46 protein-coding genes (1 of these 46 running past the window's edge) are annotated in these 57671 nt (G+C 40.9%); 14 read left to right on the top strand and 32 right to left on the bottom strand.

Features of this window, described 5'->3' with window-relative positions; all coding sequences use genetic code 11:
* The 5 genes from QQK21_RS18020 to QQK21_RS18000 form a co-directional block, all read right to left on the bottom strand.
* Window positions 1-147, bottom strand: the beginning of a protein-coding gene (locus QQK21_RS18020) for an ABC transporter substrate-binding protein (RefSeq protein WP_284193565.1). It extends 1494 nt beyond the left edge of the window; 147 of the gene's 1641 nt are visible here — the first part of the coding sequence; the start codon lies at window positions 145-147; its stop codon lies off the left edge, out of view.
* A gap of 452 nt (window positions 148-599) precedes the next feature.
* Entirely contained in the window at window positions 600-2273 is a 1674-nt protein-coding gene (locus QQK21_RS18015) for a pyridoxal phosphate-dependent decarboxylase family protein (RefSeq protein ID WP_284193564.1), read from the bottom strand.
* A 145-nt stretch (window positions 2274-2418) separates the two neighbouring features.
* The gene (locus tag QQK21_RS18010; RefSeq protein WP_284193563.1) at window positions 2419-4314 is read right to left on the bottom strand and encodes a methyl-accepting chemotaxis protein; all 1896 of its coding nucleotides are present in this window, start codon (window positions 4312-4314) and stop codon (window positions 2419-2421) included.
* A 304-nt stretch (window positions 4315-4618) separates the two neighbouring features.
* The gene (locus tag QQK21_RS18005; protein WP_284193562.1) at window positions 4619-6133 is read right to left on the bottom strand and encodes a M20/M25/M40 family metallo-hydrolase; all 1515 of its coding nucleotides are present in this window, start codon (window positions 6131-6133) and stop codon (window positions 4619-4621) included.
* A gap of 161 nt (window positions 6134-6294) precedes the next feature.
* The gene (locus QQK21_RS18000) at window positions 6295-7740 is read right to left on the bottom strand and encodes a serine protease (protein ID WP_284193561.1); all 1446 of its coding nucleotides are present in this window, start codon (window positions 7738-7740) and stop codon (window positions 6295-6297) included.
* A 680-nt stretch (window positions 7741-8420) separates the two neighbouring features.
* Between QQK21_RS18000 and QQK21_RS17995 the strand changes: the two genes are divergently transcribed.
* Complete coding sequence (locus tag QQK21_RS17995; protein ID WP_284193560.1) at window positions 8421-9446, top strand: lytic polysaccharide monooxygenase; 1026 nt, start codon at window positions 8421-8423, stop codon at window positions 9444-9446.
* A 20-nt stretch (window positions 9447-9466) separates the two neighbouring features.
* On the opposite strand, the gene QQK21_RS17990 is transcribed toward QQK21_RS17995, so the two are convergent.
* From QQK21_RS17990 to QQK21_RS17970, 5 genes are all read right to left on the bottom strand, one after another.
* Window positions 9467-10204 carry an ABC transporter ATP-binding protein gene (locus QQK21_RS17990; RefSeq protein WP_284193569.1) on the bottom strand — a complete coding sequence of 246 codons (738 nt, stop codon included), beginning with the start codon at window positions 10202-10204 and terminating at the stop codon, window positions 9467-9469.
* Between the two features lie 7 nt (window positions 10205-10211).
* Entirely contained in the window at window positions 10212-11495 is a 1284-nt protein-coding gene (locus tag QQK21_RS17985; protein WP_284193559.1) for an ABC transporter permease, read from the bottom strand.
* Between the two features lie 3 nt (window positions 11496-11498).
* Entirely contained in the window at window positions 11499-12713 is a 1215-nt protein-coding gene (locus QQK21_RS17980) for an ABC transporter permease (protein WP_284193558.1), read from the bottom strand.
* Entirely contained in the window at window positions 12710-13888 is a 1179-nt protein-coding gene (locus QQK21_RS17975) for a TolC family protein (RefSeq protein ID WP_284193568.1), read from the bottom strand. Before QQK21_RS17975 ends, QQK21_RS17980 begins: the two co-directional genes overlap by 4 nt.
* 85 nt (window positions 13889-13973) lie before the next feature.
* The gene (locus QQK21_RS17970; protein ID WP_284193557.1) at window positions 13974-15107 is read right to left on the bottom strand and encodes an efflux RND transporter periplasmic adaptor subunit; all 1134 of its coding nucleotides are present in this window, start codon (window positions 15105-15107) and stop codon (window positions 13974-13976) included.
* 435 nt (window positions 15108-15542) lie between these two features.
* Here QQK21_RS17970 and QQK21_RS17965 point away from each other — a divergent pair, with 435 nt between their 5' ends.
* On the top strand, window positions 15543-17573 hold the full coding sequence (locus QQK21_RS17965; RefSeq protein ID WP_284193556.1) for a M4 family metallopeptidase: 2031 nt from the start codon (window positions 15543-15545) through the stop codon (window positions 17571-17573).
* Window positions 17574-17626: 53 nt separating this feature from the next.
* On the opposite strand, the gene QQK21_RS17960 is transcribed toward QQK21_RS17965, so the two are convergent.
* A complete protein-coding gene (locus QQK21_RS17960) occupies window positions 17627-19441 on the bottom strand; it encodes a ricin-type beta-trefoil lectin domain protein (RefSeq protein WP_284193555.1) in 1815 nt (604 codons plus the stop codon).
* A gap of 714 nt (window positions 19442-20155) precedes the next feature.
* Here QQK21_RS17960 and QQK21_RS17955 point away from each other — a divergent pair.
* Complete coding sequence (locus tag QQK21_RS17955) at window positions 20156-20818, top strand: DUF4360 domain-containing protein (protein ID WP_284193554.1); 663 nt, start codon at window positions 20156-20158, stop codon at window positions 20816-20818.
* A 67-nt stretch (window positions 20819-20885) separates the two neighbouring features.
* On the opposite strand, the gene QQK21_RS17950 is transcribed toward QQK21_RS17955, so the two are convergent.
* The 4 genes from QQK21_RS17950 to QQK21_RS17935 form a co-directional block, all read right to left on the bottom strand.
* Window positions 20886-21545 (bottom strand): hypothetical protein, encoded by a 660-nt coding sequence (locus QQK21_RS17950; RefSeq protein ID WP_284193553.1) that lies wholly within the window; start codon window positions 21543-21545, stop codon window positions 20886-20888.
* 339 nt (window positions 21546-21884) lie between these two features.
* Complete coding sequence (locus QQK21_RS17945; protein ID WP_284193552.1) at window positions 21885-22256, bottom strand: cupin domain-containing protein; 372 nt, start codon at window positions 22254-22256, stop codon at window positions 21885-21887.
* 130 nt (window positions 22257-22386) lie between these two features.
* The gene (safD, locus tag QQK21_RS17940; RefSeq protein ID WP_284193551.1) at window positions 22387-23757 is read right to left on the bottom strand and encodes a sulfoacetaldehyde dehydrogenase SafD; all 1371 of its coding nucleotides are present in this window, start codon (window positions 23755-23757) and stop codon (window positions 22387-22389) included.
* 17 nt (window positions 23758-23774) lie between these two features.
* Window positions 23775-24530: a sulfite exporter TauE/SafE family protein gene (locus QQK21_RS17935; RefSeq protein ID WP_284193550.1), complete on the bottom strand. Its 756-nt coding sequence runs from the start codon at window positions 24528-24530 to the stop codon at window positions 23775-23777.
* Between the two features lie 271 nt (window positions 24531-24801).
* On the opposite strand from QQK21_RS17935, the gene QQK21_RS17930 reads away from it, so the two are divergent.
* The gene (locus tag QQK21_RS17930) at window positions 24802-26184 is read left to right on the top strand and encodes an aminotransferase family protein (protein WP_284193549.1); all 1383 of its coding nucleotides are present in this window, start codon (window positions 24802-24804) and stop codon (window positions 26182-26184) included.
* On the opposite strand, the gene pdxR is transcribed toward QQK21_RS17930, so the two are convergent.
* Complete coding sequence (gene pdxR, locus QQK21_RS17925) at window positions 26168-27658, bottom strand: MocR-like pyridoxine biosynthesis transcription factor PdxR (RefSeq protein ID WP_284193548.1); 1491 nt, start codon at window positions 27656-27658, stop codon at window positions 26168-26170. The genes QQK21_RS17930 and pdxR overlap by 17 nt on opposite strands.
* Window positions 27659-27787: 129 nt before the next feature.
* Here pdxR and QQK21_RS17920 point away from each other — a divergent pair, with 129 nt between their 5' ends.
* The gene (locus QQK21_RS17920) at window positions 27788-29422 is read left to right on the top strand and encodes an alanine/glycine:cation symporter family protein (protein WP_284193547.1); all 1635 of its coding nucleotides are present in this window, start codon (window positions 27788-27790) and stop codon (window positions 29420-29422) included.
* A gap of 55 nt (window positions 29423-29477) precedes the next feature.
* On the opposite strand, the gene QQK21_RS17915 is transcribed toward QQK21_RS17920, so the two are convergent.
* Together QQK21_RS17915 and QQK21_RS17910 are read right to left on the bottom strand one after the other, a co-directional pair.
* On the bottom strand, window positions 29478-31673 hold the full coding sequence (locus tag QQK21_RS17915) for a sensor histidine kinase (RefSeq protein ID WP_284193546.1): 2196 nt from the start codon (window positions 31671-31673) through the stop codon (window positions 29478-29480).
* 15 nt (window positions 31674-31688) lie between these two features.
* The gene (locus tag QQK21_RS17910) at window positions 31689-33905 is read right to left on the bottom strand and encodes an EAL domain-containing protein (RefSeq protein WP_284193545.1); all 2217 of its coding nucleotides are present in this window, start codon (window positions 33903-33905) and stop codon (window positions 31689-31691) included.
* Window positions 33906-34254: 349 nt separating this feature from the next.
* Here QQK21_RS17910 and QQK21_RS17905 point away from each other — a divergent pair, with 349 nt between their 5' ends.
* A complete protein-coding gene (locus QQK21_RS17905; RefSeq protein ID WP_284193544.1) occupies window positions 34255-35865 on the top strand; it encodes an ABC-F family ATP-binding cassette domain-containing protein in 1611 nt (536 codons plus the stop codon).
* 63 nt (window positions 35866-35928) lie between these two features.
* Here QQK21_RS17905 and QQK21_RS17900 read toward each other — a convergent pair whose 3' ends face one another.
* Window positions 35929-36624 (bottom strand): substrate-binding periplasmic protein, encoded by a 696-nt coding sequence (locus tag QQK21_RS17900; protein WP_284193543.1) that lies wholly within the window; start codon window positions 36622-36624, stop codon window positions 35929-35931.
* A gap of 264 nt (window positions 36625-36888) precedes the next feature.
* Between QQK21_RS17900 and QQK21_RS17895 the strand changes: the two genes are divergently transcribed.
* Window positions 36889-38433, top strand: a complete 1545-nt coding sequence (locus QQK21_RS17895) for a metallophosphoesterase (protein ID WP_284193542.1) — start codon at window positions 36889-36891, stop codon at window positions 38431-38433.
* A gap of 66 nt (window positions 38434-38499) precedes the next feature.
* Here the strand turns inward: QQK21_RS17895 and QQK21_RS17890 are convergent, their stop codons facing one another.
* Window positions 38500-39165 carry a type 2 periplasmic-binding domain-containing protein gene (locus tag QQK21_RS17890; protein WP_284193541.1) on the bottom strand — a complete coding sequence of 222 codons (666 nt, stop codon included), beginning with the start codon at window positions 39163-39165 and terminating at the stop codon, window positions 38500-38502.
* Between the two features lie 272 nt (window positions 39166-39437).
* Here QQK21_RS17890 and QQK21_RS17885 point away from each other — a divergent pair, with 272 nt between their 5' ends.
* The 3 genes from QQK21_RS17885 to QQK21_RS17875 are packed head-to-tail and all read left to right on the top strand — an operon-like array spanning window position 39438 to window position 41720.
* Window positions 39438-40127, top strand: a complete 690-nt coding sequence (locus tag QQK21_RS17885) for a CDP-alcohol phosphatidyltransferase family protein (RefSeq protein ID WP_284193540.1) — start codon at window positions 39438-39440, stop codon at window positions 40125-40127.
* Window positions 40120-41052: a phosphatidate cytidylyltransferase gene (locus QQK21_RS17880; RefSeq protein ID WP_284193539.1), complete on the top strand. Its 933-nt coding sequence runs from the start codon at window positions 40120-40122 to the stop codon at window positions 41050-41052. The genes QQK21_RS17885 and QQK21_RS17880 overlap by 8 nt, the downstream gene beginning before the upstream one ends.
* A gap of 8 nt (window positions 41053-41060) precedes the next feature.
* Window positions 41061-41720 carry a lysophospholipid acyltransferase family protein gene (locus QQK21_RS17875; protein ID WP_284193538.1) on the top strand — a complete coding sequence of 220 codons (660 nt, stop codon included), beginning with the start codon at window positions 41061-41063 and terminating at the stop codon, window positions 41718-41720.
* A gap of 214 nt (window positions 41721-41934) precedes the next feature.
* Here the strand turns inward: QQK21_RS17875 and QQK21_RS17870 are convergent, their stop codons facing one another.
* The 9 genes from QQK21_RS17870 to QQK21_RS17830 form a co-directional block, all read right to left on the bottom strand.
* Window positions 41935-43005 (bottom strand): hypothetical protein, encoded by a 1071-nt coding sequence (locus tag QQK21_RS17870; protein WP_284193537.1) that lies wholly within the window; start codon window positions 43003-43005, stop codon window positions 41935-41937.
* A 677-nt stretch (window positions 43006-43682) separates the two neighbouring features.
* Window positions 43683-44261, bottom strand: coding sequence for a TerD family protein (locus QQK21_RS17865; protein ID WP_284193536.1), 579 nt, complete (start codon window positions 44259-44261; stop codon window positions 43683-43685).
* Between the two features lie 9 nt (window positions 44262-44270).
* Window positions 44271-44837: a TerD family protein gene (locus tag QQK21_RS17860; RefSeq protein ID WP_284193535.1), complete on the bottom strand. Its 567-nt coding sequence runs from the start codon at window positions 44835-44837 to the stop codon at window positions 44271-44273.
* Window positions 44838-44840: 3 nt separating this feature from the next.
* Window positions 44841-46091, bottom strand: a complete 1251-nt coding sequence (locus QQK21_RS17855) for a toxic anion resistance protein (RefSeq protein WP_284193534.1) — start codon at window positions 46089-46091, stop codon at window positions 44841-44843.
* Complete coding sequence (locus tag QQK21_RS17850; RefSeq protein WP_284193533.1) at window positions 46091-47197, bottom strand: hypothetical protein; 1107 nt, start codon at window positions 47195-47197, stop codon at window positions 46091-46093. The genes QQK21_RS17855 and QQK21_RS17850 overlap by 1 nt, the downstream gene beginning before the upstream one ends.
* A gap of 60 nt (window positions 47198-47257) precedes the next feature.
* A complete protein-coding gene (locus QQK21_RS17845) occupies window positions 47258-48136 on the bottom strand; it encodes an HpcH/HpaI aldolase/citrate lyase family protein (protein WP_284193532.1) in 879 nt (292 codons plus the stop codon).
* Window positions 48133-49260: a cysteine protease StiP family protein gene (locus tag QQK21_RS17840; protein ID WP_284193531.1), complete on the bottom strand. Its 1128-nt coding sequence runs from the start codon at window positions 49258-49260 to the stop codon at window positions 48133-48135. Before QQK21_RS17840 ends, QQK21_RS17845 begins: the two co-directional genes overlap by 4 nt.
* Window positions 49261-49268: 8 nt before the next feature.
* The gene (locus tag QQK21_RS17835) at window positions 49269-50018 is read right to left on the bottom strand and encodes an HAD family hydrolase (RefSeq protein ID WP_284193530.1); all 750 of its coding nucleotides are present in this window, start codon (window positions 50016-50018) and stop codon (window positions 49269-49271) included.
* The gene (locus tag QQK21_RS17830) at window positions 50015-51103 is read right to left on the bottom strand and encodes a phosphoribosyltransferase domain-containing protein (RefSeq protein ID WP_284193529.1); all 1089 of its coding nucleotides are present in this window, start codon (window positions 51101-51103) and stop codon (window positions 50015-50017) included. Before QQK21_RS17830 ends, QQK21_RS17835 begins: the two co-directional genes overlap by 4 nt.
* A gap of 668 nt (window positions 51104-51771) precedes the next feature.
* Between QQK21_RS17830 and QQK21_RS17825 the strand changes: the two genes are divergently transcribed.
* From QQK21_RS17825 to QQK21_RS17815, 3 genes are read left to right on the top strand one after another with little or no spacing between them, the layout of a single operon-like run.
* Window positions 51772-52728: an HlyD family secretion protein gene (locus QQK21_RS17825; RefSeq protein WP_284193528.1), complete on the top strand. Its 957-nt coding sequence runs from the start codon at window positions 51772-51774 to the stop codon at window positions 52726-52728.
* Complete coding sequence (locus QQK21_RS17820; protein WP_284193527.1) at window positions 52725-53651, top strand: ABC transporter ATP-binding protein; 927 nt, start codon at window positions 52725-52727, stop codon at window positions 53649-53651. Before QQK21_RS17825 ends, QQK21_RS17820 begins: the two co-directional genes overlap by 4 nt.
* Window positions 53648-54745, top strand: coding sequence for an ABC transporter permease (locus tag QQK21_RS17815; protein ID WP_284193526.1), 1098 nt, complete (start codon window positions 53648-53650; stop codon window positions 54743-54745). The genes QQK21_RS17820 and QQK21_RS17815 overlap by 4 nt, the downstream gene beginning before the upstream one ends.
* A 15-nt stretch (window positions 54746-54760) precedes the next feature.
* Here QQK21_RS17815 and QQK21_RS17810 read toward each other — a convergent pair whose 3' ends face one another.
* Entirely contained in the window at window positions 54761-55408 is a 648-nt protein-coding gene (locus QQK21_RS17810) for a glutathione S-transferase family protein (RefSeq protein WP_284193525.1), read from the bottom strand.
* A 129-nt stretch (window positions 55409-55537) separates the two neighbouring features.
* Here QQK21_RS17810 and QQK21_RS17805 point away from each other — a divergent pair, with 129 nt between their 5' ends.
* A complete protein-coding gene (locus QQK21_RS17805) occupies window positions 55538-56374 on the top strand; it encodes a LysR family transcriptional regulator (protein ID WP_284193524.1) in 837 nt (278 codons plus the stop codon).
* Here QQK21_RS17805 and QQK21_RS17800 read toward each other — a convergent pair.
* Both QQK21_RS17800 and QQK21_RS17795 read right to left on the bottom strand, forming a co-directional pair.
* Window positions 56371-56679, bottom strand: a complete 309-nt coding sequence (locus QQK21_RS17800; protein ID WP_284193523.1) for a S8/S53 family peptidase — start codon at window positions 56677-56679, stop codon at window positions 56371-56373. The two genes, QQK21_RS17805 and QQK21_RS17800, sit on opposite strands and share 4 nt — an antisense overlap.
* Before the next feature lie 137 nt (window positions 56680-56816).
* Window positions 56817-57671 (bottom strand): anthrax toxin-like adenylyl cyclase domain-containing protein (locus QQK21_RS17795; protein ID WP_284193522.1); only part of this gene is annotated, 855 nt, incomplete at its 5' end.

Below are 57671 nucleotides of genomic sequence, written 5' to 3'. Positions count from 1 at the left end.
TTCCGCGCCGTTACCGCGAACCAGCTCTTGTGTTTTAGCGAGTTGAGTGCCTGCTGGAACATCTGCGGCGAAAGTGTAAGTAGAAGTGACCGCGACGGCCAAACTTGCCCCAAGAAGAAGGGCTTGAGTGATCTTATTCTTGTACATGCGTAAACTCCGAATTTTTCAATTTGCATCCATGACACCTTCGTAAGTCTACTTATAAGAAATAGTGATTTAGCATTATTTAGTGTAATAATTAAGCACAAAACACTAAAAGCTTACGAAGATTGCAGCACACATTATCAATCCTCCACTTGATTTGCCATAAAAATGTAGCAAAAATCGGCTTAATTCTCCGATCCATGCAACATTTTGAAAAAAATATTACAGAAGATATCGACCTTCGCTCACTATAGACCTGCACTATTTAGACTGATATCACAGCATCAACATGTTCAGTAAAATGTCTACTTATTGCCTTAATGCTGAGATATTCGACATTTGAATTAACAATAAAAATACAAAAAATAAAAAAATAAAACCTCAATAGACCGCAAGCGATAACAGGTTGAGCAAGGTAATAACAAACGTTTTAAGGCCAATTTTAATATTTGAGGTCAGTAGAGTAAGTGACAAAAAGCATCAATATCGCTACGTGAGGTGTAAGGATTAAGAAAAACCGCTTTTTCACCCGGAATCGCCAAGCACTTGCCACTCGGGGTGTAATCAGTATGAGTAACAGAATCAACCCAATTGGTCTTGAGACCTTTGCCCTTTCTCGCGACGAAATGTTGACGATGATAAGATGACACTTGGTTAATGATGCTTTTATTATACTTTCCCGCTTCCAATTTTATTTCCTTGTAGAATGCTTCAGGCACGGCTCTAAACTGTTTAGGGTATAAGCGAAATGCGACCGACGGACCATGGTTTGACGGGCATAAAACTTTGCAGCTGCTTATCCTTTCCAGTTTTTCACGCATATAATTAGCATTTTGTAAACCATGAGCCAGAATAACTTGGTACCCTTCTTTGCCAAGAAATTGTAATGCCGAGTAAGCAGAAAATACTCCAACAGCTCCTCGAGAGCATTCGATAGTAGATTGAAGATGAGTTTCACTCTTAAGCTGGTCTTCAAAATACGAAAAATAACTGGCTTGTTGCTGAAGCTTGTCAAAATCGGTACCCTCTCGCACCATGAATAGACTGGATGTATAAGGCACATAGCCCCATTTTTGGAAATCTACCGTGAAAGAGTCAGCGTCTTTTAAGCCTTCCAACATTTTTTTTAAATAGCGCAAACTCTTGATCGTAGCCTTATTAATAGCCAGCGGATTAAATTCCAAATCATAGTCGAGAAAAAAGAGCAGGCTCCACCCTACTGCCGCATCAACGTGAATATGAGGCGCTCGAGGTATTTCATAGTGACGACACAAACGTTCGACTATTTTGCGCACTGAGCTTATATCATCGATAGCAAACGTATCTGTGGTACCACATGTTAGCATTATGGTTGGCACCAAGACCCCCTGCCTAAAACAAGTCTCTAATTGACGCTCAAGATCATCAAGACAGATTTGATTGTTTCGATTAATGCGTATTCGAATGACTTGTCTTTCCATGTCTATACCTAATAGGGATAGATTAGTCATATTGGAGTAATGGCCTGACTCAGAGTTAAGCATACAAAAATTGCGACCTGCGATACCTTGAGTACTTGATTTAGGAAACGTCTTACGAAGACCAAGCAAATAGCCATAAAGATTGCAAAATGTGCCACCTTGTGTAAACAATCCTTCCGCACATGAAGGGTCGTAGCCAACTAAGGACGCGATTTGACGGACGACCACTTTTTCCAACTCAACCGCCATCCCTGCATACTCACTGTAGACTAAGTTTGGATTTTTTATTGTCGCTAACATGGCTCCATGAATGGCTGGATCACAGGGTGTAGAAATAACATTTTCAACGGCTTTCGGGTCCTGCCAATCTTTACACTGATAAGCTGCGAATAAAGCAAGAGGATCAAAGGGATCGGTTAAGGGCTGCATCTGCGAGGGTATGTCTTTTCGCTCGCGTAATTCCTTTTCAAGGTGACTGACATGCTGCTTAGAAAACGGCGATTCACCTTTTACTAGCCGGCTGATCTCAGGTGGCGAAAATAGCGGCCATAATGTTTTGTCTCGACTAAAAAAGCATTGCATCAATTGTTGATACTTTTGCAGATACTCAGTCGATAATGCATTGGCACCCACCGAATCTTTTTCGCGCGAAGAAGTTACATGAGCCATATCTTCTACCCCTCACCAGTATTGATCTATATATCACTTAAAAACACAAAATAAAGAGCATCAAATGCAGTTAGCCTGCACAAGGGATTCTAAAGGATTAGAAATGGGCCTAAACTCAGCCCAAAGGATTCATAGTCGCAAAGGATTATCTTAGTTTGAAGTTAGCCACCAACCTTTCAAGCTCATGGTTAGAATCATTCAAAGACTCTGTAGCCGCCACGGTCTGCTGCCCACTGCTTACTAAAGCGTCGACTATTTCACGAATTGACAACATATTACGACTGAGCTCCTCAGCAACGGTACTTTGCTGCTCTGTTGCTGCGGCTATCTGGGTGCTAACATCATCAATCTCTTTGACCGAAACTGTCATCAAGCTCAAACTTTCTGACACTTCTGATGTTTTTTCTGCCGTTGACTGACACTGACCTTTGGTTGCTTCCATCGCACTCACCACGCGCTCGGTGCCTTCGAGTAGCTGGCTTAACATTTCGGAAATTTCAGAGGTACTATTTTGAGTTCGAGCAGCGAGCGCTCTCACTTCATCTGCCACAACGGCAAACCCACGCCCTTGCTCTCCAGCTCTAGCAGCTTCAATAGCAGCATTTAAAGCCAGCAAATTGGTTTGCTCAGAAATCTCACCTATCACAGTCAGCACATCACTAATTCGGTTGGCGTCTTTTTTCATACTGCCAATGCGTCCAGCCATATCCTCAACTTCTGTAACTAATGCACTCACCGTTGATACGGCGTTGTTGACAATGTTCAAAGAAGACTGCGCTTCTGCGCTTGCCGCATCGGTGATTTTATTTGACTGATGAACATTTTCAGCAACGGTACGAGCGCTTTCACTCATTTGAGTGATAGCAGTGACTACCTGTTCAGTTTCACTCGAATGACTCAATAGCTTGGATTCATTTTCCTTTGCCGTGTCTCTAAGATCAATCAAGTTTGCCGATATGTTTTCACTTGCACGAGAGATATGTAACATCATATCTTGTAGACTTTGTACAAATTCGTTAAAGCCCTGACTAATCTGACCTAAATCGTCGTTACCAGTCACTTCGAGACGCTGGGTCAGGTCCCCATTGCCGTGAGAAAGATTGAGCACAGCAGACTTAAGTACAAGTAAAGGTTTGTAGGCATAATGAATAATAATAAAAATTGCGCCAAAGCTGATAGTAAACAAAATTGCACCTGTAACAATGGCCTCTCGCTCTGCTTTGTCTACCTCTGCTAATGCCGTTGCCTGATCAACAAATACCATTAAGGTCCAATACATATCTTGAGTTAAATTCACTCTTTGGAAATAACCATCGAATTGTATTCCAAGATAAGGGAAGGTCAGATGACCATTTTGCTGACTCTCAAACATCATTTCCATCTTGGCAAAGTTCGAGCTGACTTGCGATGGTGTTTTGCCAATATCATTCGGATCATCGCTGGCGAAAAAAACCGCATTTCTATCGGTTAAGGTCGCAGCTCCCCCAGCGAAACGCATGTTACTGACCGTATCAATAACACCGCCAAGTTGAATATCACCAAGCAGGACTCCAACCACATTACCATTTTGTTTAATTGGCATGGTCACGCTGACCACGTTCTCTTTTGTGACTTTGTCCTGATAAATATCAGTTAAAGTGACCGTCGAGGCTTGTTTTGCCGCTTGATACCAATCCCGACCGCGAAAATCAAAGCTGCTACTGTCCTCTATCGACATGAAGTGACGACCGTCTTCGTAGGTAACAATAACATTACTAAAGCGAGCCGTTCTCGCCAGTAAAGACACCAATTTCTGATTTTCGTCCGGAGTCAGATTTGTCCCAAACTGAGCAGCTGCCGTTGCAATAGAATCAATACGAAACTTCATCATTTGCTCAAGTTCCGTAACATGGAAATTGAGTTTATTTTGGGTTTCACTCACCAAAGCAGTGACCATTTTTTCTTTCATGGAGGAAATATTGAGAGTGCCGAGTACAACCAAAGAGATGGTTACCAGTGCACCTACCCCTAGATAGATTCGAGTTTTAAAGCCGATATTCATTGCGCTTCCTCACTACATGTACGAGCAAACAAAACAAATGTAAGGATGCGATCAGGTCTGTTGTTGTTATTACCGACAATCAGTGATGGTAGAGCTTTAGCTCAAGTTTAAACCGTCAATACACCCAGCCAACACTATAACCTTAGCTTCCCATCACAAATATATGCAACATTTATTATATAAATTTATCATGACAATGGGTGAGTTAGACATCAGGCATAATGATGAATATCAAATTTCATCATTTAATTCAGAAGATTAAGAGAACTGGATGGTACAACCTAAATCCATCCATCTGGTTCTGTTAGCGAGTAGATGCTTCTAACGTGACGCCAGAATATGAAGAATAGGCATTGAGCATAATATAAAAAGTACCTGGCGTTGCACTGCTAAACGTGCAGGTTTCGTTATTACCATATCTATATGGGCGGCAATCCCAATTTTGCTTACTTGCCTTTGAGCCAAATTTTACATATAAGTCCAAGTCCCCAGAACCACCCGACGTTTTTATATCCACAGTCTTTGAAGAATCCAGCTCGAAACTATAGGATATTTCACTTCCCGAGGCAGCAGACAGCCCAGTCACAGGGACACCATCTTTTAGTACTTTATCTGTTGGAGGATTTCCTCCATTTGCATTACCCATCTCCACCGCGTAAGCCAAGCCTAACTTAGTAAACTTGGCTGCGTGTGCACCAGTAGGATCTGAGTTTTCAAGTGTGTCTCTTGAGGTATGAATTTGACGATTGGAATCACCAAATTTTGACTCAAATGGCATACCTGCAGAATAACCAGCATTGTGCCATGATGCATGATCAGAGCAAGCGTAACCGCAGCGATCATAACCATAACTGAGCGAAGGCAAATACTCATCAAGTAAACCGGTTAAAAACTGAGTTAAACTGCTATCGGTGTAATCAGTAATGAAGACAATATCTTGTGACGAGCCTTTGTGATTGGTCATGTCTAGCTGCAGCACCGAAACCACATTTTTGCCTTGAGAACGGTACGTGTTAGCAATATCCTGAGACCCTCGCAAACCCACTTCTTCTGCTGCATACCCCATAAATGCCATAGAGCGCTTAGGGGCAAAATTATTTTCAGCCAATACACGAATAATCTCAGTAACACTGGCAATACCCGACGCATCATCATCAGCACCAGGAGCGATGGAGTATTCATTGGTTCTTGACCCCACGGTCGAGTCAAGATGGCCTCCCATTATCACCCACTCATCTGGCCTTTCTGTCCCCTCAATAGTCAATATCACTGATTTTTGGTTATAACCCGTATGAGAAAACTGAGTAACATTGGCGTTCGCAAGTCCAGACGTTAATGAGCGCCATTCGTTTGCAATCCAATCAGAAGCTTGTGAACCCGACGTCGTTTTATAGAAGCGGTTGTTAAAGCTCATCAGTGAACGAATGGTCTGAGTAATTTCAGCTGGATTGACTTGTGACAACCAAGGTGAAACCAAAGCCTGCTGTGATAACTTGGGAATAGCGAAGTTACTTAATGTTTCTGGCATTGCACTTGCTGCCATGGCACTTTGCAGTGATGGGTGCACCATATAACCACCGCAACGATGATGTTCTTCGTGCATATCGTGCGACAAACCTGCTAGCTGATCTTCATCTACCTGCCCTACCCACACGTTACTAGCGCTTGCTAGAGAGGTAGGCAAAACAGATTTAGCTCCCGCGTTGGCGACGGTTTGAGAGGCATCTGAACCGATCGATATCCATAATTTTTCCTCAGCATTCGCATTCATTGCAATAACAGAAAGAGCGATAGCCAAAGACGTCTTATTATATTTCATTTTCTCCTCCATGGAGTTTTCAGCGAGTCTCAAAACCTTGGATAATTATGTCGGTTTTGAGAATCATTTCGTTTACAGTCGGGCGTTACAAAAAATTGTCACATTTGTATCATTAGACTGGTGGTAAAAAAGGGTGCCAAAGCACCCTTTAATGTGGTCTGCTATTTAGGTGTGACTGTCAGTGTGAGACCAGAGAAGGAACTGTATGCATGAAGCATGACATAAAGGTCTTCATTAGCATTGGTCGCCTCGCAGGATTCTGTATTACCCGAACGATAAGGACGACAATCGTAGACACTTCGGGTTGGCTGCTGACCTGTTCGTACATATAAGTCAGCATCTCCTGTCCCAGAAGCAATTGACACCATCACATCTGAGTTTCGATTCGCCGCTCGAAGAACAAACATTTTTTCTTCGCCTTTGGTCATTGATAGGTTCGAGATAGGGGTATCTAAACTCAGTTCGGTTGCTCCATCGCTTGGGGGCAAACCTACTGAACCATCTGGTAGAACATTGTTGAAATAGCTGGCAACCTTGGGCCAAATCTTACTAATTTTTACCCCTTGGTTTTCACATCCACCAAAATGATGCAAGGCTATCGCTTTGTTGTTAGCGGTGGTTAAAACCGGCGAACCGGAAGAACCTCCAATTGTGTCACAAAAATATCCTGTATCTGTATCCGTTCCTCTACCATTGGCTGAAGCCAAATCAATCTGACACATTCCTGAACCGTTTTTATCACTTTCGATAGAAAGTTCTTTCGGATTTCCTGAACCATGCTGAGGGATATAAATACCGTTGCCAAAAACAGGCTCAGAGGCATCTAAACCAAGATAACCAAACGAGGATATTTTAGAAAAGTCATCAACCGTAAATAGTGTGTAATCCAAAGTGTAATCGGTGCTGAGAAGCTCATTACCCATCACTTTTACGGTTGTTGCCATTGAACCATTACAACTGGTGCGTTGGTAATTAAACCAAACCTCAGTATTTTTCAATTCAGATGCATTGTCTACACAATGGTTATTGGTAAACATATGGTTGCTCGGCCCAACACGCCAAGCAGTACATAGACTTCTACCATTGATCAACAAGCGAGCGACTGGTGCACTCCAAGCCACCTTATCCGGATGAGAGCCTTCCCAGCAAGCAACATCTCGACGTTCATTTTCACCACAAGTTGACAGTGTTGCCGCTTCCTGAAGAGCGATGTCTCTTCCCGCCATATAATAATCAAGTTCAAATTGGCCATAATGACCTTTAGCATTGGCAACCAGCTCAATAACCAAAGAGTCTCCTGATATAGATTGAGCAAACCAATCTATCTGACTTTTGTCGTATTCAACCATTTCACCTGTTGTGGGAGATTTCACTCTTAGCAATGCACCTTGCGGTAATGAAAGCTTTTTAAAGTGAAGTTTTATAAAGGAAGCTCCCTGATGCTTTACTGTTTGTCCTAACCCATGATCAGTCAGCATTTTAAGCTCACTATGTGACAAAGTGTACTTCACTTCATCGGCAATCACAGGCAATGCTGTATCTGCGCTAAAAGAGGATGAACTGATAAAAGCTAGAGCCAGTCCAACGCTAAATATATTTGTTTTCATTGGTAAGTCCCTTTGTAGGTTTATTCGAGTAATCCCAAAATCAACCTTAAGCACTCAAAACAAATAAGCAATAAATCTCATATTAGCCATTCAGTAAAGAATATTTGACACTTCAATATATTACAGTGAATAAAAAAGCACTCTTTGGATGCCTTAATGGCATAAAAAATATTAAAAATCAGAGTCTAAAAATTGACATTTTTGCCACTAAATCAACCAATAAAAACGTCATCGAGAGAGATCATTGAGAACGCCCTAGAGCGCTATTAATTGATTTCTCGTCAACTTATTTAAAAAGTGTGATGTCTTGCGATGCGTAACTAGCAATATGTCTACGCTAGCAGCTTTCCAATTTTGAATCGGTGAAGCCTAAAATGACAAGTAACTCAATAGGAACAGATGATAGTCGCTAAAAAGTTAATAATGGCATTTGAGTAACATTGTTTGATGTTCACCAATAGATCAGTGAGCAAAACAATAAATATTTGAAGTGACTCGAAAACAACTGGGTTTAACTGCAGATATTTCCATATCTGTGGGCACAAGATTACAAATTATCATCACAGTATGCTGATAATTTTATTTTAAATTAAATATTTTCCTTATCACTGCTAGGTTGAGATCATTGAGCAGCCATAAATCGTGCCTTCAGGCATGAATAGTATTTGTAAGGAGATATCATGAAAACCTGTATAACAACCTATCTCACCACTACAAGCTTACTAATTCTCACACCACTCACTGCCTATACGCATGGCTGGGTGGAATATCCAAATGCTCGGCAAAATATTTGTTACCTCGATGGTGGCTTTTGGGAAGATCGCATTCCTAATGCTGCCTGTCAGGCTGCGTTCGATCAATCGGGCGCTTATCAATTTGTTCAAAGGAATGAAATCTCGATTAACGTTTCACAATATTGGGACATGGCACAAGTTAAGGCAAGCGTCAAAGACGGCAGTCTATGCAGTGCGGGAGACAGTGCAAAATCAGGGCTGAACATCGCTTCCCCTTATTGGCAAAAAACCCCAGTAAGCCTCGATTCAAATAATCAGCTTACACTCATATTTCATGCCACTGCCCCCCACAACCCATCTTATTGGGAGTTTTATCTGAGTAAACCAGATTATGATGGTTCTCAACCTCTTAAATGGAGTGACTTAGAGTTAGTTGACTCAGAGGGAGATATTAGCGTCAACTCAAATAACAACTATGAAATAACGATTAGACTACCTTCCAACCGAAGTGGAGACGCCATTTTATTCACTCGATGGCAGCGAGAAGATCCCGCTGGAGAAGGGTTTTATAACTGCAGTGATATCACTTTAAAGTCACACAATGACAAACATATAACCGTCTCAGATACCAATAAATCAACCGAACAGTTATCTGCTCTAACTTATTTTATTCCGCCGCATTTCGGCCCAGTAAACGTTGGAGACACCATACGACTTCGAGTCTTTGATCGATATGGTCAAGAACAAAAAGATTTCTCTCTCGCAATAACAAAAAACCACATACAGCACAATACATGGCCCGCAGAACTCGCAGCCATGTTTAATAATAGTGGCTCACCTCTATGGCATATTGGCATTTGGCACAGTGAGATGAATCACTATATGTTTGATTCCAAAAATTTATACGCCAACCAAGTGTATGCTCCATCGTCAGAATTTAACTACCAATTGTCTTTGATTAAAAAGCGCTAAGTAATGAAATACGAAGACGATTATTCCATTGCTGGCTCAGTATCGATTGACTGGGCCTTTATTGCCGCTGATTTTCTATCGGCAATGACTTTACCATCTTTAATCGTGATCACCCGGTTGGTGCGCTCAGCTAAGGCATTGTCGTGAGTAACAATGATTAATGTGCGGCCTTGTGCATGAAGCTGATTAAACAAGGCTTCTATTTCCGCACCAGATTTCGAGTCAAGAGCGCCAGTAGGTTCATCTGCTAAAATAATTTGTGGGTCATTCACCAAAGCGCGAGCGATTGCAACTCTCTGCTTCTGCCCCCCTGATAATTGATTCGGTTTATGATAAAGACGATCACCAAGCCCTACTTGCTTTAATAATTCAGCAGCACGCCGGTGACGCTCTTTAACTGAGATACCAGAATAAACCAAGGGAAGGGCGACGTTATCAAGTGCAGTCGCATACTCAAGTAAATTGAAACTTTGAAACACAAAGCCAATTTTCTGATTTCGAATTGCGGCCAATTGATTATTGGTTAAACAAGCAACATTCTGCCCATCAAGCAGATAACTTCCGTGAGTCGGCTTGTCTAAGCATCCTAACATGTTCATCAATGTCGATTTTCCCGAACCCGAAGGCCCCAAAATAGACAAGAACTCTCCACATGCAATATGAAGATTAATCCCATCCAATGCCCGAACCTCAGTTTCCCCGCTCGAATAGAATTTGCAAATATTAGTGAGATTCACTAAAACACTATCTGCCTTCATTACTCGGTTACTCACTCTGCAAAGCCTCCATTGGTGTCACCTTCGCCGCACGATTGGCAGGAAGCCAAGCGGAAGCAACACCTGTCATGATCAACGTTAGAATCACAATAGCAACAACCAACCAAGATAACTCAGGAACTGGATTTCCAAGACGTTCATAAAATCTATTGCCTTCAAGATCAATTGACGCAATTGTCCATATGATCAAACACGTTGCAATCAGCCCAAAAACTCCGCCAATCATCATGGTCAACAATGACTGAAACAAATAGTGCACACGAATCACGGTCGGCGTTGCCCCCACCGCCATACGAACACCGATATCTCGTGTCGAACGCTTTACTGTGGCATACATCACATTAGCAATACCGACTCCCGCAACGGCCAAGGTTACAAATCCAATAATCCCTAAAAAACTCTGCAAGCCGACAAGAAACTGGCGCATCGTTTTTTGGTCAAGGTACATGTCTTCGATCTGAATAATCTGCTTGTCTTCAACGCTCGCACCATGTTTACGTGCCAACACTTGACGTATGGTATCGGCAAGCATAGGACGGTCTGCCCTCGGATACGGCTCAACATTTATCCCCGATATGTCACCATCTGGATGATAACGCTTCCATGTTGCAAGTGGGACAAAACTGGAATAATCGATGGGATCGCCTTGTTCTATATAGGCACTATTTTTGTTTAGTACGCCAATCACCGTAAATTCCTCACCTCCAATTTTTACTTTTTTACCCACTGGGTTCACTTTAAGTACCACAGTATCAAACCAGTTTTCACGTTGATCTGGATTAAAAAATTGAGCGGCAAGTGAATAACCCAGCACAACAACTTTGCGCTGCTCTTGCTGATCAAGTGGATTTAACCAGCGGCTTCCCGCAAGCAGATCAAGATTTGTCATTGACTTAAATTCATTGGTGACGGCAAGAGGCTGACGCCATGTGCTTTTATCACCAAAGGTAATATCCTCCTCCCATACCGCGGTTGGAGCCACGGCTTTTATTTCAGGAAGAGATCTCACAACATTAGAGTCCGCTATTTTCAGTGTTAGGGGTTTGCCTTTATAAAAATGGCCTGAATCTCTCGTTGCGATTCCTCCCGTCAGATAGATAAGGTTGCCGTTACCATTTTGAGCGGTCTTCATCACGCCAAGGCGAATACCCTCACCGACAGCTAGCATGCTAGCGATACATAACGTTGCCCAAGCAACGGCAAGAATGGTCAAAGCCAATCTGAGCTTCTCTGACGCCATTTCTTGGAAAATTTGTCGTACTGGTAGACACATAATTTAAGCCTTCGCATTCAAAGCAAGAACAGGCGTTAACCGTGACGCTCGTCTTGCAGGGAAATAAGAAGCAAGGTAGGCAAGACAGAAAGTCACTGACAAAGTCATAGCAATTGACCACGGAGTGATGGCAGGTTTACCTATCCAATCAGGTAAACTCATCATAGACAAGATAGAAACCAGAGCAAAAGAAAGCATTAAGCCTAGCGCGGTTCCAATTGCAACGAGAATGAGTCCTTCAAAAATAAACTGAGCGAGTATCGCCTTGGGTGTTGCACCTATCGCAAGACGAACACCAATTTCCCGCGTTCTTTCGGTCACAGACAAAAACAGAATATTTGCAACTCCCAAAGCTCCAACAGCCATTGTCATTGCCCCACTAGTACCAAGAAAAATCTGAATCCCTCGTAGGATGCTAATGATGACATCCGAGTTATCACTCATATCAATAAACGAAAGTGCATCTTGATCTGTTGGGTCAAAGTGAAGCTTTTGAGCATAAAATTCAACAATATTTTGCCGAAATAAAGGCGCATCCATCTGATAAGCGGGTTTGGTCAAAAGCATCCAAATCTTATCATCCCAAAGATCACGATAGGTGGTTTGCGGAATGAAGGCTCTGCGGCTATCACCAAATGAAATACCGCTACTTTCATCATCGAGAATACCTATTACCAAAAAGGGAATTCCATTGATTTTCATCTCATCACCAATATCGAGGGCCCCTAATTGAGCAAGCTGATCACCAATAATCGCCACTCTGGTATGATTCTTAACATCATTCGGCGATATATTCCTAGCACCCAATTGAAATGGGCGCTGCATCAAAGGAAAATAAGATGAATCTATACCCCCAACACCAGATGCGAGCTTTTGTCCCTCCATATTGGTTATGCTGGCATCCCATTTTGCATACGCGGCAGAAGCATCTGCAATAAAGTCAGACTGTCTTAATTGCTCCACCCCGTCTAGGGAAAAATCAATATCTCGCCGAGCGGGCATTCCTTGCCAAGGTTTGCTCGTCCTTGAAGGGAAGGTAATCTGGGTCTCGTTGATCATAAATGCAAAAGACTGGCTTTGTTGACGGTAAAACCCCTCCCCCAAAGCCATTAAAGCCACGACCGAAATAACCCCCCAAGAAATAGCGACCACAGCTAAGATGCTCCTAGTACGATGAGCAACTATTGTCTGCCATGTTTGCAACAACAAGGCGCTCACAATTGAAAAGCCCGTGAAATGTTCAAAATCGTATCATCGTCGAGCTGACCTGCTGTGTATAAAAGATCGACCCTCTTAAGCCAATAAGAATATAAGTTTGTCTCTAAACTGACTTTTGCTTCGTACAGACTGTTGTGAGCGCTAATGACATCTGACGCTTCTAACTTACCAGCATCGTACAATGTTTCTTTGCTATTGAGCACTTTAGCACTGGATTTAACAAGTTCATCTGCCATCAAAACACGATCCCAATTGATACCCACTTGATTGTATTGCTGCCGAATTCGCTTCTCAATATCGATTTCTACTTTACGTTTACCCTGCTTGGCTTTTAGTAAGTTGAGTGAGGCTTCTTCTACTTTTGCTCTTGTTGAACCATTTAGATCAATGGGAAGATTTAGTGTTAATCCAGCATTAAATTCACCGTCAGAAGAACTATCATCATCGCTGTATCCTAAATTGCCCGACACTTTCGGGTAGTATCCACCTTTAGCAGATTGTTGAGCAAATTCACTTACTTTTACTTCTTGCTCTGCAGCCAACAATTCTGGGCTGTGATCTTTGGCGAGCTTTAACCACTGATATTCAGATTTTCGCAACATTGGCGGTTCAATTAGAACATCCGTTTTGATTTGTTCTATCTTCTCAGGAATTTTATTGGTCAGGGCTGCAAGCTCTGACATTTGAGTTTGTAAGTTACTTTTAGCCTCAAGAATGCTGGCTTTTTCTGATAACTGGTTAGCTCTAATTTCTTCAACATCCACCGACGTCACCTTACCAGCACGGTAACGCTTCTCTATAATTTTCAGAAGTTTATTTCCCTCGGCAAACTTACTTTCTGCCAATAACAGCTCACTTTGAGCATTCGCCACTTCGAGATAGGCAGTTAATACCTGCTGAGCCAACAAATCTCTCGCTTTTGATAACTCAAGCTGCGCTTTTAAATAGTTAGCCTGCGCTTGGTCGAGATTCGACCATAAACTGCTATCCCAGAGAGTTTGTGACAAGCCAATATTATACGAATTGGTATTATCGCTATCTTGATTCCAATTCGATGAAGCCGTTGCATCCAGAGATGGCAGCAAAGCGCTTTGCCCAGAAGTCACGCCCGTTTCACCAATTTGTACGTCAATTTGTGCCATCTCATAATCAGGGTTATGCTTCTTTGCCAGCATCCACGCTTCATTGATTGTCAGAGAAAAGCCAGAGTGACTGAATGTCAGTACGAATAGAATGCTTACTCGGTTGAAAAAAAATCGATTAGCCATGGTTTCGCCCCAGCATGCTGTTATCGATAATCTCTTCGTTCAAGCTCACACCCTCAAGCACCTCGACATTGATTCCATCCGATAAACCCAACACAACTTTCTGCTGATGAAAGCCTTGATCTGAGTTGTCTCGAATTAAAACGTTTGGTGTAGAACCTTCAAATTTCAGTGCCCTTTCTGGTAGGGTCAATACGTCCTGAGCCTTTTTCAGAGTGATTTTTGCTGAGGATGAAAAGCCTGAACGCAAAATTACATTTTCAGGTATCTGGAGCTCCCCCACTTCTATTTCAAAACCATTATCAAAACTCTTAGACGTATCTGTAGCATCGGGGGAATTGAGTTTTTCTGACTGAATGGCAACCTTGGTCAACACACCTTTAATCTCCAGCTCTGGATAGGGAGCAACTGACAGTATTACAGGCATGCCTGCGGTGAGCTGCGCAGCATCGTGTTCACTTACACTGCCTTTGAATATCAAACTATTCATGTCAGCAAGAGACATGATTTCAGTGGCGGCTTGACTAGATGCTGTCGATATAATCGGCTCCCCGACCTCCACCTTCCGATTCAAAACCGTACCATTTATCGGAGCCAAAATGGTTGAGGTTAAATGCTTATCTCCTATCAGTGCTTCACCACTTTGAATCAACTCTAAGTTTTGACGTTTTTGTAATACATCTGCATTGGCAGACTTTACTTCAGAGCGAGCGCTGACATACTCATCATAATTACTTGGAATCACGCCCTGGCTTAATAACTCATCAAGGTTTGCCAGTTTTTGTTTGGCCGATTCCAGCTCAGCCTCGCTGCGCATCAATTCTGTAGACGCATCAGTAAGCTCTTGAGGCGTTGGATTTGGGCTCACTTTAACCAAGGGTTGACCTTGGTTAACATTTTGTCCGACTTGAACGTAAATTTCCCCGACGATACCTTCAATTGGAGATTTAATTGAGATCGCATGTGAAGGCACTATTTTTCCTACAGCAATGGCCTGTTTTTCAATGGTACCTGTTACTACGTTCAATGTAGGGAATGTTTCCTGTTGCCCAGAAGACTTTACATAAACCAAAATACCGCCGCTCAGAAATACAACACCTGCAATTGATATCAGCCAAGACTTAGCCATGTTTTACGTCCATTAATTGTATATGTAGCCATCAGACTACTTGCTCATTTATTAGTTCAGCCATAATACCTATTAACGTATTACATAGGCATAGCAATGAGTATTTATTAACAGACTTTTTACGCTGTTTGATTTCTTCGTAGTGGCAAATAGTTTCAAGATTACTGTTTTCCAGCTTAATTAAGCACTTTATATGACCAGTAAAAACTTAAATTAGAAACATAAATAACAATAAGTTAACGTGTGAATAATAGACAAATATAAATAGTAAATATCTATCTTCGAACCAATATCTCATTCATGGAAATAATATATAAGCATTTTGAACGGGAAGCACATATAAAATTAATTGCAGTTATTTTTATTTTAAATGATCACTACTCTGGATACGCACTTTTTACCCTCAACTAACTGAAATAAAAACAAAGGTGAAGTATGCGTACTGTTAATTTACTTCTCTTGCTACCGATAGCATTCGGTTCGCAAGCAGCAAACATTGTTGATTACTCGCAGGTCGATCTTTCTCATATACTTAATCAATCCACATCTAAGAATTATTCTCCTGCTACCCAACCGTTGGCATACCAAGAAGTCAATCACGTACAAGCAGGGACCAATACCCTTTTGCGCAAGCAGCAACTGCACTTCGGTGTTCCAGTCTATGGTCAATCCATTGTCGCTCAAATATCAGATCAAGGTGACATTACTCCTATTGATGGACAGATTCTTACAGGAATTGATACAGATATTGGCTCCACGCTACCAATGTTCAATGCTAGCCAAGCCATAGAGTTAGTAAAAGAGTCTAATAAAGGCTTTACCTTTCAATCTATAGGTGAACAAAGAGCCAATTTAATGATTTGGCAAGATTCACAACAAGTTGCTCACTTGGTCTATAAAGTGGATCTTGTGCAAGTAAAAGGCATGTCCCCCACCAGACCTATCACATTAGTTGACGCTAAAACGGGTGAAATACTGGATAGATGGGAAGGCCTTGCATTTATTGAAGCTGAAGGCCCAGGAGGTAACCAAAAAAGCGGCCGATATTATTTCAGTCCTACCACACATTACGGTGGTTTTGAGGTCAATCAATACTGTCAAATGGACAGCAAAAACGTCAAAACGATTGATATGAAAAACCAAAGCTATGGTGGTCAAGTTCATCAATTTAATTGTGGCACCAACAGTCAGCGACCTGTAAATGGAGCCTATGCACCAATGAATGATGCGCAATACTTCGGCCAACGTGTTTTCGATATGTATATGGATTGGCTAAACACCAAACCAATTCAACAAAAATTGACGATGCGAGTGCACTATGGTCAAGACTACGGCAACGCCTTTTGGGATGGACGCCAAATGACATTTGGTGATGGTGATCAGTCAATGTATCCACTTGCGACTTGGGATGTTATCGCTCACGAGGTTAGTCATGGTTTTACAGAACAAAATTCTGGCCTTGAATATCGTGGCATGTCTGGAGGCATGAACGAGTCATTTTCGGATGTTGCAGCGGCGGCACTCAGCCAATATGTCAACGGCAGTTTTAATTGGAAAATGGGCGAACATGTAATGAAATATTCCGACGCCATGCGATATTTCATTCAGCCTAGTAAAGACGGAATTTCAATCGACCATATCAACCAATACTACAACGGCATTGATGTACATCACAGCTCTGGAATCTTCAATAAAGCTTTTTATCATTTGGCGACCAGTCCTAATTGGGATATCAAAAAGGCTTTTATTGCCTATGCGACTGCCAACCAGTTGTACTGGAGAGCCAATTCCAATTTTCAAGAAGGTGCTAAAGGGGTGTGTAAAGCCGCCGAGAAACTCGGTTATGAAAGTTCGGCCGTCTATAATGCCTTCGCGCAAGTCGGTGTGCAGGTAACAAACTGTACTTCCAACCAGCCTAATCCAACGCCAACGCCAACGCCAGGCATTGTCAACTTGGCGATCAATATGCCTACACCTATTGACTCAAATGGTAACGACGAACAGCATTTTGTATTAAAGAATGCCCCAAGTCAGGACATTTGGGTTCAAACCTACAATGGTTACGGTAACGTTGATATGTATGTTGCAATCGATAGACCTGCTTCCCTGAGCGATCATGACTGTGCATCAACCAATCCAGACAATGGCGAATATTGTGGCTTTAGTGGTGTTGGGCAAGCAGATATCTACATTATGGTCAAAGGGGCAGTAGGTTCATCCGAAGCCTACGTCGGAGTCAGTGCCTATCTTGACGAAGTAGAACCAGACCCACAACCACAACCACAACCACAACCACAACCACAAGATAATTGTGCAACGTTGAATGAATGGTCACCAAATGATTACTATTCTGCGGGTACGCAAGTTCAGTATTATGGAAATCGCTTTTCAGCCATCCAAGATAACTGGGGAGTAGACCCATATAATTACTACTGGTATTGGTCGTTTGAAGGGACTTGTTATTAGTGAAACAATGGAGCTCAACAGAGCTCCATTTTATTTACTGTGAGTTTATAAAATTATTTCCAAACCCATTGACTACCATTGACATCAGCTTCCACAAGCCAAGTATTTGGGTTCCATCTCAGTGCATTATCGACTGCATTCTTAAGCTGGCCATTTTCAAAACGCCATTTCTGGTTTGGACGCTCATTACACTCTTCCATTGTGATGTTGCGACCCGTTTGATCAAGGCACATACCTGGCGATGCTTTGCTAATCAGTTTGCCAGCAGAAGTCAATTGCCAATGCTGGTTATCACCGGTATGACAGCTCCAACCGTACACTTTTGCACCTGCCGAACCTGAGCTGTTTTCAACGTCTAGACACTGGTTACTCTGCGTCACAATTTGCTTCCAATCTTCTGCAGGCTTTTCGGTATTTGAAGATGCTTCAAACAGTGCAGAGACGATCGATGTCATAGGCTGAGTATGACGCGATGCTCTTGGTGCCTGAGTTTTCCAGCTGTCTGGTATAGATTGAGTTACGTCCCAACTGCCTCTACCGTCGTAATACGATTTGGCAACTGCTTCAGGAGTCGGTGTCCACAAAAAGTCAGGATGGCGGTTCTGATACCACTCACCACCGATAACATTACCTGCCGAATCCAATTCTAGATCATAGTAATATCTGACACGTGATACCCCATCTAGTCTTGGCTGATCGTACTCTCTGTGCGTCGGATTGGTTTCAACCATATAGTCAACAACCATTTCTACACCCACTACCGATACTGCACGTGATGAACGATATTTAGTAAACTTATCTTTTGTGTAGTCTCCCATCGCAATAGTAACGTCTGCCGGATCATTTGATGTGTGATTATTTTCTGGGTTAAAGTATTTCACCTTGTAGCCCAAGATGGGTTGGTTCCATACTTGGTAATCATAGGTAGCATCCATAATCATGCTGCGACCAGTAATACCGATCTGGTTAAGTACCGACAAGTGCCAGCTAGCTGGGTTGTTATCCACACAATCTTGTTCAATTACTCGACCATTCTCATCTTTCTCAGGATCTTTAATGTTGCATCGACCGCCAATAAATCGCGTGTTAAATGGGGCACCTGCCCACAATAAGGTACCTAAAGCTTTAATATCTGACGGGTAGAACTTCAGCATTTCACCATTTGCATCAGGTACATTAATGGATTTTTCTGGACGAGGAAGCATATAAGCTGCTGCTGCCCAGCCATGACACAATCCCATCCAACGCTCTACTCTGCCTTGAGAATCGTAGTAACTTTTGCCTGACTCCCAAGAAAGTTTGGTTAGCGTGAAATTGTTGTCTCCAACTAATAAGTCATACTTTTCTGTTGGTGAAAGCAAATGACGTTGTTCATTCGAGTAGCTATCGACGGGCTTAATCGTGTGCGAAAAATCATAGTATTCTTGCCAATCGGACGCATAAAGTTCTCTGTCTGCGTATCGCCACGCCGCTGCACCTGAGTAAAGGGGCCAATAGGTGTCTGACCAAGGCTGGACTGACAAATTTTTCGAGTCAGGCGCTGCATCATCTAACTCTGCTAGGTTACGAATAAGCGCATTACCTGCATCCACTAACCGAGCTGGGTTATCATTGCCTAAGTTTGGTGCGAAGAAAGGAGTCGGAACGGGCTGAGATCTCTCTATTACTGAATCGCGCATCTCATTTCTGAACCGTTCGATTTCGTCCGCGTTCATGGTTCGATACTCGTCACCTTCTTTCGCAGGCAACATATCCATCACTTCTTGGGGGTTTTCATGAAACGCTTTCATGAACTGCTCTATTTTCGCATCATCCGCAATCGCAGCAAGAGGCACGGAAACAGACAATAATGTAATTATCTTTTTCATTTTAATATTCTACTCCATCAGATTTAGCACAAAAAAGTTGTTTAGACATTCCAACTTTGCCGGCGAGTAGATTGAATACAAACATTCATCAAATCAATCTAAAACTAGCATTAATTACTGAAAGCGTGAGTGAATCTAGCAAAAAACACTCCTAGTAATCTAGGGTTTATTTATAAATAAAAACTTTCAAACCATTGATTTAAAAAGAAAAAATATTAAAAAAAAGAATATTAATTTAGCCAAAGCTCATTATTTAAATTGCAAAAGTAAATATAAATGACGCAATAAAACCTACCCTTATCACACTTATTGCTTATTTTTTACTAACGGTAACGTTATCGTAATCATAACGTGTACTAGCTCATACTTGGAAAAAGTCATATTAATTACCGCATATTTAGTCAGTTAACCTATGTCAGTCCCCAAAATTAAGCCATTTAATTTAGACATATATTACTTGCCAATTTCTGGATATAAGTGAACAAAATTAACACAGCGAAGACTTATATCTTTTTTTCATGTAATAAATCACTTGAGTAAGTTACTTGGCGGAAAAACGAGTTTATAGCCTCATTTTGTGAAAAAATAAAATTTTCAACCATGAAACGAAAGATTTTTATGTCACTTTCAATTAGTCTAGAGACTCTAATTTAAGCTATTGAATTAAAAGAACTTTAGCAATAGCAATATCAATATAAGGGAGTTAAATTGAAAATGAAATTGTCTATTTCCACATTATTAGCCGCCTCCAGCACACTATTGGCAACCAATGTATTGGCTGAAGTTGAGCTTGCCCAACTTGACCCTTCTCAAGTGACCATCAAAAGCTTACAAAGCTCAGGCACAGGCTGCCCATTCGGAACAGTCTCTTCAACAATCGCACCCGATGGAAAGTCCTTTGTCCTTGGCTTTGACGAGTATATAGCGGAAGCAGGGCCAGATATTTCAAGACGAGAAAATCGTAAAAACTGTCAAATAACTGCTGTTCTTGGAATTCCAAATGGATATGCGTTTACATTTGCAGACGTTAACTATCGTGGATATGCCGATCTTGACGAACATGTCATGGCACAACAAACCTCTACTTATTTCTTTGCAGGTGAACGCCAAGAAGCCAGATTGAGCTCAGCATTTTCAGGACCTATTTCAGAAAACTACCAGATCAGTGACCGTCTTGGGTTACAAAGCTTAGTTTGGTCTTCATGCAATGCCACAGAACCTGTCGTCATTAAATCAGAAATCAAGGTAGACAATCGCCGTGATAGCCAAAAAAGTGGCCTAATCACACTAGACACCATAGATGGAAAGCTGACTCACAGCTATGGATTGATGTTTAGAAAGTGTGGTGATGTTGGACCTTCTAGAGAAAGAATCTAAATTTGCAACACATCAATAATTTTGGGGGCAGATAGCCCCCAAATTCGTAACTAATAAAAAGTGATATTTAAAGAGAATTAAACGTTACTTGTCTTTCACTGTATCCCATATTTGCTGATGTGTAGTTAATATCAATTTGGATATTACCGGACACTTCACCTTCAGAGCCATAAACTGGACAGGTTGCAACATGCGAAAGGTAGGTTGCCTCCTGCGGCTTCATGAAATAATAAATTTGTTGTAAGTTACATTCACCGATAGTCATTCCTTGTGACTGTAAACGCGCTCTTTGCTTATAATAATGCGGACCAGCATCAAGCAAATAAGCAGGTTTGTGAGTATAAACATTCACTTGATAATAATCGGTATACTCGTTGCCTGACCTGTATAAGCCAGTATCGTGACTATAGAGCACGTTCAAATGCCAGTATGCAAGCTCTGACTCATCCGTTGGGAGTGGTCCCGGTTTAGAGTAGAAACATTGGAATTGGCTATGTGGAACATCAGTTTGTTGCTGAACCGGCGCACTTTGTCGAATAGACTCAACACCGCAACGATGCAAAGTATAACCATTTTGTTCCATAGTATCACGCGTCTGGTTTGCCGATACAAACTTGTTAAATACTCCTTCAGGAGAACTATCTGTTATAACCTGAGGGTTTTCTGCTTGTACTTGGGCAGCTAAGCAAGTAAAAAAGCAAACGGTTGCTAATTGAGTTTTCATCATTATGTCCTCTTATAATTCGCCGACAAATTACCGTACAAAAAACATATTCAATAGAGGCTACTTTTAACTTTGTGATATTTAACAAAAAAGTATTTATTTATAAAAACATTTTATTCAATAAAAGCTGTCATTATTTATCAATCTTCAATGTCAAGATAAAATAAAAAATCACCTCGCAGATAAAATCATATGCATCAATAACGCCAAAATTAGAAATTTAATTTAAATACATTATGATAACATGAAGCAATATCACCTTTAAAAGTTAACCCATACATAATTAATGATGTATGGGTCAGCTAATTTGGCTCAGCAATTTTTTGATTAAATAGCTATTGATTAAACAGCTTCTCTAATCACATCTTCTTGAATATCCTGGATAGAATTATTTTCTAAGATGATGACATCACTTTCTATGTACATGTTATGTATAACAAATGGCTCTACTTCAATGATTGATGGAGCCACAACTCGAGTACTTTGTGGCACTTGAGCATCAATATGGCGATAATTAACTGTAACCTCACCTTGTAACAAGACAAACGTTTTGAGTCGAGTCCCTTCATTTAATCCCTTGTGGTAAGTATTACCACATATTGCACCCTTTTTACGTGTAATATAGATAAATTTTCCATAATCTTTGACTTCAAAAGTTCTAGTTTCACCTCGTTCATCAGAACCAATCACATTAAATGGTTTTATTGTTATCATATTGTCCCTTATCTATATATTAAATGATAGAATACAATTCTATCTAAATTAATTTACAAGGAAAAATGATATTAATTCCTGAGTTGTTAGTAAACTCAAAAGGATACATGTAAAGCCACATATAGGAATATTAAATAACCAGTGTTTTGGTAACAGACATTTCTCTTATCGCATATTTGATGCCTTCTCGACCAATACCGCTGTGTTTAACACCGCCAAATGGAAAATGCTCAGCCCTAAACCCTGGGCCATCGTTAGTGGCAAGAGTGCCGACATCTAACTCATCAAACAGTCTATGAATCGTTCTTAAGTCATGGGTAAATACTCCAGCCTGCAAGCCATAATCACTGCGATTAATCACAGGAATAATCTCATCGATAGACTCAAACTTACGCAGTGGGATCACAGGACCAAAGACTTCCTCTGTCATGACTGGGCTATCGTCTGGCACATTCTCCAATATGGTAGGGAATACGATATTTCCTTCTCTTTGCCCACCAAGAGCAATGTCAGCTCCCAGTTTCACACTTTGATCAATTACGTCTTTTATTTTTATCGCTGATTGCTCGTTAACAAGCGGCCCGACAAAAGTCTCTTCTTTAGCAGGGTCACCCACAACAAGCTCACTGCTAGTCTTAACCAACAAATCGCGGAACTCACTATATACATCTTGGTGTACAAACAGACGTTTTGCAGCGGTGCAACGCTGACCAGCCGTCGCAAAACGCTGTTGAATGGCGGCATTTACTGCTGCACTAAGGTCAGCATCTGGCATGACAATAAGTGGATCGCTGCCTCCCAATTCAAACAGCATTTTTTTATAGCCAGCATGTGCAGCGATAGCTTCGGCGGCTGGGTGACCACCAGTAAAATTAATGGCATTGACCTCAGGATGACTCACTAAGCCGCCCATTTGATCAATATCAGGCACAAGAAGCTGCAGCACTTCTTTCGGGATACCGGCTTCATAGCAAAGCTCGACCAACTTTGCAGCTGAACCATGGTTAATCGGTGCTGGCTTAAAAATAACCCGATTACCGGCAGCAAAAGCTGGCCCGATTTTGTGCATTGCTATATTAATCGGGAAGTTAAAAGGTGTAATACATAACACTGTACCAATTGGTGCAAAGCGCACAACGCCTGTCTTACCTCTAGCCGGCGCGTAAGCATCAGAGTCCAACACTTCACCTTGGATTTGCCTAGCCTCTTCACTACAAGCAATTGTTGTATTAATCGCACGGGTCAACTCGACTCGGCTATCTGCAATCGTTTTGCCTGTTTCTTGCGTTATCATTGATGCTAAGGATTCAGCATGAGTTTCTAATAAACCCGCTAATTTACGCAAAATATCAGAACGCTGAAAAGCCCTTAGAGTCGACTGTACTTTGCGTCCATCCTGTAGGGTGGCAAGACAATTTTCAATTTCTTCTTTTGAACTAAAGTGAAATTGACCAATGCTCTCTTGTGTATAAGGATTTTTTACCTGATAAGCCAATGTCATGAGTCTTTCCTATTATTCTAGTTAAGGTGGATGGTGATAATTTGATAGGTTAGCTGTCCACCAGAAATGAACAGCGCCCACCACATCAAACGTAAAAATAAGGCAGTGTTTACCTTAGTCAGTAGAAACACTCCTAGCTTTGTTGCTAAAAAAGCAGCCAGAGCAAAAATTACAATCAGCCCTGCATTGTCAGAGAATGAAAAACCAAGGTAGAGAAATGCCGGAATTTTAGTTAAGTGGACAAAAAGCTGCATGATAGACTTATTGGCAACAATACTTTCCTTTGACAAATCATCACGCATAAAAAATGCAGTAAGTAATGGGTCAACTGCACCCGCAATAATTCCTAAGCTTCCCGCAGCCAACCCTACCCAAAAAAAGCTCCTGTCCTTAATCTTTAACATCGGCAACTTTTTGGGTTTAAATAGAGTATAAGCAATCAACATGAGTAGTAGGTATAGAGCAAATAGGTCACTCACTAACTCAACAAGCAAACGAGTTGTCAATGCTGCTCCTATCAAAGCACCAAAGCAAAATGGTATGCACATTTTGGCAGATATTTCACCACGCAGTAACCAAGCTCGAATTCCATTTCCCACAACCTGAATGGACGCATGAATTGCAATCAACGGCCTCACGGGAATGAATACACTCATGCCAGTGAACATCAAAACACCACCAGCACTTCCAGTCAAACTCGATAGCACAGAAGCCAAAACCACCACCAAAATCGATAAGGATAGTGTTGTGGTTGAGAGAGAAATGACATCCATTGCTTGTTTAATACCCTGCCATAAATAGAGCCATTAATGTAGGTGAGCTAACCCATCAAGCGTAGAGCCAATGAACATTTTTTTTGGTACCAGAACTGGACTTAAAACCTGTTTATATCTGGCTCTACTCACCTCGTCACATAGGTCTGTAAACTTTATCTCTATGCGCACAGCTTAACTAAGCAAGTGGTGAGTTAACCAGACCTAATGGTTCATTCACCACACATCAAATTAAACCGTTTTAAAAAGTCGTAATCTTAAGGAGCTGATGATGAACGACCTAGATATTCAATCTCTGGTTAACAGCAATAATGAACACGTCTGGCACCATATGAAGCCACACCAGGCTACGCCTATGATGATAGAAAAAGGTCAAGGGATGTATGTCTGGGATGTCCATGGTAAGCAATACTTAGATGCGGTCTCAGGTGGGGTTTGGTGTGTCAATGTGGGCTACGGTCGTGAAGAAATCGCGAATGCGGTACGTGATCAGTTAGTCAAAATGAATTACTTTGCACAAACCGCTGGCAACCTTCCTGCAACACTCTTTGCAGAAAAGCTTTTGGAGAAAATGCCAGGACTTAGCCGAGTTTACTACTCCAATTCGGGCTCAGAAGCCAACGAAAAAGCGTTTAAATTAGTCAGACAAATTGCTGCCAAAAAATATGGTGGTAAGAAGCACAAGATACTTTATCGCGAACGCGACTATCATGGCACTACCATCGCTTGCTTAAGCGCGACAGGCCAAGAAGAGAGACGCGAACAATATGGGCCATTTGCCCCAGGTTTTGTTAGTGTCCCCCATTGTTGCGAGTACCGTTCTCAATGGGGCGAGACGGAAGATTATGGTTTCAAAGCAGCCAATGAAATTGAAAAAGTAATACTGAGAGAGGGTCCTGATACCGTTGGCGCTATTTGCCTTGAACCCATTACAGCCGGAGGCGGCGTTATTGAACCACCCGCTGGCTACTGGCAACGTGTACAAGAAATATGTCGCCAATATGATATTTTACTGCATATTGATGAAGTCGTATGTGGACTGGGCCGCACTGGTAAGTGGTTTGGTTATCAGCACTATGGCATACAACCTGACATTGTCACCATGGCGAAAGGTGTTGCATCGGGCTATGCCGCCATCTCATGTACTGTGACAACTGAGCACGTCTACCAAATGATTCATGATGAAGACACCACATCCCGTATGGATTATTTTCGTGATATTTCTACTTTCGGTGGTTGCACTGCAGGCCCAGTTGCTGCACTTGCTAATCTCGACATTATTGAAAGAGAAAACTTGGTTGAAAATGCGCATATACAGGGTGAATACCTGAAAGCAAAAATGCTAGAGCTGAAGAAAAAGCATTCTATCGTCGGTGATGTGCGTGGTAAAGGACTCTTTGTTGGCTTGGAGCTTGTTAAAGACAAAGAAACCAAACAGCCCGTTGATGAAAGTGTAAGCGCAGCTGTCGCAGCTAGCTGCCTAAAACACGGCGTTATTATTGGTAGAACCAATCGCTCATTCCAGACACTGAATAACACCTTGTGTTTAAGTCCTGCACTTATCACTCAGCAGTATGAGATCGACCTGATCGCACAAGCAATCGACAAAGCACTCACCGAAGTCGAAGAGCAGTTACTCACACCAGCGTTGTAGGCAAAAGTACTTGTTCCATAGCCTGAGATAAAAGACGGACCCCATCTCGAATACGGTCCGTCTTGATCAAAGAAAACCCTAAGCGAAAGTGCCGATTTGCCTGACAATTCTTATCGGCCAACGGATGAAAGTGCTGGATTCCAGTCTCAATATAAACACCATATTTGAGTGCTTGTGTTTGTAAACAAACACAGTCTAAACCATGAGGCCCTTTGAGCCATATCGCACTTCCGCCCAATGATGGGGCTATCTCTACATTAGGTAAAAACTCGATCAAGGCTGATTTTAGTAATTCATAACGTTCAGCATATCTTAGCTTCAATCGATGTACTAATGTATCGTGATAGCCGCCCGCTAGAAAAAGAGCCAGTGCACGCTGGTTATTGGCAGGAGTATGACGCATCATCAATCGTCTCAATGCACGAGCTTCCCGAATTAAGGCTTCTGGCCCAACCAAATAGCCGACTCGCAAACCCGGTGCTAACGTTTTCGATAAGCTACCTACATAAATTACCCTTCCTTCGTTATCTAAGCTCTTTAATGCTGGTGTTGGTGCTGAATAGAAGTTGAGCTCACATTCATAATCATCTTCAATAAGCACAAAGTCATGGTCAACCGCTTTTTGCAACAGCTTAAGGCGACGCTCAAGAGGCATAGTTACCGTAGTGGGCGATTGATGACTGGGGGTTACAAATACATAGTCACAATCATCAATTTTTTGGTTCACGACCAACCCATCTTTATCTATGTCCAATTCACGAAGTTTTGTTTGGTTAAGCTCAAAAATATGGCGTACATCGGGATAACCGGGAGTCTCTATGCCAAGGCAAGTTTGATTGCCTCCAAGTAATTGGCTCAGCAAATAGAGTGAATGTTGCGTGCCAACAGTAAGCAAAATCTCACTTTGGTTACAGCGAACCCCTCGTCGAGAAAGGATTCGAGTTCTTAGCTGATCAATAAGCAATGGGTCATCTTCATCAACCCTATCTTGCAACCACTCTTTTGCCTGCAGAGTCTGCGCCGCTCGTTGAGTACACTCTCGCCATTCTCTAACAGGAAAAAATTCTGGGTCAGGTTGCCCATAAATAAATGGGTATTCACAACGCTTCCAAGCATCCGGTTTATGTAAATGGTGTTGCCGAGACGGTACAAGTTTAAGTTTGTTGTCCCAATTCACACCCGCTTCTCTTGACGGTAAAGAAGAGTGACTTGCTACTAGATTTTCGTCGTAGGCATGGTGAACAAAGAATCCTTTTCTCTCTTTGGCAATGACATACCCTTCCTCAATTAACTTCTCATAAGCTAGAACCACAGTATTGCGAGAAACTCCTAGCGCTTTTGCCAGTTCTCGACACGAAGGTAGTAGTTCGCCGGAACGAATGTGTCCATCAAGAATACTGGTGGTGATCATATTCTTAATTTGAGTCTGTAGGCTGGTACCTTTGCCAAACTCCATATAAAATAGATGCTTCATATTTGTTATTATTATCAACAACTTATTAACGTATTGGCCCCATTTTTAACACACTTCTGGCTCTAATAGTCATCCGACCTTTTATCTATGATGTGTCTTACGCCGTTCAACAACGTAGGACTTTGTGTCATGCATAAACATCCGCCTAACCACGGTCTTCGGGCACTCGCTTGGTTAGTATTAACGACCTTATTTTTTCCTCCTTTTGCCGCAAGTTCAACGCTTAACTTTGACCAAAAAGTTGATTCATTTATTTCTCCTATCGCACAACAGCTTTCTTCAATTGTATTCTACAAAATCAGCGTATTTGGCTATGCCGTGCCTATCATTGTACTTTGGCTAAGTACCGCTGCGGTGTTTTTCACCTTCTATCTAAACTTGGTTAATTTACGGGGTTTAGGGACAGCATTTCGCCTGATCCGTGGTGACTATACCAATCCAAATGCCACCGGAGAGATCTCTCATTTTCAAGCCGTTGCCACGGCCATATCGGGTACTGTAGGGATAGGTAATATTGGCGGGGTTGCGGTTGCGATTACCATAGGCGGTCCTGGGGCAACCTTTTGGCTTATCGTTGCTGGCTTTTTGAGCATGTCGACTAAGTTAGTCGAGTGCACCTTGGGGGTTAAATATCGTAAAGTGAATCCAGATGGTAGTATCTCGGGAGGCCCGATGTATTACCTTGAACACTATTTAAAAAGCCGCAATTATCCGACTCTAGGTAAATGTTTGGGCGGCTTTTACGCTCTCGCACTTGTGATTGGATGCTTAGGCATTGGTAATATGTTTCAATCAAACCAAGCGTACGCACAGCTGCTTGTTGTCACGGGTGATAGCCAAAGCTTCTTTGCCGATAAAGGCTGGCTATTTGGAATGATAATGGCCGTTTTAGTTGCGTTAGTGATCCTTGGGGGTATCAGCTCTATAGCAAGGGTGACAGCAAAGCTTGTCCCATTCATGGCCGTCCTTTACGTAGTTTGTGCCTGCGTTATCCTAACTATGAGTGCAGAACACCTACCTAATGCTATATCTCTCATAATCTCACACGCTTTTACCCTTGAAAGTGCCACAGGTGGCGCGATTGGCGCCATCATCGTTGGATTTCAAAGGGCGGTTTTTTCGAATGAAGCAGGAATAGGCTCATCATCCATTGCTCACTCAGCGGTACAAACCGACGAGCCTGCTTCCGAAGGGTTAGTATCCCTGTTCGAACCGCTGATTGATACTGTGTTTATCTGCACTTTAAGTGCTTTGGTCGTTATCTCAACGGCCTATCCAACAGGGCTAATTGACAGTGATCTTGTCGGAATAGAGCTTACCTCAGCCGTGTTTGCCCATCATATCGAGTGGGCTCCGTACCCATTAGCTATTGCCGCTCTATTATTTGCCTTTTCCACCACTATTGCGTGGTCGTATTATGGATTGAAAGGATGGACTTATCTCTTCGGCGAAAAGCCCCACTCAAAACTTTTATTCAAACTTATGTTTTGTAGCTTTGTTGCTCTCGGCAGCATGATTCATCTTGATGCTGTTCTTCAGTTCTCTGATGCCTTGGTATTTTTAATTGCAGTGCCCAATGTCCTTGGCTTGTATTTATTTGCACCACTGGTTAAACGCGAGGTCGAAGACTATCTAAACCGAATTAAGCTTGGAGAGATTGTAAACTATCGTCTTCTCGAGCAAAAAAGCGACACACATATGAATGGTAGTAAATTGTGGTATCGGATCGTTCATCGCTCCGGATACAAATCAAAGCGTGCTTAGCTAGCATAAAAGGGCCTATTGCAATAATAGGCTCACATATTTAGCCTCACTCTACCTAAACCTCTTGTTTTATGGATTCAGTCATTTCTTCACTGTTCTGCTTTTCGGGGGCTATTAGCGGTAACGTTAATGTAAAACAACATCCTTGGCCGAGTTCACTGCTCACTTTAATATCCCCTCCCAATAAGTCAGTCACTAAGTTGTAAACGATATTCAAACCCAATCCGGAACCTCCTTGACCGAGGCGAGTGGTAAAGAATGGGTCAAAGACTTTGCTGATATGCTCTGGTGCAATGCCCTGCCCGTTATCAGTGATCGTAATAACCGCATTACTTTCTACTTGCTGCCCCTTTATATCAATGGTTCGATGCTTGTGGTCAGTAAAGGCGTGCACCAAGGCATTTGATAACAAATTCATCAAAATTTGTGTCAGTGGTCCTGGATAGCTGTCCATATTAATGGCCTGTGGACATTCTTCTGTCAGCGTCACTTTGCTTCGAGACAAACTCGGTGACATAGTGACCCTTAGTTCATGCAAAACCTCGTCTAACTCAAACTTACGTCGCTGATAGCTAGATTGGTCAACCGCCACTTGCTTAAAACTCGAAATAAGCTCAGCAGCGCGCCTCAAATTACGTTCGATACTATCTGCTGATTGAGCGCTTTGTTCGATATATGTATCAAGAGCCGATCGCCTGAGTCCCTCTTTCGTCGATTCTATAAATGCATGATTAAACTCTTTGAGGCTACTGGCGACAACAATGGCATTACCGATTGGCGTATTTAACTCATGAGCCACACCAGCAACCAAGGACCCAAGGCCCGAAAGCTTCTCTGTTCTGACCAGCTCTTCTTGGGTTGCTTTTAATACCTCAAGGGCTTTTTGTAGCTCTTCTGTCCGCTCGTCGACCCTATGTTCAAGCTCGATGGTTTGTTGCTTTATTTTCTCCAAATACTCACGACGATCGTTCTCAGTTGAAGCTGCACGTTCAAACCAGTAGTGCCAGCGTTCTGGTATTTGAGGAATAGTGAGATCTTTATTATGGGGTAACCCTTCAACAAAACGAGCTAAGCGCATAGCTGGCTGACTAAAATTCCAATGCTGGTATAAAACCGCAGATAATAGGAGAACAGCAAAGATAGTTGCCATCAATAAATGTGGCGTCACCACTTCCAAAATATGTGCGTTCAGCTTATCTTCTGTAATTTCGAGAACTAACCTCCACGGGGTGTTGGGCAAATAATAAGAGCTCCAATAGCCTAACTCTGTTTGATTAAGGACTCCGTGCTCGGCTTTATGAGCAACACCCATTGAAACCAAGGCCAATATGCCTTCCTGCCTCACCACTTGCTTAGCACTGATCAATGACCCTCCACTGTCCGCAACCACTAAACCCTGCTCATCGACGATGACCAAACGTGCCACATCAATCGGCTGCTCAATTAGGATATTGTCGAGCACTTTTAGAGTAATATCTGTTCCGACAGCACCAACGAAACGGTCTCGTTCATAAACGGGTGCCAATAGTGAAACCATCATCCCCTTGCCACCTGCATCCAAATAAGGCGTCGTCCAAACAGATTCTCGCTGTGAGTTTTTATCCGGCCCTACTAATTCAAGTGGGTAAGTTCCACCAGCTTGATAAATCACATCAATCGCTTTGTCCATATCCTTAGTTTCGGTCGCTACAAGCAAATCTTTGTAGCTTAACCAAGGGTATAAGTATGTCAGTGCTTGCTCACCATCATAGTAATAACTCCATTGGAAGTCCTTGTGTTGAGCATGGGTAGAAACAATTTCAGGCACTATGGTTAATATGGTCCGTACATCAAAAGAGTAATCTCGTACATTTGAGCGCACATACAATTGTCCAAGCTTTGGTTTCATTTCGTCTGGGAGGTTTTCCCAAGGCGCGTTTTGAACTGAACCGGCGGTCTTTTGCTCGAGAAACGTAACCGCGGATTGACTAGGAATAAGTTCAGGAAAACGATAGGCAATTTCGACGGTCTTTTGCATTTTATCAACATGAACGAAAGAGACAGATAGTGTTTTGTTGAGTGCCACTAGAATTTCTAGCGCTTTTTGTTCCATTTTCTCAACTTCTTGAATGCGGACTTCTTTACTGATATAAAAAGCGTTTCCTAGCGTCAGAAATATGATTAACAAAAGAGCACCATAAAGCATAAGTTTGTGACGACGAATTAAAGCGTCAGCACTCATCTGGTCAGTATTCTTTTCAGATTCTGTCATGTAACGACCCAATGGTTATTTTGTCTTGCCATCACTTTGAGCAAAGTTGAGCAAGTCTTCCATGATCATGGCTTTGGCAAACAACCACCCTTGCCCTTCCTCACAACCAAATGCTTTTAACTTTTCAAGCTGTTCTTTCGTTTCTATGCCTTCGGCGGTCACCTCCATGCCTAAGGTTTGACCTAAATTGACTATCATCTTGGCAATACTGTCATCTTGCAGCATTCCATCGACAAAGGTACGATCAATTTTTAAACGTGTTACAGGCAGTTTGTGCAGTACACTGAGTGAGGAGAAACCCGTACCAAAATCGTCTATCGCTATCTGGCAACCAAGCTCGCGTACCTTATTCAACACCTTACACAGTTCAGAAATATTCTTCGCTGCAACCGTCTCTGTGATTTCCAGCTCGATGGTATTAGGATCAATCTTGTAACGCTCCATCGCCTGACTCAGCTGTTTAATAAAGCCTGGTTGCTCCAATTGTCTCGGAGAGACATTGATCGCCATTGTTAAACTTGCATACCCAGCTTGCTTTAACATTTGAAACTGCATACAGCAATGCTCAATAACAAAAGCACCAATGCTGACCATCAATCCTGACTGTTCAGCTAACGGAATAAATTGATCGGGAGGAACGAGTACTCCTTCTTTATTCCTCCAACGTAATAAAGCCTCTACTCCCGACAACTTCATCGTCGACAGTTTGTATTTGGCTTGAAAAGTCATAAACAAAGCGTTGTCATTGAGTGCTTGTTTCAACTCTGCGAGTAAATACATACGGTCGCGGGCATCTTGCCCCATGTCGGTTGAGAAAGTCATCGCACCGCCTCTGCGGTACAACTTGGCCTGTTTTAGTGCAACTTGGGCGTCGTTGTAGTGTTCAGATGAATCAAAATCTTGTTCGATAAGATCAACTAAACCTACACTTGCCGTGACCATAAACGGCTGTTCGTCAACGCTAAAAGTCGATTCAAACAACGCTAAGATCTGGTCGCTCACAATATCTCGATGCGAGCCAAGCAACGCAAATACATCACTCCCTACACGGGCTAAAAAGCAATACGGAAACTTTTCTTGTAGGCGTTTAGATACGCTCACGAGGAGGCTATCACCAGCTGAATGACCAAAGCTATCATTAAACGACGAGAAATCATCAATATCGATGAGTGCGAAACGCGCAAAGTCGTCACCAGACACTCCTGTATATTGGTATCTGCGCAAGCTATTTAGGTTGGGTATATCAAGCAGCGGATCTTTGAATGCTTGCTCTTCAAGTCGGTTGTACAGAATAACATTATCAAAACCAACCGACAGGTTAGCACAAAACACTTCGAGTAAGTGCTTGTCTACGCTTTCAAGTGGCCTTCTAACGTCAACATAAGCTGCAATTCCTCTTCCTCGTTCAGTTGAAAAATAGAGCGTTACCCCGTGTTCTAGCAAACTCTTTTTTGTGTCCAAGCATTGAGTGATTGAATTTCTAATGTGTTCTGACTCGAGAGAATCCAAAGAATTTTGGACAAACCCACTGTATCGACCTGATGCGGCAATAATCACGGGACTGACCGTCTGTTCATCTTGACTTTCTTGAGCACAGATCAAACCATCCGGTTCAATTTGCATAATCGCACTAATCTGCTTGACCGCTCCCTCAGCAAACATTTGCATTCCGTAGAAATGAGCAAGCTCTGTGCTCGCTTGAACAACCTTCTCCAACCCTTGGCGCATCAGCTGCTGACTACGTATTTGGTTATAAGCGCGTACGGCACTGGTTAAAATTGTAAACAGACGAATGCGAGTCAATTCAGGCTTGGTGCGATAGTCGTTAATATCGTAGCGCTGTATCGTTTCCATTTCAGGTGCATAGCCTGGCTGCCCTGTACGCAAGATGATGCGCAAAGCGTTCAAATTTAGCTCTTCACGTATCACTTCTACCAGTTCAAGTCCCGCCTGATCCGTTTCCATCACCACATCGAGTAAAATGACACCAATATCACTTTCTTCGCAAAGGATAGATTTTGCTTGCTGCGCAGAATACGCGTGAAGAAGCTCCAGAGGACGTTCCTCAACGATAAGATCTTTCAGTGCTAATTGAGTCGCATGATGCACTTCTTCATCATCATCTACTACCAGTAACCGCCAACATCGAGTATGTGTTGTTTGTGCTTGCGCTTCAGACACATCTTCAATGATAGGCAGTAACTCATCAGAATCGTTGCCCTGCTCGCCCATCGCTTCCTCATACCAATTTCATACTTCTGAAATATGAGTTTAGTCCTAGTTCCGAACAGTTGCGTAACATTGACAATAATGTAACTGCCATCTCTTGACCATTTACCGCGTACAGGGCTAGAATCCATACATCATTTATACCGGAGCGTGACGCCAATGAACAACTAAGCCTGTTATCCATTTCACATCATCATTGGATCTACAGGAATTAGTAGGCGTAGCTCATATATACACCTCCTTTTGTTTATGACGGTTTTACTGACTGCATCTGTCAGTCAGCTGGCGTTCAAACAACAAACATCAATATATGTCGCTATGTGCACTGTTCCTGTTCTACAGGAAGCTATTTATGGCCATTTTTGACGCACACAATATTGGTTATACATTCGCCAACGGCGATACTCTGTTCAGCAACATTTCATGTACTATGGACAAGCATAGAATTGGTCTTATCGGACGTAACGGCATTGGAAAGTCCATTCTCTCTGCCATTCTTTCCGGAGAGATAAGCCCTTCCAGCGGAAAGGTATCGGCACCCTCAAACTTTTCTATCTTCACACAAGAGCGATTAACTGAACTAGAACACGGCCTAACCATCGCCGAATATCTGGAAAAGCATCATATATTGAACGCACTCAAACATGTTCAAATGGGAAGTTGTTTAGAAAAGTGGTTTGAAATAATAGATCAAGACTGGGAACTAGAATCCCAATTGAAGCAAGATCTTGCCAACCTTGGTCTTCCTCCTGAGCCTTCATTCCTATGCAATGAATTAAGTGGAGGACAATTTACTCGTTTGGCCCTTTGGAAACGCTTTAGGCAAAGCGCAGAGTTACTTATCCTCGACGAGCCATCGAACCATTTAGACAATACTGCTAAACAATGGCTTATAGAGTCAATGAACGTATTCTCAGGTGCCATACTGCTCATTAGTCACGATAGAGAACTGCTTAACCAAGTCGAAGAAATATGGCAGCTATCTACGACAGGATTGCAGGTTTTTGGTGGAAATTATGATTTCTATGAGTCACAAAAATACATTGAGCAACAATCCATCGACAAGAAATTGGTTAATATTAACCGACAAAAAAAGCAGCTTGATGCTCAAACTCAGCGAAATATTGAGAAAGCACAACAACGAGCAGCCAAGAGTAATAAGCTACGTCGACGGGGCAGCCAAGGCAAAATGTTACTTAACAAAATGAAAGAAAGTGCCGAGAACAGCTTATCAAATCGTAGCAAACTCTCTCAAATCAAAAAAACACAGTTACAGTGTCGAGAGCGGCAACTGACAACACAGCAAGATAGGTGGAAAAGCCAAACATTCAATGTATCTAGCTGCCAGCAAACATCAAATACTAGAGTGTTGTACCTCGATGGCCAACTCGCCTTTGGCACTAAAGCACAACTGAACCTACAACTTTTTTCAAAAGACAAGATTCATCTCCAAGGCCCAAATGGGTGCGGTAAATCCACTCTTTTGCAGACGCTATCAGGCAAACTGTCTTTGTCTCAAGGAGACGTATCCACAACGAGTCGCTTTTGTTATTTAGATCAACACTTAACCATCATTGATCAAACACGATCCGTTTTAGATAACTTCTGCTTGCATGTAAATGGAAATAGTGAATGTAGCGCACGAACAGTATTAGCTGGTATGGGTTTTAGAGGGGATGACGTATTCAAATATGCTGAATCATTGAGTGGCGGTGAAAAAATCAAACTTGCTATGTTGATCGTCAGTCATCATCCCAAGCAACCTTTTCTGCTACTCGATGAACCTGACAACCATTTAGACATAGATTCAAAAGCGATACTGGCAAACGCATTAAACGATTATCAAGGTGGATTCTTGTTAGTGACACATGATTGTGCCTTTGCCCATCATTCTGGCGTGCAACAAAGTTATTGTATGGATCATCAAGGCCTTACCTTGACTACTCCTCACGATAAAGATTAAGAATTCATATGCTCTTGAAGAAGCATGAATATCATTTAAGTTGTTGACGTCATATCACAAGCATCACTCCGGCTTTTCTGAAGGTGTCGAATGAAGGCGAACAAACTCCTTTGCTGACGCCTCTAAGGGCTTAACAAGATGTGATTTGGAAATATGGAGGTAATGGTACAGAGGCTCAATATACACTGGGGGGCTGGCAATTTTTATATCGGGAAATGTTGTTGAAAGAAAAGCATAACTCTGTAAAGGAGCCAGCCAAACATCAGCCCTACCAGCCATTAGCATTAAAGCCGCTTGGTCGACCGAATGCACACGGTGAAGACGTTTGTATTCCTTCAACACTTCAATGTATCGAGTCCCGTGCATTGAAACAATGATCTTGTCCTTAGCATCACTCAAACTCTGGTAATAACGCCCGTCTTTTGCATATAAATGCACTTTTATCTCCTCTAGCGGGACGTTAACTCTAACCAACTCAGGCTCTTTAGCAAGTTGATTGATTCTTAAGTCTAAAGCATCATATTGACCAGTAATCAGTGACTGTATTGCTCGCTCATCAGGCAAGTAGGTTACTTTGTATGGAATGCCAGCATTCTCATAAATCGCTGTAATGATGCCTTCGACTGTCATTCCATATTTCGTGATCTTTGAATCGCCCTGATAACTTTCTCCAATCGCAATATTGATAACATCAGTCTCTTTTGCAGAGGCCAAGTTAACCACCAGCAGTATGCTTAACAAAACGCTTAGAGCTTTCATGAAAATATCCTGCGCTAGCTATACCATCATCTACTATTATAGCGCTATAAATTAAAAGCATTTAATTTATGGATAAATATCGAAAATAACATATAAAATAAAGATAAAGAACAATTCACATCATCTATGCATTTCGCAACTTATAATTGATAGGATTATTTTTTCAATTTAAATTAAATTATAAATCATGCTGTCAGTTATTATCACGAATATTCATGTTGTTATTAACTATGATAATTAAAGTTTTAACAACAAGGACAGACTATGAAAATAAAAACAATTTCCAACTTTTTAGGCATTTTAATTTGTTCATATTTGAGTAACAGTTCTTATTCATACGCGACTGAACAAATGGATATTGCACAAAGAGCATCAAACTCCGAAACACGTTTCTTATTTACTGCAGACCCACAATTTTACACCAAGCGTTCAGATATCAATGATCCTACCCTTAATAAACTCGCTGGAATAATTGGAGAGCTCACCTACAGTCAAAATACGCCCCACCCAATATTTGGCTTACTCGTCGGTGGTGACATGACCCAAACGGCACATGACAAAAGTATTACTGGCTGGGAGTTTGGGTTTTGGAAGGACATCATCAAGTACTATGGTGTTACAAATAAAGCCTATGAGACCATTGGTAATCATGATGAAACCACAGGCGGTGCCTCTGCACCTGGCGACATTGTAAAGTTCATTGACCGAGATAGAGAGCGCCCTCGCCTAAACTATCGACGAAATGGTGGGCTATATTCTTGGAATGTCAATGGTATCCATTTTGTCTCGTTAGGTACGGGCGTGTTCTCCTCCGATCGTCCAACAGTATTTGGCGATGTGAAGAATTATAACCAACTTGATTTTCTACAAAATGATTTAGATATAAATGTAGGCGATAGTAATAAACCTGTTGTTCTCATGTTTCATATGCCTGCAAACCACGGAGACTGGAAAGAACCAGATAGACAACGCTTCTTAAATCTTATTCAAGAATATAATGTCGTACTTTTGTTAACTGGGCATACTCACAGTTGGGGAGGCAGGAAATATATTACTTTGCCTAACGGTCGAAAAATACCTCAAGTGGTTGCTCCAACCATAAGAAATGATCAAAAACCTGTTGGTCAATATACTGACATCAAATTAAGAAGCGGTAGTCCATGGCTTGAAGTTGAACTTAAGCACAATGATGGTATTGAGAATTATAAAGGAAAAATCACTTTAGATCTTAAAACTGACGAAATCTGGTATCCTAATGCCGCTGCCGTTGAACAGCCAAATTACGCCAGCAAAAATAGCAGTTTTAATGGTGAAGCATTCTCTTATAAAGATGTGCACTACTATACGATTCAAACAAGAAATGGAACAAACCGCTGTATCGGATACGATGGTAATCCATCTTTTGGCAACCCACTGGTTCAGGTAAGTTGTAACATGTCAGATCCGAGACAAAATTGGTTTTGGTCTGCACAAACTCAGCAGATTCATTCAAAAATGGATTGGAACTACTGCTGGTGGCATGGCACCAATTACAGTGGTGGCTCAATCAAACTGGCGAAATGCGATGCCAATGACCCCAATATGCGTTGGCAATATAGTAAATTGAACCGTGAGCAAGATTGGATGAGACGCATTAAACCTGAAGGCTATCCTAACCTGCAAGTCGACGGATACAGAGAAAGCCGTGATGTGAATCTTTATAGCGCTCACTCAGGTGATACACAGCTTTGGGGAGTAAGTCATCGACGTTATCCAGCAAATTCAATATCATTTCGCTCACCGATACCAATGCACAATGATTTTGAATAACTAAAAATCCATCAACTTAAACCCCAATAACGCCTCAAGCATATCGCTTGGGGCAATACGACGAATCTATTGATCAAACGATCTTGCTTGGTTGAACTCTTTTATAGACTTTTCAAGTGGGGCAACAAGGTGCGACTTTGATACATGAACATAGTGATACAAATACTGTTTGTAAACCGATGGACTAGCAACTTTAATGATAGGAAATTCATCTTTTACTTTCAGGTAACTTCTATAGGGTGCTAACCATAGATCTGCTCGGTCTGTAGTGAGCATTAATGCCGCTTGATTTTCCGATTTGACTAGATGGCGCTTTTTGTACACCGTCGCGATGTCTGAATAACGTGCTCCCAAAATCGAGACCAGCGTTTTATCTTTGATATCATTTAAGCTCTGATAAAAATCATTGTTAATAGAAAACAAATAAATATCAGCCACAGCTAAAGGCGTATCAATTCGTATCAGTGTTTCTTGTTTATCAAGTGCATCGATACGCAGATCAAGCGCATCATACTTGCCGGATACAGCAGATTGAATGGCGCGCTCATTGGGTAAATAGATAAACTCAACATCAATACCCGCCGCCTGATATATTATTTTTAGATCACGCTCTAATGTTAAGCCTTTGTATATATCTCCCATAGCAACTTTAACCAGATCACTAGCTTGTACCCATGTTGCATATGGCATCAAAACCAAACAAATAAAAAACCCCAGAATCTTCGTTTTCATTTTTCACAAAGCACCTCATTCTAATCCAATATACTATAGACAGATATGGCTAAAAAGCCGAATAAAACATAGACCAAAAAGTGGTGAATTTAAGATATTCGGCACTACGAGGGAAGTTTGATAAGATAATGTACCAAGTTGCAATGATATCAACAATCGAGACTCAACCTTCAGTAAATATTATACACTGCCGTATACAACAATGATTTTCTATACAAACGGCTAAGGTATGAGTATAGTATCAAATACCTAAATATCTGATATTTCGAAATATGAAACATCAAAACGATACTAACCGTCGTCCCTTAAGCATCCGAAACTTTAGGATTACTAAAAGAATTGCTAAGTGGCTTTCTAAAAAAAATATTTCTCCAAATCAGATCTCATTAATGAGCATCGTATTTGCTGCGTTGGGCTATTTAGTAGCCGTCATTTATCACTTTTATCCTTCTCCTTTTTGGCTGCTATTTCTGCTTATTGCTATTCAAATGAGACTAATTTGCAACTTGTTTGATGGTATGGTTGCCATAGAAGGAGGTAAACTAACTCCGGTAGGTGAACTATTCAATGATGTCCCAGATAGAATTGCAGACCCAATATTTATTCTTGCTGCAGGGCTTATAGCTGTTTGCCCTTTTGCTATGACTCTCGCTTGGGTTGCCGCTTTACTCTCGATACTTACAGCCTATGTGCGTGTATTAGGCGTTAGTATGGGATGCCCTGCAAATTTCGAGGGCCCAATGGCCAAACAACATAGAATGGCTTTACTCACTATAACGTCTCTCATCCTGCTTGTTAGTCAGTCTTTCTCTCTATGGACCGAATACTTTATCTACACCATGGACGTAGCACTTGCCACTATTATTGCTGGTACATTACTCACCAATTGGAGACGTTTAAAAACAATTTACCGAGTAAAATCCCAACAATCAGACTCACTAACTGAGGGGTACCATGGCTAGTATTCCAAGTCACTCTCTATACTTGATGGCCGGAGTGTTAGTTTTTTTAATAATAAGTACCTTTATTTATTTGATTATATCTAGCCATAACACAGACAAAGATTATTGTGAGCTAAAGCTGCGCATTCGATCTTGGTGGTGGATGATCGGTACCGTATTTGTAGTTCTCTATTTGCCACAAAAATACGGACTGGTGTTTTTTGGTTTCCTTAGCTTCCTAGCTCTAAAAGAATTTCTTTCAATAGTCCCTACACGTCTCGCTGATCGTCGAGTTATTTTTTGGGCCTATCTCTCTATACCAATTCAGTATTACTGGATATCTCTTGGCTGGTATGGTTTGTACATCATTTTTATACCTGTTTATATGTTTTTATACCTGCCAATGGTCGCTGTGATAATTGGCGAAACTAAAGGGTTTATTCGCTCTGCTGGAGTCATTCATTGGGCGCTAATGCTAACTGTTTTTTGCCTGAGTCATATGGCTTACTTACTCGTATTACCCAGTAAAAAACTAGGTGCAGGTTCTATTGGTATGCTTTTATTCCTTCTTGTTTTCACTCAGTTCAATGATGTATGTCAATACATTTGGGGTAAAAGTTTTGGCAAGAATAAGATAGTACCGAAGGTAAGCCCAAATAAAACTTGGCAAGGTTTCATTGGTGGTGCCACGACTATAATGGTATCTAGCTATTTTGCGGCCCCCTATCTAACTCCACTCACCCCAAGTCAAGGTTTGGTAGCAGGAGCAATTATTGCCTTCAGCGGATTTATTGGTGACTTAGTGATTTCATCGGTTAAACGTGATCTAAAGTTAAAAGATACCAGCCAATTGATCCCTGGACATGGGGGGATATTAGATCGCATTGACAGTTTGATGTTTACTGCCCCTTTATTTTTTCACTACATTTACTATTTGTATTACTAAGGTGAAGTTTGAAATTGCTTAAACCTCTATTTATCATTCTCATTGTTAAACCGCTAGTTTTTGTTGCACTGGGACTAAATATCATTAATAGGCAAAATTTACCTAGAAAAGGGCCTGCAATCCTTGCAGCTAACCATAACAGTCACCTAGATACTATGGTTTTACTAGCCTTATTCCCCATAAACATGGTCCACAAAATCCGTCCCGTAGCCGCCGCTGATTACTTTTTCAAAACACGACTAACCAGTTGGTTATCCATAAATATTTTCGGTATCATCCCTATCAAGCGCTCTCCCTTACCGTCAGAGCGTAGTACGATGTTCAATGCGTGCCATCAAGCGTTAAACAATGGGGATATACTGCTTATATTTCCCGAAGGTAGCCGTGGTGCACCGGAGGTAATGAGTGGTTTAAAGAAAGGACTCTATCACCTAGCCAAAGAGCATCGAGAGTGTCCAGTACTACCCGTTATGATGCGTGGGCTTGGCCACGCCCTTCCTAAAGGTACAGCAAGACTGGTTCCATTTAACTGTGATGTTGTAATTGGTTCTGCACTCGAACATTATACTGATGCAGATGATTTCATAGAAAAAATGCAGTCCCAGTACAAAGAGCTGAACAAGTATTGTATTGTTAGCACTATTGACGATAAATCAGGTACGATTTAGCATAATGGCCCCTAGTAACTTTCAAAATGGAAGTTACTGGGTAAAACCATTATATTTTGAGACATTTGAACCATCATCGAGAAGAGTAATATCAATCCAAAACTGGGATATAAAATTTCCTAAGCTAACCATTCACTTATCTAGATGCCTTGATTGTGTGTTCAACATCTAGCTAACTAAAGTTGCTAACATTTATTCTTAAACAGATAAACGCTCAACTCGTTATTTCTATTATTCGACCCGCAAGCAAGCTAGGCACAGTTGTAATTGTGATCAGTTTAACGAGGCCAAGCCATTCCCCTCCATCAGATGGAAATGTGATCAAAAAGTAGAGCCCCGTCATTAGGACTAAATTAATTACTGCTCCATAAATAACTTGTTTATAAACTCTAGTTTTATTCCTCATAGAACCAAAAACCGTGGAGAAAACTATCATAGGCACCAAAGCATGGCTCAGCGTGAAAAGCAAGCTTAAGTCAAATCGAGCAATGAAAACGTTTACGAGCAAGGTGAACGCAAAAGCAGCTACCCCTGAAAACACCACTCTCTTCCAACTAAAGTCTTGCGATATAAAATCAGCAAACAAAGATTCAGTACTTTTCTCCCCTGATGAAAAAATAGCCTTTATCATACGTCTTTCTGCCAGAGTATGAATAAAAGTCGGCGACCACGTTTTTTCTTTATCTATGTCTACATAAATATAGCGCAGAAAATTTCTGTTTAAACTCACCCTATTTGAATTTTTTTTTGCCAATCGGTACAAATTAACATCTGATGAACCAACTATTACCGTTGTTACCACGACAGAATGAAGTTGGCTCTTTTCAAGTTCGTAAGCTGCTAAAACCTCTCGGCGCACATCATCGCATAATTTAGTCAGCCATTCTCGGTCAGGATGACATTGGTGCGTTTCGGTCAACAACAATACATGCGAACTTATTGGAGTTGCTTTAACCAAAACTCTGGACGCATAGTTTTTTAGTACCAGCAAAGAGGGTATGACTATTTTATCCGGCTCCCAAGCTACTTCTCCTGCCTGATAAACCACATCATCTTCATAAGGCCCACCAAAAATTGGTAGGCTTTCAAGATGCTTTTGACAAGCTCCAATATATTCCAAAGCTTCTTGCTCAAATGTCTCGTCACTACTATTTTCTAACTTTTCTTGCCAATATTCTTGATTCGGGATTTGAGATGAGGATCGATTAGCATCAATTAATAGTGAGTAGTTTTGTTCAATAAGCAAACGACTAAGAAAGTTACGATAAAAAACGTCTTTATTCATTTAAACTGCCTCTATTATATATTAGACTACGCCAGTAACATCAAAATAAATCAATATACTCTAAACAAATTTCTTAATAGACTTATCTATTTCACCATTTGACTCTTCGCTTACAGACTCTGATTTTAGCTGGAGAAAACACTTATAAACAGTTTCGTCTTCTGTAGCTTCTATACAAATTTGATAGCCTTCAGGAATTTCATCATCTAATATGTCGACGTGTCCATTCAGATTTTCTTCTACATTATTTAAGTGGTTATTAGTTCTTTCATCTATTAGGTATTTACTAACCTTAAAAATAAAAACACCTACTGTAGTTATCGGTCCCGGATATATTTGAACATATTGAAAAAATTGGACCCCAAAGCTCTGTCATAATAAATTATTTCAGGACCGGCAAATAGGGTATATAAACCTATAAGAAATACCATTATACCGATGAATTTAATAAGTATAAGCAATGTGTTATTAGGTTCTTCAATTTTATTAATTTTAATTAAACAAGGGATACTTTTTAATGTCGCTTTATCATAGAGTTTCATCGTATACAGTGCCAATTTTATAATATTTAAGTTTGGTAAAGAATGTATAGATAGTTTTATCTACAATAATATATACATTTATAACAAGAAAATAGTTGTAATATGAGGGGAACCTTCCCCTCAATTAACGAAGTTTCATATATGTTGGATAACTGTACTAGCGATACTTTTCACATCATTTCCATTGGCTTTCACACCCTTAGTAGTGAACTTCCATTCTTGATTTTCTCGGCTCAGCAAACCAATGAAAATTCCAGTATGACTCCCTTGCTCATTCAACGTAAAACGACAGATTTCTCGAGACGATTGGTCCAAGACTCGACAAAATGCATTATCAACTCTGTCAAATGTTTGTCCTCTAAAACTATTTACCGTAATTGCAATATGCTTGACTGACCTATCGAGTCTGTGAAGGTCTATGCAGATCTGTTCATCATCCCCATCACCTTGACCAGTTAAATTATCACCTTTATGCTTAACGGACTTACATTTTGATTTCAATTTACCAAACCATACTGAATCCAGCACAGTGTGGTTTTCATCAATGAGTAGGCAAGAAGCATCTAAATCAATACTACCAGTACCAAGCAAGAATGATAAGAAGCCTTTTTTGGGCTGTGCTACATCCCACCCCAAACCGACCGTTATTTTTGATAGTTTCTCTACTTCTTTAGTAAGAGAAATTGTCGAATTCTTTGATAAGTTTATAGACATAAATATCCCTTATTGGTATCCAGCAACAATATCACCAAGACCCAATTGATATCCTGCTCCAACTGCATGAAATTCCCATTCACTACCATTTTTGATAAGTGAGCCGACTTGAACAGCAGATTCGTTAGCAAACTCTTGACCTAATTTATATTCTGCAATCAAGTTACCTGTTAATTCATTGTACATTTTGATATAACTCGTATTTACATGGGAGAATCCCCGACTATCATTATGAATTGTCACAAAAAATGATAGTTCTTGAGCGTTGGGTTCAATGGTTTGTAGATCAATAGTGATGGTTTCATCATCACCATCTCCGGCACCGGTACGATTATCTCCTAGATGCTCAACAGCGCCTTGAGGACATTTGAGGTTGTTATAGAATACAAAATGCTGATCCGATAGTAACTTTGGCTGTTCTTGTGCATCATATTTACAAATAAATACACAGCAATCAATGTCGATAGGTGGTTCAGAAGATAGCAGATCCCAACCTAAACCAAGCCTTAATTTTTTCAATGAAGGTTCAGTTTTAGTCAAATTAATTGCGCTACCCTTTTCTAAGTTAATTGCCATATACTACTCCTTATTGCCTTTTAGGAATTGAGAACGTTCGTTTTTCATATTCACCATTTTTTCATCAGCGATTTGTCGATTTCGAGCACCCTCTTGCTCGATAGAAACTACATCTTGTAATGTTGAAATCAATGAGTTTTGCACATATTCTAAAGTCTCTATGTCAACTACGGATCGCTGGTTTTCTCTAGCTGATTGAAGAGTATTTTGTCTTAGTAAATCAGCATTTTTCTTAATTAAATCATTCGTTGCGTTATCAATTTTTCCTGCTAATTCAAGTGACTTTCTTTGTTCTAACATTGAAATTGCAAGCGTAAACTGCTTCTTCCATGAAGGAATAGTCAGTGTTTTTATATTGTCAAACTTTTCAACAAGCGTAATATTATTTGTTTGCACCATCCTAATCATCGGAGCAGTTTGCAAAGCAAGCATTTGCAATGATTTTAAATCGTGGATACGTTTTTCAAGACGATCGCAAAAGGATTTTAAATCATCTAATTGTTGAACTTTTAAAGGAGAGTTTTCAACTTCAAGCTCCATCGAAAGCAGCTCAACTTTATCATTAATTAGCAAACGTCTTGATTCACCATATACTATTGCTTCAGTTAACGCCTTATACTGGATAATATTTTGAGTGAACACTGTTTCAAGCTGGATAGAGCGTTCCTGAAGACGTTTTTGCTGAGAGTCTATTTCTTTTACTACACGATCAAGCTGTGTACTTACAGAGTTAAATTGTGCAAGGATGGCTTCCTTGGAATACTTAAACTTAGCGACTATCTTTCCAAAAAAGCTGTCTTTTCCTACTAACCCACTTAAATCAACACCTTTAGCTAAGCCAACAACTTGGTTTAGGTTATCCCCCATTTCCTCCAAATCCTTAGTTCGAACTTGCTTAAGCATTGAGTCAGAATACTGAGCAATCTTCTCCGCAGACTCATGACCTAATGTGGCAATGCCACGGGCTGAATAGGCATCGATCTGGTTTAGCTGCATAACCACACGTTGAAACACTTCTTGATGGCTTATATCTGCTTCCTTCAAATCACTTTTATATCTCTCGATAGCTTGTTTTACAGCACTGTCTATACTACCAGTCACTTGCCCTTCAATTATTGCTGGGGAATTAATTTCTGTATTTTCAACAACAGACATCTGACCAATCGAATTTGGGTGCTCAGCAATATTGGAGTTGTTTCCTACGCTAATTGAAGGTGCTGTCCTTGGTTTAAAAGTTCTTGGTTTAAATACCATTATCTTAGCTCCTCTATATTCCTAATCAATTGATCTTGTATATCATTTAACTCAAAGTACAGCATAGAGTCATTTGACTCATCAACTGCAATCACCGTTAGAAATTGCTGTTTCCATACTTGAATAATATCGACCTTAATTTTTTCAAATCGTTCGAAACTAGAAATTAAATTTGATGAATACAAATCAATTTGGGGGAATGTCAAATTAATAGATTGATTAAGAGAGAATAATGTTTGCATTTTTCTTTCCCATCGTTTAGTTGACTCGTTGTCACTTCTATGGAAAATATTCGGTGAATCATTATTATTTGCTAAACTCAATGATTCTTCATCATTGATTTTTAGTCTCAGCGCGATCATTTTAAACTGGAGATTTTTATTTAAGCTTTGCAAGTCACGATTCCATGCCTGAAATTTTTCAAGGTTGGATTTCATTTCAGAAAGATTATCAAATACTCGGTTTATTCGTAAGTCAATACCATCACTTGCATTATCAAATTCGTGTTTAATTCTTCTGACTTGAGCATTCCTTGTACCAAGAATCTTTGATAATTTTGTGCCTATTTTCCTCGGATTAAAAATATCTATATCAATACTTTTTGCAATTTTAATTATAATTTTTCCTAGATCTAAAATTCTATCGACCTTACTGAGCTTAGCGTAATCAGATAAAAATCCTTGCAGTTCCTGAAATCTCTTCGACTCATCACTACCAAACTCAATTTGGAAAGATGGGTCGTGAAACCTTATAGATTCATAATGGTTAGTGATAATAAAATAATCACTATTTATCAAAGCTAGATCTTTAAACTCTCTTGCGCAAACCTCATCTATTTTACTTTTAATAGACTCATCAACAGTCACTAAATCCGTCTGCATAGTGCTAATTTTTTTGCTAAATAACACAGATGGCATTTTTTTTGTCACTGAGTTATCAATATTATTTGACTGTTTATCCTGCCGACTTTCAGATTCAGATAGCAATTTTTTTGTCGGTTGCACATGACCAAATTGCTTTATCACAGATCTACTACCTTTATCAGTCTCAGTTAAAGCAGTTTTGCTTTGTAAATTTGATTGTTCACTATAAAATTTCTTTATCATGCACTTTGCCTCTAGTAATTTTAACCTACTAAAAACGGTCACTAAATATTAAATCAATCATTAACGAAATGAATTAGCCAAGTGTTTAGTTCGCCTCGCCCAATTGCTATGACACGAGACTTCCATCATCTGTCCATTGACTTGGAATACAGCAGGTGAAATATCCTCTAAAACCATTTCAGCCTGTTTAATATTATTACTTGAGTAGTCCCTGAAAAAACTTTCTATGTGCTTAACTTGATCAGGATGAATAGCTGTTTTGCCAAACAAACCATAGTTTACGTCCATATTAAGTTCTCTAGTTAATGTGTCTTTATCATGAAGCATGTCAAATACAGGAGCAGATAGTTCATATCCATAAGGCCTGAAAGCAATGATTAGGTTTTCTATTATACTACGAAGAGGAGTCTCATATATTGTTTGGCAAGGCATACGCTTTATTCCTAGAATATTAAATAAATCATTCCCACCTATACGAAGACAAATTATGTTTCCTTTCAATTCCTTTAGACTATCTCTAATATTGGGCAATTTTGTAGCGTTCATTACATCAATTGACTCCAAAGTAGGCATCAGTTCAAAATTTTTGGTACTTCGCTTTAAAACATTTCTGTATTCATCACTATTTCTTAGGTCATACTTTGGGAGAACAAAGCCATCAATTTTTTCTATCCCTTCGTAACTAAGTATTTCAGCTAGAACTTTGGGATTTCTAGGTCTAATAAACCTTTTAAATTTTGAACGAGACATATCCAAGTTCAAAATTGAATATCTCAAATTACCTAGTGAATGACTCAGTTCTCGCTCAAGAACAGCATCTTCGGTACAAAAAACCATACTTTTTGAGCCGAGTCCCTTTTGAAGAATCATTCTAAGATTTCTGTGATTGCAAGGTGTATATAAGGTTGCTCCCAGAGAAAAATAACTGGAGGTATTCATTCTAAACCCTCAATACTTACAGACTTGATCAAAGCACAGGCTTCAAATAGGAGTGATGAATCAACTTCTACCTTCACCTTTTTTTCTTTCGCAAGCATTAGTAAATGTTTAACTTTTTCGCACTCTATTGAGCGAACAATAAGCAACGAAGGCACACGCCTTAGTATAACTCTCGTTGATTCAGCAATGCCTGGCTTTATATGATTTATATCATCAATAACATATTTTTTTATCATGCTGGATATAAATTCTTCCATTGTTTTCTGCCGGCTTTTCCTTGCGTAGATTGCATCGATATTATAATTATCTTTTTTGGAGCCAATAATAATTTCTTTATCTTCAAAACAACTTGCAATTTGTACAATAAACCATTGTGAATAGTCAAAATCCTTTAGATGTCTATTTATATAGCAACCATGAAACTGCTGACTTTCCGGTTCTTGCCATAAAGTTCTCGATACTAACCCTGATACCGTAGAATTTAGCATAGATGATGGTATAGGATAATCTTCTTGTGACGCAAAATAGTCGGCAACACCTCCCGTATCACTAATCACATATAATAATGGCTTTATATATACTCCATTTTCTTGGTTGTAGGTTAAAATTGAATTTTTGAGTTCATTAGTTATTACTCCTTTGGCAGTCCAACCATCTATAAATACTATAGATTCTGGGGTATAGCTTTTCATTTTAATTAAATAATCAAGTGCTACTGTATCTATACCTCTATCTCTGATGATACTAATACTGTAATGAACTACATTTCTATTGAAAAAGTATTCCAAAGCCTTTTTTACTAAAACACCTATCGGGGTCCCAGCTCTAGCAAGAGAAACGAGTGTTATCTGCCCTTCTTGGTAGTGATTAATTTTTTCAGCCAAAATAAAAACATGCTGTGCTAACTTACTTTTATACTTTTCAGTGAAATGGAAAAATAGATTCAAGTAGTCATCCGAAGGCTCTAATTCTTTATTTAGAAGTTCAGAATAGTGACGCTTTCCTGATTGAATCAGCTTTTCCTTCTCCTCAATTGATATAAATTCGCATTTTGTTTCCTGTAATAAGAATTTACAGTCATTTTTTTCATAACTACCTAAAATAGGAGTAAGTGATGAATTCATAGTATCAACTACCAATTAAGGGAATCTGCTATCTGACTTTTTGTTGGCATCAACGAAAAATCAGCAAGTTTCATAAATGGAATATCCGACAAACTATCTCCCATAGTAAAAGTTAGATAGCTATTATTTTTAGTCAGATTTTTTTCCAAAAATTTCACAGCTAACTTCTTTTGTGTATAAGGAGGTAGCAGTGCCATATTTCGTCCATTAACATGTATTTTCATTCCATCTAAAAGAATGGATAATTCTGATGTTATTGATTCAAATATTGGCTGTGAGCAAATACCTTCCTTACACTTTATACAGATATAACAAGCAAGATCATCCTCATATAGGATATAGCTAATTGCTTCAAATTTGTTTGATTTAATGCATTTATTTATTGACTCATTAACCAGTCTCAATTTATCAGCCCACTCTTTTAATGGAAATTCACCATCAAGATAATCAAGCCATGCTCGGCACTTTTTCCCTGAAGGTTCAACAATCAAAGCGCCATGTGAGACAATTTTCCAAGACCTCAAGAGCGAGACTACTTGTATTCGATGCAACGCATCGTAGCTACGCCCTGTGACCGGAATAATTGTAGTATCAGCTTTAACAAATATTTCTAGCAAAGCTTTCTGCTTATCTGACATGTAAGATCGAGGATTACCATTGATGTCTATAGATGCAATAATGATGTTTTCATTGTCCAAAAATTTTTTCTTTGTGGCTACAAAGCAGTCGTCTATATCAGTAAAAAGGAGCGTTTTCATTGGAGTTTTTCACCCTCTGATACTGGAAAACGTTTAGCTAATTGATGCTCTGTTCTTGATGGTTCATCTTCTAAAAAAACGACTGGCAGTCTCTGGCTATCTTGCAAATTATAGATGTAGTGCTCTATGTCTCTGAGGTCAATTCGAAAAGATTCTTTGGTGTTAATTTCGTTTCCCAGCATAATTGGAGAACGGGTTGTAGATTGAAAAACTATATTTCCCCCACGTTTCTCTGCAGATTCCGCAGCTAAAAAAGGCAAATACAGGTGTTCACCGTCTCCTATAACTGTTCTTGGTTGAGTAATATCTAATAAAGGTACCTGGCCATTGAACGGCATCTCAATAGCAAAACGCCCTAAATCATCTCGATAAGGTTTATTGGTAAGATCCTTATCAACGTTTTTGGGTAGCGCTATATTTAGGTCAGACCTAGCTTGAAACTCAAATGTTCCGTCAAGAAGAGATACGTACTGGACCGGAATTTGCCATTGTTTATAGTGAGTGCGCTTTTCTTCGTCTAGCCAATTCACTAATGAAACGATGATCACCTCTTTGACATGCTTCATTTTGGCTATAATTTGGTCTCCAAGTAACTTCAAAGTACGACCAGTTGAAATCTCATCATCAACGAGAATCAAACGTTCGCAATTAACAATGTAATTCAACAGTTCCGATTCTGGCAGATAGCAAATATGATCAACCGCATGGCTATGCGACTCATCCAATGTGAACCAGATCTGACGATTACACTTGTACCGTGTCGTGTGTTGGTAATAGACTTTTTTATTTTGCGCTTTAGCGAGACTATCAGCAAAGCCTGCTCCAAGACCAACAGCAGTCTCTGCCATACCAACGACAAATGTACTAGCATCGTTTTCAATTTGAGAAGCTAGTAAATCATAAGTCATCCTCATTACACTGGGTGTAACGGGGATATGTTTGCCTAGCACTTTCGATACAAACAAAAAACCTCTTTTAGGATTTTCCCTTGAAGCGAACCCCAGCAGATTATGGAGAGACATCCTCTCTCTTATCACTCCAATATCTAAAGTGCCATTCTCAATTTCGATACGTTGTCTTTTCATTTTGTCATCTAAAGTAATAAAAGAAATAGCACTTTTTTAAGCTTGCTGATTTGGCTTAGATAGATAAGATGATGTACTCCTTTACAAAAAACGAATACTAATGGTCCATATACCCAGCGGTTACTATTTCGAAAAATGCTCTTGTAATTAAAAAGAATATTATAAGATAAAGTATTCCAAGGGCACATAGCTAAATATGATAATAGTCATTTTGCCTAGACATTTAGTTTATTTGTTTAGTAAAAATGACATATTATTGGTCAATTATATATGTGCAACGTTCTAATCAATTCACACCATTTTTAAATACTACTACAGCTAGTCACAGCGCTTTATAGTAAGTGCTGATACAGCTTAGAATCTGAGGCTATTATTTTAAGCAGTTACTTTCGGGATAACTCATATCAAGTCCAACTATTATTCTACCGAAACACAACAAAATTTTTCAAAGCCAATATTTGCTTTTTAGCCTACATGGTTAGGTTCGCAATTTTGCAGTTTAACACTCGATAAATCACCGCACTTTCTAACGACCATTAAAAGCTTGAGACTGTATCTAAACTTGTGATGTCCACAAGCAATTTCTCCCGATCTCGCTACTACCTTGACTGATTTTGCCGCATACTCATTCTTACTTTCGTTTCTTTTTCGGACAGTTAGAGGGCTGTATGCAAGCTTTCATCTATGGACTCTTAGTCCTAATTTGCTTAATTGGCTGTACTCCAGCACCGAGTAACCTTGCATTAGGAACACTCGAACGTGACCGCATCACTTTTACCGCGACTGCTAACGAAATTATTCGTCAATTGCCAATTAGAGAAGGAAGCCGAGTTGCCGAAGGCGATATTCTGGTTAAGCTCGATAGCAAAAACCAGCAAGCGATATTAGCTCACGCAATCGCCGAACAAGCCAAAGCGCAAGCTTATTTACTCAAACTCACCAATGGTGAAAGACCAGAAGATATTGCTGCAGCACTCGCTAAGGTCCAATTGGCGAAAGCTCAGCTTGTTGAGGCAGAAAAAAACTACCGCCGCAACGCTGAACTGGTGGCAAAAAAGTTAATCAGCCAATCTGAAAAAGACAGCGCCATTGCAACGCGAGATTCGGCCAAGGCAGAGCTCAATTCTTCTCAAGAAGAATTCAGTAAGCTAACGGCAGGCTCACGTTCCGAAGATATCGAACAGGCAAAAGCTCAGCTTGAAGCAGCAAAAGCCGATGTTGTCTTACAACAGCAAAAGCTTGACGAACTGACTATTGTTGCGACGCGAGATGGTATTCTCGACAACTTACCCTACAACTTGGGTGAACGGGTACCAACAAACAGCATTGTTGCTGTGGTTCAAGCGAACAATGTGCCCTATGCGCGAGTCTATGTCCCAGCCTCTCACAGGATCAGCATGGTGCCAAATGTAAAGGTCGACGTCATGGTGGATGGCATACAGGAGCCCTTTCAAGGTACGGTTAGATGGGTATCCAGCGAAGCTTCTTTTACTCCTTATTACGCACTCACTGAAAGTGAGCGCTCAAGGCTAATGTATCTTGCCGAAGTTGATTTGGAAGCGAGTGCACAAGCTCTGCCTTCCGGCATTCCTGCTCAAGTAGTGATGCCGGAGGTAGCGCAATGACAGAGCATGTGATTACAGCGAGTAATATTGTGCGCAAGTTTGGTGATTTCACTGCGATTAATAACATCTCTCTTAAGGTACAAAAAGGCACAATCTATGGATTTCTCGGGCCAAACGGCTGCGGTAAATCAACAACAATAAGAGTTCTGACAGGTTTGCTGAGTCCAACTTCCGGTCAAATAGACGTGCTGGGATTAGACATTCCTAAACAGTCTGACCTACTGCGACTTAAAATTGGTTACATGACGCAAAAGTTCTCGCTCTATGATGATTTGACCGTAGAGGAAAACTTGCACTTTATCGGCCAAATCTATGGCATAAACAATAAAGATTTAAAGTTACGCATTAGCGAACAATTGGTCACTTACGGGCTTGACCAACGCCGTATTCAGCGTGTAGGCGGCATGAGTGGCGGGCAAAAGCAACGCTTATCACTTGCTGCGGCGACGATGCATAAACCTGATTTACTCTTTTTGGATGAGCCTACTTCAGCTGTCGATCCGGAAAACCGTCGTGACTTTTGGGAAAAGCTGTTTGATCTCTCAGAGCAAGGCACGAGCATCCTAGTCAGTACTCATTATATGGACGAAGCTGAGCGCTGCCACCGCTTAGCTATTATGGAAGCGGGTGAAATCCGTGCTGATGGCGAACCAGAAAAACTCATGGAACAAATGGGGGTTTCAGTCATTGAAATCAAGGCTGAAAACCTTAGAGAGCTCAAAGAACAACTGTTAACCCAACCATGTGTACGCTCGGCTGCCCAATTAGGAATAAGGCTAAGAGTCTTAATTAGTAAACAAGTGAATACGCCGATTGAATGGCTGCTTCAACAGCTCCCGACTCTAGCCAAGGCTGAACTTACCATTGCCCGACCCAGTCTAGAAGATGTGTTTGTTTCAGTTACTGGAGAAGGTCGCCAATGAAAGCAATACATCGTATTAAGGCGATTATTTTTAAAGAGGTGCGCCAACTCTCACGCGACAAAATAACCTTTGGCATGGTGGTAATGATCCCCCTTATTCAGCTGCTTCTTTTTGGCTATGCCATCAACACCGATATTCGCAACATCCCGATTGCGGTTGTCGATCAGAGTAACAATGCGGCTGGTCGTATGATTACCGAATCGGTAAAAGTTACACAGGTCGTTGATGTTAAGCGCTATTTTGAGACAGCCAAGCAGGCAGAACGCGCTATTGAAGCTGGCGAAGTGCGTGCCGCCTTGATCTTACCCAAAGATCTGACTCATAGAATGGTACAGCAACGAGAATTAGGGCAGTGGATCGTTGATGGTTCAGATACCATGATAAGCTCCGCTATCCTAGGGCTCAAATCGATGCCACTGACTGATTTTGATTTTGAGATTCTGCCTCAAAGCCGCAATACTTTTGAAGTTACCCTACTCTATAACCCAAGCAGGCGCTCTGCAGTAAATATTGTACCTGGTCTACTTGGCGTGATACTCACCATGACGATGATCTTATTTACCAGCGCCGCTATCGTACGCGAAAGGGAACGCGGTAATCTTGAGCTTTTGATTACCACCCCTATTCATTCCATTGAGCTGATGATCGGAAAAATTGTTCCCTATATCTTTGTTGGCCTGATTCAGATTGTCATCATTCTCGGACTTGGGCACTTTATTTTCGACGTACCAATCAATGGTGCATTGAGTCAAATCTTATTAGGCACCTTACTGTTTATCTCGGCAAGTCTCACACTTGGCCTAGTGATTTCGACCATAGCCACAACCCAACTCCAAGCCATGCAAATGACCGTCTTTGTGTTACTGCCTTCGATTTTGCTTTCGGGATTCATGTTTCCTTACGAAGGGATGCCAATCGCAGCGCAATGGATTGCAGAAGCACTACCTGCAACCCACTTTATGCGCTTAATTCGGGGAGTCGTACTGCGCGGAGCTGATCTCATCGAATTATGGCGAGATACCTTATGGCTAGCAAGCTTTACAATATTGGGGCTCATTGTTGCCTCAGCAAGATTCAAAAAGAATCTCGACTAGAACATAATCCTTGCTCTATACAACTTCACCTGCCTCATCTTTTGCCACAATATCGTTTTCCAGACTTGCTTCTTGTAGCCATTGGCGCAATGACTCACTGGCTAATACTTTTTGTTGATAGGCCCGGGCGCGCTCAGATAATTCAATCCCATAAGTGAGGCAGCGCAGAGCCACTGGAGCATACATCGCGTCTGCAATAGACCATTCCCCAAACAACCACTCCCCAGGATAACGTTCTTCTTGCTCGGACCAAATTGCATCAATTCTAGCTACATCCATTAACGCACCTTGGCTAAGTGTTACTTTTCTTCTTGCACGAATATTCATTGGTAGCTCATTTCGGAGGTCTAAAAAACCCGAGTGCATCTCACAAGCAAGGGCACGTGCTTTCGCTCTTTCAACAAGATCGCTGGGCCATGCCCGCCCATTTAAGAAAGTTTCATTAACATATTCCAATATCGCCAGTGAATCCCATACTGTGACGTCATCGTTTACCAAAGTCGGCACTTGGGCAGTTGGCGTAATATCCGCCAACGTCTTATAAAATTCATCGCTACATAACTTCAACTTGATGACTTCCACATCCAAGTCGAATTGAGCAAAGATAAGCCACGCACGAAGGGACCAAGTGGAATAGTTTTGATTACCAATAAATAGTTGCATTGGTGACTCCATATCGTAATTATTGAGAATTAATTAAGTTGCGAAATCACAATATCTGATTGCTTCCTTTGGGACTAACAGATAGTTTTGATGGAATACTTCAATAAAAATGATGAATAAGTTCTTAGTATGGATATCGATGCTCTGCGCAGTTTTCTCGCCTTCGCCGAAACAGGAAGCTTTACCCGCGCTGCGAAACAAATTAACCGCACCCAATCCGCGTTCAGTACTCAAATGCGCAAGCTAGAAGAAGGCCTTTGTGTCAAACTGTTTGAGAAAGAGGGGCGAAATCTCGTTTTGAGCGAAGCGGGATTAGCACTGCGCTCTCATGCAGAAAAGCTAGTCGACTTACACAATCACACGCTAAAACAAGTTAAGTGCTATGAAAATAAAAGGCCTTTACGTCTTGGCTGTCCTGAAGATTATAATGACAACCTTCTGCCCAAGATGATTAAAATCCTGCAAAGGGCTGAACCGACTTGTTCTGTCCATATAGTCAATGAACCTAGTGTTAGCCTCAGACAAAAGCTCGATGCAGGAGAGCTCGATGCCGCAATTGTCACTCGTGCACCAAACAGTGAAGAAGGGTATTGGATTACCAGCGATAGAGGTGTTTGGATAAGCCATCCAGATTTCATACTCGATGACTCTCGCCCAATCCCACTTGCCTTGTTTAATACCGACTGTAAGTATCATGCTTCAGCTATTAACAGCTTAACCAAACAAAATACAGCCTATCAGCTACTGACTTGCTCCAATACAGCGTCTGCTCAGCGAGCTATTGTTCGAGAAGGGTTAGCCATTGGCGCAATGGGGGCACTCAGTGTCACCAGTGATCTTAAAATTCTTGATAAGATGCCAACCTTACCTACTGTTGACATTGTTTTTATTACTGGCATCAATTCTCACCCGTTATTAGACAAACAATGCTTGGAACAATTACAAACTCTAGTTTTGGTATCTTAGCGACCTAAGACATATTCTAATGCTTTATCAGCATCGACCAATCCTAGTCCGGTATTCAATGAACCTAACTCAGATGGACGCGTATTGCTTTTGATCGCTTGGGTTACCTTGCTGGGGACATCGAGTGCTTGTTGAGGATGATGCTCTAGATAAGCTTGCCATAATAATGCACTTATCGCAGCTAACTGCGGGGCAGCAAAAGAACTGCCTGACTCGAAATTGCCCGTCGACCAAGTGTATACCGTATCAGCGGGTGGGCTCAGACTTCTTGATGTTGCCAGAGCGTTATCGCCAGGAATTTTCATTATTACCCATTGGGGCTTGGATCATTAAACCACTCGATTACAGTCCGAGTTACTCACATCCCACAGTATCATCCTTTCCCCCCAACTTTTTTGAACCAGTCATCAATGACTTTCCAATGGAAAAGGCTAATCAGTACTTATTTTCTATTTTGTAAAAAATTACGGAGGTTATCAGATGCTTCTTCGAAGCTCACGCTCCTCGCGTGAGAAACTTTCCGTTCCCATTTAGGGTTAGTAGGAACTGAAAAGCCATGAGTTTTTGCCTGCTTTACAAACTCAGCCAGTTGGTCTGCGTTTTCTATTATGTGGATGACGTCGTAACCTGCCATATTTTCTGGCATAAATACAGTAATAGGATAATTGGAGGCTGGATCGGTGGCTGGACTGCCTGAGTCAGCATTATGATGTACCACTGGATTACCATTTTCCCCTACCGTTGCCAGATTTAACGTATCGATCATTCTGGCTATTCTTGGTGTAGCATTACCAATTGCTTGGCCAAAACTGCCTTTGGTCTCATCTTCCTTGGCAAAAAAGTGCTGAGGGGTAAATTTTGTTTGTTCTTTCTCTTCGTATCTCTTTTTATAGACTTCAGACACAGCACTAAAATGCACGGGCTTCACTGGGAGATTGTCATCTTTAGCCAAATCAAGATGCTCAGCTTTTGGGGCAATAAACATCAGATCATAGTCTGCGGTCAGCGGCTGATTAGTTTTCGGGTCAGCTAGCACTTTTAGAGGTTGCCCATTACACGAGATTTCAAACTTATCACCATTTTTCTCAGCCTTATATTCAAGCCCAGCAGAGGTGATTTTAAGAATATCATCCTTACCCTGTACTTTTTCCACCACAATAGTTTGATTGCTTACCAACCAATTTAGACGATCCCGACTTAGGCTTAAGTTCACCGCTACTGCATCACGTTTGGTTTGTAGTGGTTTAATGATCCCGGACACCAAATTAGGTGGTAAAGTTTCCACCGTAAAATGAGG

The sequence above is a fragment of the Vibrio zhanjiangensis genome, from assembly GCF_030161235.1.
GTDB lineage: Bacteria > Pseudomonadota > Gammaproteobacteria > Enterobacterales > Vibrionaceae > Vibrio > Vibrio zhanjiangensis.
Note: the sequence above shows the minus strand (reverse complement) of the source record. Positions and strands in the feature narration are given on the sequence as shown.

Excerpts from the sequence above, each read along its gene's own strand:
- QQK21_RS17950 (WP_284193553.1), bottom strand. The coding sequence starts at position 21,545 with ATGATGAAAACTCAATTAGCAACCGTTTGCTTTTTTACTTGCTTAGCT.
- QQK21_RS17840 (WP_284193531.1), bottom strand. The coding sequence starts at position 49,260 with ATGAATTCATCACTTACTCCTATTTTAGGTAGTTATGAAAAAAATGAC.
- QQK21_RS18015 (WP_284193564.1), bottom strand. The coding sequence starts at position 2,273 with ATGGCTCATGTAACTTCTTCGCGCGAAAAAGATTCGGTGGGTGCCAAT.
- QQK21_RS17800 (WP_284193523.1), bottom strand. The coding sequence starts at position 56,679 with ATGAAAATTCCTGGCGATAACGCTCTGGCAACATCAAGAAGTCTGAGC.
- QQK21_RS17985 (WP_284193559.1), bottom strand. The coding sequence starts at position 11,495 with ATGTGTCTACCAGTACGACAAATTTTCCAAGAAATGGCGTCAGAGAAG.
- QQK21_RS18005 (WP_284193562.1), bottom strand. The coding sequence starts at position 6,133 with ATGAAATATAATAAGACGTCTTTGGCTATCGCTCTTTCTGTTATTGCA.
- QQK21_RS18010 (WP_284193563.1), bottom strand. The coding sequence starts at position 4,314 with ATGAATATCGGCTTTAAAACTCGAATCTATCTAGGGGTAGGTGCACTG.
- QQK21_RS18000 (WP_284193561.1), bottom strand. The coding sequence starts at position 7,740 with ATGAAAACAAATATATTTAGCGTTGGACTGGCTCTAGCTTTTATCAGT.
- QQK21_RS17945 (WP_284193552.1), bottom strand. The coding sequence starts at position 22,256 with ATGATAACAATAAAACCATTTAATGTGATTGGTTCTGATGAACGAGGT.
- QQK21_RS17845 (WP_284193532.1), bottom strand. The coding sequence starts at position 48,136 with ATGAATACCTCCAGTTATTTTTCTCTGGGAGCAACCTTATATACACCT.
- QQK21_RS17970 (WP_284193557.1), bottom strand. The coding sequence starts at position 15,107 with ATGGCTAAGTCTTGGCTGATATCAATTGCAGGTGTTGTATTTCTGAGC.
- QQK21_RS17975 (WP_284193568.1), bottom strand. The coding sequence starts at position 13,888 with ATGCTGGCAAAGAAGCATAACCCTGATTATGAGATGGCACAAATTGAC.
- QQK21_RS17905 (WP_284193544.1), top strand. The coding sequence starts at position 34,255 with ATGGCCATTTTTGACGCACACAATATTGGTTATACATTCGCCAACGGC.
- safD (WP_284193551.1), bottom strand. The coding sequence starts at position 23,757 with ATGACATTGGCTTATCAGGTAAAAAATCCTTATACACAAGAGAGCATT.
- QQK21_RS17990 (WP_284193569.1), bottom strand. The coding sequence starts at position 10,204 with ATGAAGGCAGATAGTGTTTTAGTGAATCTCACTAATATTTGCAAATTC.
- QQK21_RS17935 (WP_284193550.1), bottom strand. The coding sequence starts at position 24,530 with ATGGATGTCATTTCTCTCTCAACCACAACACTATCCTTATCGATTTTG.
- QQK21_RS17965 (WP_284193556.1), top strand. The coding sequence starts at position 15,543 with ATGCGTACTGTTAATTTACTTCTCTTGCTACCGATAGCATTCGGTTCG.
- QQK21_RS17830 (WP_284193529.1), bottom strand. The coding sequence starts at position 51,103 with ATGAAAAGACAACGTATCGAAATTGAGAATGGCACTTTAGATATTGGA.
- QQK21_RS17930 (WP_284193549.1), top strand. The coding sequence starts at position 24,802 with ATGAACGACCTAGATATTCAATCTCTGGTTAACAGCAATAATGAACAC.
- QQK21_RS17880 (WP_284193539.1), top strand. The coding sequence starts at position 40,120 with ATGGCTAGTATTCCAAGTCACTCTCTATACTTGATGGCCGGAGTGTTA.
- QQK21_RS17885 (WP_284193540.1), top strand. The coding sequence starts at position 39,438 with ATGAAACATCAAAACGATACTAACCGTCGTCCCTTAAGCATCCGAAAC.
- QQK21_RS17920 (WP_284193547.1), top strand. The coding sequence starts at position 27,788 with ATGCATAAACATCCGCCTAACCACGGTCTTCGGGCACTCGCTTGGTTA.
- QQK21_RS17960 (WP_284193555.1), bottom strand. The coding sequence starts at position 19,441 with ATGAAAAAGATAATTACATTATTGTCTGTTTCCGTGCCTCTTGCTGCG.
- QQK21_RS17910 (WP_284193545.1), bottom strand. The coding sequence starts at position 33,905 with ATGGGCGAGCAGGGCAACGATTCTGATGAGTTACTGCCTATCATTGAA.
- QQK21_RS17815 (WP_284193526.1), top strand. The coding sequence starts at position 53,648 with ATGAAAGCAATACATCGTATTAAGGCGATTATTTTTAAAGAGGTGCGC.
- QQK21_RS17995 (WP_284193560.1), top strand. The coding sequence starts at position 8,421 with ATGAAAACCTGTATAACAACCTATCTCACCACTACAAGCTTACTAATT.
- QQK21_RS17895 (WP_284193542.1), top strand. The coding sequence starts at position 36,889 with ATGAAAATAAAAACAATTTCCAACTTTTTAGGCATTTTAATTTGTTCA.
- QQK21_RS17805 (WP_284193524.1), top strand. The coding sequence starts at position 55,538 with ATGGATATCGATGCTCTGCGCAGTTTTCTCGCCTTCGCCGAAACAGGA.
- QQK21_RS17835 (WP_284193530.1), bottom strand. The coding sequence starts at position 50,018 with ATGAAAACGCTCCTTTTTACTGATATAGACGACTGCTTTGTAGCCACA.
- QQK21_RS17810 (WP_284193525.1), bottom strand. The coding sequence starts at position 55,408 with ATGCAACTATTTATTGGTAATCAAAACTATTCCACTTGGTCCCTTCGT.
- QQK21_RS17850 (WP_284193533.1), bottom strand. The coding sequence starts at position 47,197 with ATGATAAAGAAATTTTATAGTGAACAATCAAATTTACAAAGCAAAACT.
- QQK21_RS17825 (WP_284193528.1), top strand. The coding sequence starts at position 51,772 with ATGCAAGCTTTCATCTATGGACTCTTAGTCCTAATTTGCTTAATTGGC.
- QQK21_RS17890 (WP_284193541.1), bottom strand. The coding sequence starts at position 39,165 with ATGAAAACGAAGATTCTGGGGTTTTTTATTTGTTTGGTTTTGATGCCA.
- QQK21_RS17860 (WP_284193535.1), bottom strand. The coding sequence starts at position 44,837 with ATGGCAATTAACTTAGAAAAGGGTAGCGCAATTAATTTGACTAAAACT.
- QQK21_RS17865 (WP_284193536.1), bottom strand. The coding sequence starts at position 44,261 with ATGTCTATAAACTTATCAAAGAATTCGACAATTTCTCTTACTAAAGAA.
- QQK21_RS17870 (WP_284193537.1), bottom strand. The coding sequence starts at position 43,005 with ATGAATAAAGACGTTTTTTATCGTAACTTTCTTAGTCGTTTGCTTATT.
- QQK21_RS17900 (WP_284193543.1), bottom strand. The coding sequence starts at position 36,624 with ATGAAAGCTCTAAGCGTTTTGTTAAGCATACTGCTGGTGGTTAACTTG.
- QQK21_RS17820 (WP_284193527.1), top strand. The coding sequence starts at position 52,725 with ATGACAGAGCATGTGATTACAGCGAGTAATATTGTGCGCAAGTTTGGT.
- QQK21_RS17915 (WP_284193546.1), bottom strand. The coding sequence starts at position 31,673 with ATGACAGAATCTGAAAAGAATACTGACCAGATGAGTGCTGACGCTTTA.
- pdxR (WP_284193548.1), bottom strand. The coding sequence starts at position 27,658 with ATGAAGCATCTATTTTATATGGAGTTTGGCAAAGGTACCAGCCTACAG.
- QQK21_RS17955 (WP_284193554.1), top strand. The coding sequence starts at position 20,156 with ATGAAATTGTCTATTTCCACATTATTAGCCGCCTCCAGCACACTATTG.
- QQK21_RS17855 (WP_284193534.1), bottom strand. The coding sequence starts at position 46,091 with ATGGTATTTAAACCAAGAACTTTTAAACCAAGGACAGCACCTTCAATT.